Annotated in this window: 46 protein-coding genes, 2 pseudogenes and 2 riboswitches (1 of these 50 running past the window's edge); of the genes and pseudogenes, 20 read left to right on the top strand and 28 right to left on the bottom strand. The window is 70.1% G+C overall.

Going from position 1 to position 51,079, the window contains the following annotated elements; all coding sequences use genetic code 11:
• Positions 1 to 281: 281 nt before the first annotated feature.
• Positions 282 to 1,561, top strand: a protein-coding gene (locus tag D4B81_RS11320) for an IS3 family transposase (RefSeq protein WP_122262764.1) whose coding sequence is annotated in 2 segments (ribosomal slippage) — positions 282 to 555 and positions 555 to 1,561 — 1,281 coding nt in all. Because the reading frame shifts where the segments join, the coding sequence is not laid out codon by codon here.
• Between the two features lie 33 nt (positions 1,562 to 1,594).
• Here D4B81_RS11320 and D4B81_RS11315 read toward each other — a convergent pair.
• The 14 genes and pseudogenes from D4B81_RS11315 to D4B81_RS11250 all read right to left on the bottom strand — a co-directional run.
• A pseudogene (locus D4B81_RS11315) lies at positions 1,595 to 2,329 on the bottom strand (IS110 family RNA-guided transposase); the annotation flags it as partial.
• 331 nt (positions 2,330 to 2,660) lie between these two features.
• The gene (locus tag D4B81_RS11310) at positions 2,661 to 3,863 is read right to left on the bottom strand and encodes a glycosyltransferase family 4 protein (protein WP_122262745.1); all 1,203 of its coding nucleotides are present in this window, start codon (positions 3,861 to 3,863) and stop codon (positions 2,661 to 2,663) included.
• A complete protein-coding gene (locus tag D4B81_RS11305) occupies positions 3,860 to 4,939 on the bottom strand; it encodes a glycosyltransferase (protein WP_122262744.1) in 1,080 nt (359 codons plus the stop codon). Before D4B81_RS11305 ends, D4B81_RS11310 begins: the two co-directional genes overlap by 4 nt.
• Positions 4,940 to 4,945: 6 nt before the next feature.
• Positions 4,946 to 6,025, bottom strand: coding sequence for a CapA family protein (locus tag D4B81_RS11300; RefSeq protein ID WP_272914068.1), 1,080 nt, complete (start codon positions 6,023 to 6,025; stop codon positions 4,946 to 4,948).
• A 37-nt stretch (positions 6,026 to 6,062) separates the two neighbouring features.
• Complete coding sequence (locus tag D4B81_RS11295; RefSeq protein WP_161965133.1) at positions 6,063 to 7,214, bottom strand: glycosyltransferase family 4 protein; 1,152 nt, start codon at positions 7,212 to 7,214, stop codon at positions 6,063 to 6,065.
• 1 nt (position 7,215) lies between these two features.
• On the bottom strand, positions 7,216 to 8,262 hold the full coding sequence (locus D4B81_RS11290; RefSeq protein WP_122262741.1) for an ATP-grasp domain-containing protein: 1,047 nt from the start codon (positions 8,260 to 8,262) through the stop codon (positions 7,216 to 7,218).
• Between the two features lie 4 nt (positions 8,263 to 8,266).
• Positions 8,267 to 9,637, bottom strand: a complete 1,371-nt coding sequence (locus tag D4B81_RS11285) for a lipopolysaccharide biosynthesis protein (protein ID WP_237565955.1) — start codon at positions 9,635 to 9,637, stop codon at positions 8,267 to 8,269.
• A complete protein-coding gene (gene wecB, locus D4B81_RS11280; protein WP_122262739.1) occupies positions 9,624 to 10,757 on the bottom strand; it encodes a non-hydrolyzing UDP-N-acetylglucosamine 2-epimerase in 1,134 nt (377 codons plus the stop codon). The genes D4B81_RS11285 and wecB overlap by 14 nt, the downstream gene beginning before the upstream one ends.
• Entirely contained in the window at positions 10,754 to 11,884 is a 1,131-nt protein-coding gene (locus D4B81_RS11275; protein ID WP_122262738.1) for a polysaccharide biosynthesis C-terminal domain-containing protein, read from the bottom strand. Before D4B81_RS11275 ends, wecB begins: the two co-directional genes overlap by 4 nt.
• On the bottom strand, positions 11,881 to 12,924 hold the full coding sequence (locus D4B81_RS11270; protein ID WP_272914067.1) for a polysaccharide biosynthesis protein: 1,044 nt from the start codon (positions 12,922 to 12,924) through the stop codon (positions 11,881 to 11,883). The genes D4B81_RS11275 and D4B81_RS11270 overlap by 4 nt, the downstream gene beginning before the upstream one ends.
• Positions 12,921 to 13,571 carry a GNAT family N-acetyltransferase gene (locus D4B81_RS11265; RefSeq protein WP_122262737.1) on the bottom strand — a complete coding sequence of 217 codons (651 nt, stop codon included), beginning with the start codon at positions 13,569 to 13,571 and terminating at the stop codon, positions 12,921 to 12,923. Before D4B81_RS11265 ends, D4B81_RS11270 begins: the two co-directional genes overlap by 4 nt.
• Entirely contained in the window at positions 13,568 to 14,809 is a 1,242-nt protein-coding gene (locus D4B81_RS11260; RefSeq protein ID WP_122262736.1) for a glycosyltransferase family 4 protein, read from the bottom strand. The genes D4B81_RS11265 and D4B81_RS11260 overlap by 4 nt, the downstream gene beginning before the upstream one ends.
• The gene (locus D4B81_RS11255) at positions 14,806 to 15,969 is read right to left on the bottom strand and encodes a DegT/DnrJ/EryC1/StrS family aminotransferase (RefSeq protein WP_122262735.1); all 1,164 of its coding nucleotides are present in this window, start codon (positions 15,967 to 15,969) and stop codon (positions 14,806 to 14,808) included. Before D4B81_RS11255 ends, D4B81_RS11260 begins: the two co-directional genes overlap by 4 nt.
• A 4-nt stretch (positions 15,970 to 15,973) precedes the next feature.
• On the bottom strand, positions 15,974 to 16,705 hold the full coding sequence (locus D4B81_RS11250; protein ID WP_237565954.1) for a sugar transferase: 732 nt from the start codon (positions 16,703 to 16,705) through the stop codon (positions 15,974 to 15,976).
• 194 nt (positions 16,706 to 16,899) lie between these two features.
• On the opposite strand from D4B81_RS11250, the gene D4B81_RS11245 reads away from it, so the two are divergent.
• Together D4B81_RS11245 and D4B81_RS11240 are read left to right on the top strand one after the other, a co-directional pair.
• Positions 16,900 to 17,805 (top strand): methionyl-tRNA formyltransferase, encoded by a 906-nt coding sequence (locus D4B81_RS11245; protein ID WP_161965131.1) that lies wholly within the window; start codon positions 16,900 to 16,902, stop codon positions 17,803 to 17,805.
• Positions 17,805 to 18,470 (top strand): PIG-L deacetylase family protein, encoded by a 666-nt coding sequence (locus D4B81_RS11240; RefSeq protein WP_122262732.1) that lies wholly within the window; start codon positions 17,805 to 17,807, stop codon positions 18,468 to 18,470. The genes D4B81_RS11245 and D4B81_RS11240 overlap by 1 nt, the downstream gene beginning before the upstream one ends.
• Before the next feature lie 112 nt (positions 18,471 to 18,582).
• Here the strand turns inward: D4B81_RS11240 and D4B81_RS11235 are convergent.
• Positions 18,583 to 18,808: pseudogene (locus tag D4B81_RS11235) on the bottom strand (IS3 family transposase); the annotation flags it as partial.
• Positions 18,809 to 19,083: 275 nt separating this feature from the next.
• Here D4B81_RS11235 and D4B81_RS18855 point away from each other — a divergent pair.
• The 3 genes from D4B81_RS18855 to D4B81_RS18845 are packed head-to-tail and all read left to right on the top strand — an operon-like array spanning position 19,084 to position 19,963.
• Positions 19,084 to 19,614: an ABC transporter permease gene (locus D4B81_RS18855; protein ID WP_237565953.1), complete on the top strand. Its 531-nt coding sequence runs from the start codon at positions 19,084 to 19,086 to the stop codon at positions 19,612 to 19,614.
• On the top strand, positions 19,614 to 19,754 hold the full coding sequence (locus tag D4B81_RS18850; RefSeq protein WP_237565952.1) for a hypothetical protein: 141 nt from the start codon (positions 19,614 to 19,616) through the stop codon (positions 19,752 to 19,754). Before D4B81_RS18855 ends, D4B81_RS18850 begins: the two co-directional genes overlap by 1 nt.
• A 2-nt stretch (positions 19,755 to 19,756) precedes the next feature.
• Complete coding sequence (locus D4B81_RS18845; protein WP_237565951.1) at positions 19,757 to 19,963, top strand: hypothetical protein; 207 nt, start codon at positions 19,757 to 19,759, stop codon at positions 19,961 to 19,963.
• A 79-nt stretch (positions 19,964 to 20,042) separates the two neighbouring features.
• On the opposite strand, the gene D4B81_RS11225 is transcribed toward D4B81_RS18845, so the two are convergent.
• Together D4B81_RS11225 and D4B81_RS11220 are read right to left on the bottom strand one after the other, a co-directional pair.
• A complete protein-coding gene (locus D4B81_RS11225) occupies positions 20,043 to 21,692 on the bottom strand; it encodes a polysaccharide biosynthesis protein (RefSeq protein ID WP_474100188.1) in 1,650 nt (549 codons plus the stop codon).
• 344 nt (positions 21,693 to 22,036) lie between these two features.
• Complete coding sequence (locus D4B81_RS11220) at positions 22,037 to 22,321, bottom strand: DUF4235 domain-containing protein (RefSeq protein WP_122262730.1); 285 nt, start codon at positions 22,319 to 22,321, stop codon at positions 22,037 to 22,039.
• Between the two features lie 38 nt (positions 22,322 to 22,359).
• A riboswitch (TPP riboswitch) is annotated at positions 22,360 to 22,467 on the top strand.
• Positions 22,468 to 22,470: 3 nt separating this feature from the next.
• Here D4B81_RS11220 and D4B81_RS11215 point away from each other — a divergent pair.
• Positions 22,471 to 23,619, top strand: a complete 1,149-nt coding sequence (locus D4B81_RS11215) for a thiamine ABC transporter substrate-binding protein (RefSeq protein WP_122262729.1) — start codon at positions 22,471 to 22,473, stop codon at positions 23,617 to 23,619.
• Positions 23,620 to 23,627: 8 nt separating this feature from the next.
• On the opposite strand, the gene D4B81_RS11210 is transcribed toward D4B81_RS11215, so the two are convergent.
• Both D4B81_RS11210 and D4B81_RS11205 read right to left on the bottom strand, forming a co-directional pair.
• The gene (locus D4B81_RS11210; RefSeq protein WP_419866239.1) at positions 23,628 to 25,226 is read right to left on the bottom strand and encodes a polysaccharide biosynthesis protein; all 1,599 of its coding nucleotides are present in this window, start codon (positions 25,224 to 25,226) and stop codon (positions 23,628 to 23,630) included.
• 660 nt (positions 25,227 to 25,886) lie between these two features.
• Positions 25,887 to 27,416, bottom strand: coding sequence for a tyrosine-protein kinase domain-containing protein (locus tag D4B81_RS11205; RefSeq protein ID WP_237565948.1), 1,530 nt, complete (start codon positions 27,414 to 27,416; stop codon positions 25,887 to 25,889).
• A gap of 9 nt (positions 27,417 to 27,425) precedes the next feature.
• On the opposite strand from D4B81_RS11205, the gene D4B81_RS11200 reads away from it, so the two are divergent.
• Genes D4B81_RS11200 through D4B81_RS11180 form a run of 5 tightly spaced genes read left to right on the top strand, consistent with a single transcriptional unit; the run spans position 27,426 to position 33,304 of the window.
• Positions 27,426 to 28,700: a lipopolysaccharide biosynthesis protein gene (locus D4B81_RS11200; RefSeq protein WP_122262727.1), complete on the top strand. Its 1,275-nt coding sequence runs from the start codon at positions 27,426 to 27,428 to the stop codon at positions 28,698 to 28,700.
• Positions 28,697 to 29,809, top strand: a complete 1,113-nt coding sequence (locus tag D4B81_RS11195) for a glycosyltransferase (RefSeq protein ID WP_122262726.1) — start codon at positions 28,697 to 28,699, stop codon at positions 29,807 to 29,809. The genes D4B81_RS11200 and D4B81_RS11195 overlap by 4 nt, the downstream gene beginning before the upstream one ends.
• Entirely contained in the window at positions 29,802 to 30,863 is a 1,062-nt protein-coding gene (locus D4B81_RS11190; protein WP_161965130.1) for a glycosyltransferase family 2 protein, read from the top strand. The genes D4B81_RS11195 and D4B81_RS11190 overlap by 8 nt, the downstream gene beginning before the upstream one ends.
• Positions 30,860 to 32,053 (top strand): glycosyltransferase, encoded by a 1,194-nt coding sequence (locus D4B81_RS18140; protein WP_161965129.1) that lies wholly within the window; start codon positions 30,860 to 30,862, stop codon positions 32,051 to 32,053. The genes D4B81_RS11190 and D4B81_RS18140 overlap by 4 nt, the downstream gene beginning before the upstream one ends.
• A gap of 3 nt (positions 32,054 to 32,056) precedes the next feature.
• Positions 32,057 to 33,304: a glycosyltransferase gene (locus tag D4B81_RS11180; protein ID WP_122262724.1), complete on the top strand. Its 1,248-nt coding sequence runs from the start codon at positions 32,057 to 32,059 to the stop codon at positions 33,302 to 33,304.
• A gap of 1,046 nt (positions 33,305 to 34,350) precedes the next feature.
• On the opposite strand, the gene D4B81_RS11175 is transcribed toward D4B81_RS11180, so the two are convergent.
• Together D4B81_RS11175 and D4B81_RS11170 are read right to left on the bottom strand one after the other, a co-directional pair.
• On the bottom strand, positions 34,351 to 35,427 hold the full coding sequence (locus D4B81_RS11175) for a glycosyltransferase family 4 protein (protein WP_161965128.1): 1,077 nt from the start codon (positions 35,425 to 35,427) through the stop codon (positions 34,351 to 34,353).
• A 5-nt stretch (positions 35,428 to 35,432) separates the two neighbouring features.
• Positions 35,433 to 36,221, bottom strand: a complete 789-nt coding sequence (locus D4B81_RS11170) for a sugar transferase (RefSeq protein WP_161965127.1) — start codon at positions 36,219 to 36,221, stop codon at positions 35,433 to 35,435.
• Between the two features lie 335 nt (positions 36,222 to 36,556).
• A riboswitch (TPP riboswitch) is annotated at positions 36,557 to 36,663 on the top strand.
• Between D4B81_RS11170 and D4B81_RS11165 the strand changes: the two genes are divergently transcribed.
• From D4B81_RS11165 to D4B81_RS11150, 4 genes are all read left to right on the top strand, one after another.
• Positions 36,654 to 38,360: an ABC transporter permease gene (locus tag D4B81_RS11165; protein ID WP_122262721.1), complete on the top strand. Its 1,707-nt coding sequence runs from the start codon at positions 36,654 to 36,656 to the stop codon at positions 38,358 to 38,360. Its footprint overlaps the riboswitch before it by 10 nt.
• A gap of 12 nt (positions 38,361 to 38,372) precedes the next feature.
• On the top strand, positions 38,373 to 39,416 hold the full coding sequence (locus tag D4B81_RS11160; protein WP_122262720.1) for an ABC transporter ATP-binding protein: 1,044 nt from the start codon (positions 38,373 to 38,375) through the stop codon (positions 39,414 to 39,416).
• Between the two features lie 114 nt (positions 39,417 to 39,530).
• Positions 39,531 to 40,121 (top strand): hypothetical protein, encoded by a 591-nt coding sequence (locus D4B81_RS11155; protein WP_122262719.1) that lies wholly within the window; start codon positions 39,531 to 39,533, stop codon positions 40,119 to 40,121.
• Positions 40,122 to 40,335: 214 nt separating this feature from the next.
• Entirely contained in the window at positions 40,336 to 41,169 is an 834-nt protein-coding gene (locus D4B81_RS11150; RefSeq protein WP_161965126.1) for a hypothetical protein, read from the top strand.
• Positions 41,170 to 41,186: 17 nt separating this feature from the next.
• Here D4B81_RS11150 and D4B81_RS19160 read toward each other — a convergent pair whose 3' ends face one another.
• The 6 genes from D4B81_RS19160 to D4B81_RS11125 all read right to left on the bottom strand — a co-directional run bounded on the left by D4B81_RS19160 (position 41,187) and on the right by D4B81_RS11125 (position 48,050).
• Positions 41,187 to 41,318, bottom strand: coding sequence for a hypothetical protein (locus D4B81_RS19160; protein WP_272914066.1), 132 nt, complete (start codon positions 41,316 to 41,318; stop codon positions 41,187 to 41,189).
• A 152-nt stretch (positions 41,319 to 41,470) separates the two neighbouring features.
• A complete protein-coding gene (locus D4B81_RS11145) occupies positions 41,471 to 42,583 on the bottom strand; it encodes a calcium/sodium antiporter (protein ID WP_122262717.1) in 1,113 nt (370 codons plus the stop codon).
• 64 nt (positions 42,584 to 42,647) lie between these two features.
• Positions 42,648 to 43,280: an RDD family protein gene (locus tag D4B81_RS11140; protein WP_122262716.1), complete on the bottom strand. Its 633-nt coding sequence runs from the start codon at positions 43,278 to 43,280 to the stop codon at positions 42,648 to 42,650.
• A gap of 76 nt (positions 43,281 to 43,356) precedes the next feature.
• On the bottom strand, positions 43,357 to 43,905 hold the full coding sequence (locus D4B81_RS11135) for a hypothetical protein (protein WP_122262715.1): 549 nt from the start codon (positions 43,903 to 43,905) through the stop codon (positions 43,357 to 43,359).
• Positions 43,906 to 44,174: 269 nt separating this feature from the next.
• Entirely contained in the window at positions 44,175 to 47,102 is a 2,928-nt protein-coding gene (locus tag D4B81_RS11130) for a S8 family serine peptidase (protein WP_202613662.1), read from the bottom strand.
• A 168-nt stretch (positions 47,103 to 47,270) separates the two neighbouring features.
• The gene (locus D4B81_RS11125) at positions 47,271 to 48,050 is read right to left on the bottom strand and encodes a thioesterase family protein (protein ID WP_122262714.1); all 780 of its coding nucleotides are present in this window, start codon (positions 48,048 to 48,050) and stop codon (positions 47,271 to 47,273) included.
• Positions 48,051 to 48,167: 117 nt separating this feature from the next.
• Here D4B81_RS11125 and D4B81_RS11120 point away from each other — a divergent pair, with 117 nt between their 5' ends.
• Both D4B81_RS11120 and D4B81_RS11115 read left to right on the top strand, forming a co-directional pair.
• Positions 48,168 to 48,764, top strand: coding sequence for a hypothetical protein (locus D4B81_RS11120; RefSeq protein WP_122262713.1), 597 nt, complete (start codon positions 48,168 to 48,170; stop codon positions 48,762 to 48,764).
• A 51-nt stretch (positions 48,765 to 48,815) separates the two neighbouring features.
• Positions 48,816 to 49,229: an Imm51 family immunity protein gene (locus tag D4B81_RS11115; RefSeq protein ID WP_122262712.1), complete on the top strand. Its 414-nt coding sequence runs from the start codon at positions 48,816 to 48,818 to the stop codon at positions 49,227 to 49,229.
• 12 nt (positions 49,230 to 49,241) lie between these two features.
• On the opposite strand, the gene D4B81_RS11110 is transcribed toward D4B81_RS11115, so the two are convergent.
• The gene (locus D4B81_RS11110; RefSeq protein WP_122262711.1) at positions 49,242 to 50,297 is read right to left on the bottom strand and encodes a DUF4037 domain-containing protein; all 1,056 of its coding nucleotides are present in this window, start codon (positions 50,295 to 50,297) and stop codon (positions 49,242 to 49,244) included.
• 26 nt (positions 50,298 to 50,323) lie between these two features.
• Between D4B81_RS11110 and D4B81_RS11105 the strand changes: the two genes are divergently transcribed.
• Both D4B81_RS11105 and D4B81_RS11100 read left to right on the top strand, forming a co-directional pair.
• A complete protein-coding gene (locus D4B81_RS11105; RefSeq protein WP_202613661.1) occupies positions 50,324 to 50,710 on the top strand; it encodes a TraR/DksA family transcriptional regulator in 387 nt (128 codons plus the stop codon).
• 123 nt (positions 50,711 to 50,833) lie between these two features.
• On the top strand, positions 50,834 to 51,079 hold the beginning of the coding sequence (locus D4B81_RS11100) for a DUF2891 family protein (RefSeq protein WP_122262710.1). Its footprint extends 771 nt past the window's final position; 246 of the gene's 1,017 nt are visible here — the first part of the coding sequence; it begins with the start codon at positions 50,834 to 50,836; its stop codon lies off the right edge, out of view.

The raw sequence follows: 51,079 nt of genomic DNA, 5'->3' as shown, positions 1-51,079 counted from the left end.
TCCTCGGTGCTGGCATGGTGCTCATCATCCTTTCCAGGATTCAGAGCCTCCATCAGACCCGGGGCGATTCAGGGTGTCTCCCGTACGAATCCTGACGCTCTCTCCCAAGGCGTGGGATGCTGCATCGGATAGTTGAAGGGCTTCATGGATGGCGCCCTGTAGCCCTCGTGGAGCGGGCCTGAGCGGTCGCAGGCAACTCCCATAGCCCAAGCCGAATGACTTTGCGGGTGAAGCGCTCCAGGTTTGGTGCCGCATCCTTGTGAGTTGGAAGGATGCAGTTCATGCCGAAGAAGATCGATCCGAAGGTCAAGGAGCGGTGCGTGCGCCTGGTGCTGGAGCACCAGGGCGAGTACTCCTCGCTGACCGCGGCCGCTGAGGCCGTTGCCCGCCGTGAAGGACTGGGCAAAGAGACCGTTCGCCGCTGGGTGATCCAGGCCCAGATCGACGGAGGGCAACGCAAGGGCGCCACCAGCGAGGAGCTGGCCGAGATCAAGAGCCTCAAGGCCCAGGTTCGCCGGTTGGAGGAAGACAACGAGATCCTGCGCCGGGCCTCGATTTTCTTCGCGGGGGAGCTCGACCCCCGCAACCGATGATCATCGCGTTCGTGGACGAGATGAGGGATCAGGGGTTCGCGGTCGAGTCGATCTGCCGGGTGCTGCGTGAGCAGGGCTGCCAGGTCGCCGCGAGGACGTACCGGGCCTGGCGCCAGCCAACCCGCCCCGTCGCTGAGCGCACCATCAGTGACGCCCTGGTGATGGACACCGTCCGCGACCTCGCCTGGACCACAGACGCCCAGGGCCGGCGCCGTCTGAGCCCCGAGGGGCTCTACGGGCGACGCAAGATGACCGCCCTGGTCCGACGCAGGCTCCCGTCGGCGACACCGGGCAGTGTGGACCGGGCGATGCGGGCCCTGGGCCTGTCCGGGATCCGCCGCAGCAAGGGAGTCCGGACCACGATCCCCGCCAAGGACGGCAGGAGGGCCCGTGACCTGCTGGACCGCAACTTCACCGCAGCCGCCCCGAACTGCACCTGGGTGATGGACTTCACCTATGTCCGCGCCTGGTCGGGATGGGTCTACGTCGCGTTCGTCGTCGACGTCTTCGCCCAGCGGATCATGGCCTGGCATGCCGCCAGCACCAAGGACGTCGACCTGGTCATGACCCCGATCAGGATGGCCACCTGGCAGCGGGAACGAGAAGGTCACCCGGTCCAGCCCGGGCAGCTGATCGGCCACGCCGACGCCGGCAGCCAGTACACCGCGGTGAAATTCACCGAGCACCTCGACCTCGAGGGCATCCGCCCCTCGATCGGGTCCGTGGGCGATGCCTACGACAACGCCCTCATGGAGTGCGTGATCGGCCTGTACAAGAACGAGTGCGTGCGCACCACCGTCTTCCACGACGGGCCCTACCGCAGCGTTCACGACGTGGAGTACGCGACCGCCGGCTGGGTCGACTGGTACAACCAGCGCCGGCTGCACAGTAGCCTCGGCTACCTGACCCCCGCAGAGTTCGAGCACGCCCACTACGCGGCCCTCAACCGAGAGCCGGAACCCGTATAGGAGCGGCCGAGAACCTGGGGCGCTTCACAGTTCCTCGATCCGCTCGGTGAGCTGGTCGACCGCGGCCGTGTGCTGATCGATCAGGTCCAGGTGAATGCGGACCATGAACGCGTGGTGCTCTACGAAGCGTCCTTGGAGTGCCTCGGTCAGCGCCGGGATCTTGATCCGCAGCCGCCGCCGGGCCAGGTCGGCCATGAGGACCGGATCGCGTTCGCCGTCGATGAGGGCCTCGAGCATCGCCCGGCCCGAGACACCGAGGATGTCGGAGGCCACGGAGGAGAGCTTGATCCCGGCGTCCTCCAACAGTTTCTCCAACCGTTGCACCTCCCGTGAACGCTCCCGGATGATCGCCGTCCGGGTCCGCGTCAGGTCGCGCAGCTGTCGCACCGGCTCGGGCGGCACGAACGAGCCACGCACCAGACCATGAGCTCCCAGCTGCGCCAGCCAGGTCGCATCATTGACGTCGGTCTTGCGCCCAGGCAGGTTCTTCACCTGGCGCGCGTTGACGAGCAGGACCTCGACACCGTCCAGGTCCTCCAGCAGGTAGTAGAAGGGCTTCCAGTAGTCGCTGGTGGCCTCCATCACCACGCAGGTGACCTGCTCGGCGGCCAGGTGCTCTCGCAGCGCGAGGATCTGGCGCGTCATCGACGACCACGTGCTGACCGTCTCGACCGCCTTCCGCCGTCCCGTTCCGGCCACCCGGACGCAGACCTTGGCGTCCGTCTTCGATATGTCCATGCCCGCGCAGCGGGCGTGCATGACTTCCATCGCGGAGCTCCTTCTCCTCACGACGCCGATGCGAACCATCGTCCGTCGTGTGGAGGGCAGGGATGTTCGGAAGTCTGACGCGCGGGCTCGCTGGCACCAATCCACGGTTCCCGTGGAGCCCTCCGCCCCATGCTCATCTACAGGCTGATTCGCACTACAGGGTGTTCCGGGGTCGACCACGACGAACCCAACCAGCGTCCACCTCAAAGGCCAGGTTCCGCAACGGCGACCACGGCGGAATCTTCAGGCACCACGGTGCGGGCCGAAGGCGCGCCTGACTGCTCATCTGTGAAGAGCCCGATAACTCACGAGTCGTCACGCTCCAGTCTGCTCATTGGACGTCACCCAAGGCATGGAGGAAGTTCCGCATTCTCTCGCCCTGCGCGCGCGTCGAACGGTTGCGTCTCACGAAGTCTGAAGCATTCGCCCCGATGGCCCTGCGACGTTCCGCGGGCATGCTAATTACTTCCTCGATTGCTTGCTCCAACCCCTCCACCGAGTCGTCAGTCCAGATGACAAGGCCCTCGTACTCCGTTGGAATACTAGTCAGCCGCGTGGTGAGCACTGGCGTGCCAGACGCCATGTACTCCAGCAGTTTGGACGGGAAGCTGTATCGCACAAACCCTTGCTCAACCGGGCGTGGTTGAACCAAAACCGTGCTCGTCGCATACATCAAGCCGAGTTCGTGGGGCTTGAGCAGCCGGGGAGGCAAGACGCGTTGATCGGTTGCGCATACCTCGCGGATCCAGTCCTCCAGCGGGCCACGACCGAACAGCTGTAGTCGAAGTAGCGGGTCGTCGCTGGACACGACGGCCCGAACAAGAAGCCCGACTCCGTACTCCTCACTCAACCCGCCCGCATAGGTGACGATGCGTGACTTCGCGTCGGCACCTTGGATCTGTTCGTCAGAAGGCCAGGCTTCCACGTCGAACAAGCCCTCCATTGTTAGGCTCGGTATACCCGGCGCGAAGTCAGTGGCCAATGGTTCAGCCAGGACGATGACCGCATCGACCTTCGCCAGGGCTCGCTTGGTGATCCCGATGTCGAGCTTCTTGAGCCGACTCCGCAAACCGGAGTCGCTGGGAAGCACCACGCCGGGAGGATCCGTGAGAAATACGGCTGCTCGCACTCCGAACCGTCGCCGCGCGAGGACGGCATACCAGAGGAACGGGGAGTGCACACCGTGCACCAGGAGCCAGTCGGGCTTCGCCCGCCGCAGCCGTCTGCCACCGACCCACCACGCCGCGAACCATCGCGTGAGGTGCTTGAGCCCCAGCAAGTTGACGAACGGGAGGAAGAGCCCCTCCACGCCGTGCTCGCGGAACCGACCGCCCGGGTAGGCACGCTTGGGATTCCTGGGGTAGTCCGACACCGGAGCAGCAGACAGGAGATCGACCTCCACCCCCGCCTCCGTGAGGCCTCGTACGACGCCCCAGGCGAACCGGTGCGTCTGGGTGGCCATGAAGGCGTCGGTGCGGTTGATCTCTTCAATCAGGTCATTGGGAACAGTGAACCCCAAGAGTGTCGCCTTCACTTCACTCCCAGCACAGTTCTGTAAACATTGTCGAATGTTTGAAGCATCGCTTCCGTAGAGTAGTTGGCCAGTGCGTTCTCGCGGGCTTCCTCTCCTAAGAGCCTGCGCCTTGGCTCGTCTCTGATCAATTCCACCAAGGCTGCCGCCAGGGCGTCGGCGTTGCGGGCGGGTATCAGGAGGCCGCCGCCGCCGCGCACAATCTCTGTGTTCCCGCCGACATCCGTGGCCACCACCGGCACACCGGACATCATCGCCTCTATCAACGCGTTCGAGAGGTTCTCGTGCCAGGACGGGAAGGCGAACACATCGGCAGCGCGGAGGATGTCAGGGACGTCAAGGCGTCTTCCCAGCATCCGGGTGCGCACGCCGGTGGTCTGGTAACGGGCCTCGATGGCTTCCGAGTCGGGGCCGTCCCCGACAATGAGAAGGACGGTCCTTTCTCGGACAGAGGCGGGTGCAAGCGTCAGCGCGGACGCGAGATCCTCGTGCCCCTTCTCCCACACCAGGCGACCCACTGAGGCGACAGCCACGTCCTTTTCACGGAGTCCGAGGGAAGTCCGCAGGCCCTGTCGGGCCGAGTCGTCCCCCGATTCGATCGTCACGCCATTGACGAGCGGTCCGATCAGCTTCGTCCGGTGGCGTTGGACGAACGGCCGCGCGGCGGCGTAGTGGCAGACTGTGGTGACGTGCGTGGCCAGCGCCAATGTGGCAGGCTCCAGCGCCTTCACCACGACCGATCGCCTCAGACCGGCGCGGTCACTCAGGTCGCGTTGGGTGCCGTGGACGCTCACGAGGATGCGAGGACACCCTGCGAGCCTAGCCGCGAGAACACCGTGGAACCCCTCGTTCCCGAGGCCACGCACGTGGACTAGGTCCGGCTGCACCTCTCGCAGCATGCGCACCCACTGACGCAACAGTGAGACGTCGACGCCGCCGGCCGCCTGCTGTTGGTGCATGGGGACGAACTCGTATTGCTCCGCAAGGCGCGACCCCATAAGCCGGGTTAGCGCACCGATGGGCCCGCCACCCCCGAGCGTGCCCCACGAGTGCTGGACGACGACGGGTACTGCCTTCATCACAGATCACCCCCAGTCGACCGTATCGTCGACAGCGTTCCGCAGGTGATCGGTGATGAGGTCTCGCAGCGACTCGCACTGCATCACGTTGGTGAGGACCAGGAGGTTCTCGGGATGGCGGGCCATGTGGCTGATCCATGCCTCGACAATCAACGCCGAGCCGCGGCTGCTGGTCGGCTGAAGCGCCACCCGTAGCAGCGCCTTGCCCGTTCCCGAGCAAAACTCGTCCCAGAGCGCACGCAGGGCGACGTCCGACGTCACCTGCTGCTTGTATCCCTCGACCTGGTTGAGGATCCGCTCCTTGTCGGCGCCGCACGCCAGAGAGACCTCGAAGGACTCCGATGTGACCACCGGCGTGAGGCTGAGACGGGCACCGGACTCCTCGAAGGTGATTCCTGCCAGGAGCCCCTCGTGCCACTCGGAGTGGGGGTTCGCCATCGCGAACTGGAAGTTGCCGATTCCGTAGGCGATCGGGACGCCGGCCCAGACTTCGTAGGCCGACGGCATGTGGTTGTGGTGCATGATCACGGCGTCGGCGCCCACCTCGGCCAGGAACCGCAACTCGTCGCGTAGCACCGGACGTGGAAGAGGGAAGTACTCGTTGCCGCCGTGCAAGACGACGACGACGCGCTTTCCCTCCACCTTCGCCTCAATTACCCCTCGGGCAGCAGCGACTACGGACCAGCCGACCGCGCTGTCCCCATCGGTCACGGACCACTCGTGCTCGCAGTAGCTCAAGATTCTCACGGTGGAGCCGTCCAACAACGGAAGATCGAGGTGGCCGCTACCGGCTTCACCCTCCGCCTCGACGCGGATCCCGGCCTGCGCGAGCCCCGCCCTCCGGCAGCCCGCCAAGGTGTCTCGCAGGCCGATCCGTCCTGCGTCAAGGATGTGGTTGTTCGCAGTCGTCACGACCGCAAAACCGACGTCCTTCAAGTGTGCCGCGCTGGCCGGGTGCGAGACGATAGCGGGACCTGACTTCTTGATGCGATGGGTGGTCTGTGTGAGAGGGGCTTCCAGATTCACGACAGCATGCTGCGCCTCCCTGATCAGCGCTCGAACGTCGTCAGCTACATCGGGTGCCACCGCGTGCGGGGAGTAGAAGTCCCCAGCGAACAGTAGATCAACCACGAGCGCTCACCTCATTCTCAATAAACCGCGCGATGGACTCGGCTGCCCGCACGGGACTCCAGTCCTGCTCGGCGCGTGTCCGACCGGCGCGTCCGATCGTTTCCCGCAGGCGTCTGTCGACGACGAGTTCCTCGAGAGCGGCAGACAGCTGACCCACGTCCCCCGGGGCTACCAGGAGCGCGTCGCTCCGGTGCCGCAGGGAGCCGGGGATCGAACCGACTGCGCTCACGACAACCGGCCGTCCGGTCGACAGGTACTCGCCAAGCTTGGTCGGGAACCCACCCTCCGCCTGCCGAGAAGCGGGCCTCGGAAGAGCCAGGACGTGACACTCGCTAAGAAGTTGCTGGACCTCGTTCGAGGGGACCGGTCCCACGACCTCCACACGGTTCTCCATGCCGGACGCGCGCACCACATCGTCTAGGTCGCGTCGCTGCTCGTCACTGTGCGGGCCCGCGACGACCCGAAGGCGAACGGCGCGGTCCGCGATACCGGCCAGCGCGCGCACTAGGAGGCTGACGCCGTCCTTCGCCTCGTTGAGCGATCCGCAGTAGCCGATCAGCACCCCACGGGATGAGTCGGGTTCACCGGCTGGCGACGGGCCAGAGGTGTCGACGATGCCCGCGACCCTGATGATCGGAGAGGAGGTGAAGCCCCGAGCCCAGGATGCGATCTGCGGGCTGATGACCAGCACGCCATCGAGGCGAGGGAGTGCACCACGCCTGAAAACCTCCAACTCCAGGCGACCTCGCACGCCGTTCCCCAGCACCACGTCGGGATACTCCGTGACCTCGTGCAGGACGACGATCCCGTGACGCTTCAGGATGGCGATGGCAGCGGGCAGGAAAAGGGAATCACGGTCAATCACCAGTGCGACATCGGGCAACTCGTCCCGAGCGGCCATCTCACTCACTAACGTGCTGAGGCCGCGGAGCGCGTGCAACCGCCAGAACCGACCCGGCCGCCCGACGCCCTTGACGAAGACGTCGGGGTCGAACGTCGGCTCACTTCCCGACGGGGTGGTGACGAGACACAGGGAGGCAGGCCCCACACGTCCGCGCACCCATCCGCTGAGCAGCGCCTTGTGACGCGCGACTGCGGGAGCGAAGTCGTTGAAGTTGAAGGCCGAGATCAGCATCAGGTGCATCTCAGGCCCCCTGGTCAGCACGGATGAACCCAACGCAGGCCTGTGCGAAGACGGACTCGAGCACCGACTTCTCCTTGGTGAACTGCCACGCGCCGGGCCCGCCCGTGTAGTAACCCACCGAGTTCTCAAGAGCCGCTGGGCCAAACATCACGCATTGGAACTCGATCAGCATAGGGTGACCACCGTTGGAGGACGCCGAGTAGGCGACGTCGAGAGATGAGAAGGGGCTCTGCAGCTTCGTCGCCCACGTCCAAGCAGCGTCCAGGACCGGTGCCAGGTCTTCACCGTCCCCGATCCGGTAGTCCAGTAGACCTGCCCCGGAGGCACGGAAATCCCCTTCTCGATTGCGTCGTCCCACCACGTAGAGGCGTGATCCGTACCGCAGGACCTTGTAGTCACCCGAGAGTCCTGAAATGTAGGGCTGGACTACGAATGGATTCTGATGACTCGACGGCGGTACGAAGTCCGGACGGCGCTTAGCCCTCAGGACGGAGAGGAGGCGCTCCTTGGGTCCTTCTGATCTGCTCAGTTCTTCAGCAGAGCGACGTGCTTCCTCTGCGTCCTTGGCTAACGTGACGCCCCGGGACCCTGCCCCGCGCGAGGGTTTGAGTACCACCGGGTACCGGAGGTGCTCAGCGTCAAGTTCTTCCAATGCGCCGAAGACACGTGCCGAGGGATTGCCTGCGTCCTCACCGAAGATGCCGCCGCGGATGGACTCCATGACCGCCTTGCTGTGGTGAGCCAGAAGGTATTCGAACCGGGGAATTGGCGTGTGGCCGCGACACTGCAGACCCAGCACGGTCGCCTCAATGAAGCGTTTGTAGGACTCCGCGTGCTCCGACGACGTATAGACGACGTACGAGGGCGTGTCTCCCATCTCAGAAAGCGCGCGAGCAGCAGGGAGCACAACAACGTCGAGCCCGCTGATCCGCAGAGCCTCGGACAGGCGATCGACATCCATGGTCGTCGCAGTCTGGACGTTCCGAGTGCTGGACCAAAAGCCTCCGCGGTAGTCAGTCATGACGAGCACCCGATTCTCGAACGTCATACCTTCACCCTCCCACACCCTGAAACGTTCTTGTCCTGCGGCCAGTCGCGCGCAACGCGCCACGGAGGCCGATCACAGCCGACGGAAACACGGTTATCGCGTAGACCACCAGGGAGGTCCAGGGAATCCAGTCGCTGCCAATGTTGTGCACCACCAGGACCTTGGCCGGCACACTCACGATGAGGTAAGCCGCCCAGCCAATGGTCTGCGGACCTAAATGGCCTACCGAGTTCTGAACCATGAAGAGCGGCGAAGTTATCGCAAGAAGCGTCCACATCGCCACGAATCCCAGAGGCAGGGTCGTGGACAGCGTCGAGTCGTGCGCGCCCAGGATCTGCAGGATCGGATCCTTCGCCAACACGAGAACCGCGCCACTCAGCAACACACCTCCGCCAGACAGCAGCATCATCCAACCTGTCGAGCGACGCACCCAGGCGAGGTCGCCTCGGACGAGGGCCTCCGAATTGGCCGGCCACAAAGGCATGTTGAGCACGGTGACTAGCAGTCCGAGGGCCAGAAACAACCTCGTCACCACCGAATACAGGGCGACGTCTTTGACACCGGTGCCGTGCGCCACCACGAGGAAGTCGACGTTGAGCGCCAAGGAGGTCATCACACCGATCAGGACGAAGCGCAGGCCAGAGGTGATCAGCCCCTTGGACGACGCGTCGCGCAGCGCAGCGGACGACACCAACCCGCTGCCTTTCAACGTGACCACGGTGCCGAGAGCGTTCACCGCCACCGGGGCGAGGACGATCAGCGCAATGACCAGCACCGGTGCCGCGTCACCGATGACGGCAAGCCCTCCAGCTGCCACGGCCAAGCACGATCCGCCCATCTGAAGCCCGTTGCTCGCAGGAACCCGCTGCAACGCGAAGAGGAGTCGGTGCACCAGCGACAGCGGAATGTTGATGACGAACGCCAACAGGCACACGCCCGCCACCCACCGCGGCTCCTCGGAGTCGGGTGCGTTCAGGATGGCGTCCCACGGCAGCAGGAGCGATGCAATTGCCACTGCCACCATTCCCACGAGTGCCACCCGACCGAGGACGCGGTAGGCCGCCGACACGAGATCGCGAGCCTCAGCCCAGTCTCCCTTGACGATCAGCGGTGTTAGCCGAGTCATGAGGGTGTTCCCCAGGCCGAGGTCGGCCCACAGGAACATGCTGGTCACCGAAGTCAATGCCATCCATATGCCGTACGTCTCGGCCCCGAGGTACCCCAGCGTGATGGGGATGAGGACCAGGGGGACGAGGGACGTCACACCCCGGGCGACCAGGGAAGACCCAACCCCGCGTACCAGACGTCCGGTACGCGCCGCGGCCAGAGCTTCGCTCGCAGTGGCAACGTTCCCGGGTGTCTCAGGCGCGACCATGGGCCCTAATCCCAGCCCACTGCGCATGGCGCCCAGCGGTCGAGGAGATGAACCGAACGACTCGGTTGCTGGTGTCGTTGATCTCGTAACCCGCAGGGTGTGAGGAGACGACCGGGCCGTCGGTCATCGCAATGCCGACACCGCGTACGACGTCGTCCCGGTTCAGCCCGGTCATGATGATCGAGCCGCTGTCCAAAGCCTCCGGGCGCTCAATGGAGTCACGCAGCGTGATGGCCGGGAAGCCCAGGATTGACGACTCCTCAGAGATGGTGCCGGAGTCGGAGAGGACGCAGGCCGCCTCGAGCTGAAGCTTGTTGTAGTCGTGGAAGCCGAAGGGCTCCATGAAGTCGATTTCGCCGAGGTCGAGCTCGCTGTCGAGCGTCTCGAGCCGCTTGCGCGTGCGCGGGTGGGTCGACACGACGACACGCTTGCCGAACTGGTCGCGCACGGCCACCAGGCACTCGAGCAGCTTCTCCAGACGCTCCGGAAGGTCAACGTTCTCCTCGCGGTGCGCGCTCACCAAGAAGTACTCCCCCGAAGTGAGGCCGAGATGCTCAAGGGCGTCGGAGCCCTCGATCTGCTCGCGGAACTCCTCCAGCACCTCATGCATCGGCGAGCCGGTGACGAGGATGCGCCGCGGGTGCAGGCCCTCGTTGAGCAGGTTGCGGCGCGCATGCTCGGTGTAGGCCAGGTTGAAGTCGGCGACGTGGTCGACAAGGCGACGGTTGGTCTCCTCCGGCACGTTCTCATCGAAGCAGCGGTTGCCGGCCTCCATGTGGTAGGTCGGGACCCGCATCCGCTTCCCCATGACGGTCGCTACGCAGGAGTTGGTGTCGCCGAGCACGAGCATCGCGTCGGGCTTCTCCTCGAGCAGCACCTTCTCGGTGCCGACGAGGACCCCACCCAGGACGTTGCCGAGGCTCGAGGTGTCGACGCCCATGTAGTGGTCCGGGGCGCGCAGGCCCAGGTCGTCGAAGAAGACCTGGTTGAGCGAGTAGTCGTAGTTCTGGCCCGTGTGGACCAGGACGTGTTCGATGCCCGGGGTGGTGTCGAGCCGCTTGATCACGGCGGCGAGCCGGATGATCTCCGGGCGGGTGCCGACCACGGTCATGACCTTCATGCGGTTGCCTCCTGGGCAATCGTCTCGGGGAACTGATCCGGGTTGTCCACGTCGAGCAGCTGGTCTGCCCAGAACATCGTCACCAACTCGGTGTCCCCCACGTTACGGATGTTGTGCACCCACAGGGCGGGCATGTCGACGAACGACGGCTTGTCGCCGCTCAGGCGGAAGGTCACCACGTCGTCGTGCAGCAGACGACGGAGCTCGATCTCCGCCTCACCCTTCACGACGAAGAAGCGCTCCACCTTGTGCAGGTGGTAGTGCTCGCCGCGCTTGTGGCCGGGCAGCGTCGTCGACATGAAGGCCATGCCCGTGCCGCCGTGCGCGCGGACCGTCTCGTAGAGGTCACCCCGGTTGTCGCCATGCACCTGCGGGGAGATCGGCCACATGTCCGGAAAGGCAGCGGCACGGTAGGTGTTGAAGAGGTTGCGCCGCATGGGCGTCGAGATGTCAGGCACCTCGCCGCGGGTCGCGTACAGCTCTTGCGTCTCGAGGAAGAACCGCAGCACCTCGCCGATGCCGATCGCCTCGGCCGGTACGACCTCGGAGGCGTCACTCCCCAGCGCCGCGATCAGCACGGCAGCGGCGTCCTGGGCGTGCAGGAGCTCGATCTCACGGTCTCCGGTGACGGTGGGCACCCGGCCGGCCGCCACCTCATGCGCGAAGGTCGCCACGAAGGAGTTGTAGCCGGGACGGCCGTGCTCACCGAACAGGTTCGGCAGGAGCAGGTCGGCGAAGTGACCGCCCAACTCGACGGCGGCCTCCCTGACGATCCGCGCCGCCTCGGCCTTGCCGCGTCCGTAGGGGTTGTCCAGCTGCGCCTGGACCGAGTTGGCGAAGACCACGTCGAAAGGCGTGCCGACCTCACGCATGGCGGCGACGACCGTGCTCGCCAGGTCGATGTTGCCCTGCTCGACCGCCTCGTCGAAGTCAGCGCGGTTGACGCCGGCGATGTGGATCACTGCGTCGACGCCTCGCAGCGCCTCGACGAGCCGGGCCGGGTCGGCGAAGTCGTCGCGCCCCAGACGTACGGGCTCGACCTGGTGCAGGGCCCGGAGTCGGCAGGCAGTGTGCCAGCCGAGGAAGCCGTAGCCGCCGGTGATCGCGATGCGCCGGGCAGCGGTCACAGCGCGTTCTCCGGGTCGATGCCGGCGACGGTGAGCTCGTGCCGGATTTCAGGCAGCGTCAGGAGCAGGTGCTTGACGCCCTCGACATCGAGGCGCTCGGCGTTGTGGGAGTGGTAGTCCTCGTCCGGCAGGTCAGTGTCGCCCTTGTCGAAAAAGAGCTCGTACTCCAGACCTCGCGCATCGAGCGGCACCGCGTAGTAGTCACCGCGGTCCTCCGCCTTCTGGCGCTCCTCGCGACCCAGCAGGGACTCGTAGAGCTTCTCGCCGTGGCGGGTTCCGATGACGCGGATGTCGGGGTTGTCGTTGCCGAAGAGCGACGCCACCGCCAGCGCCAGGTCGCGGACCGTCGAGGCCGGCGCCTTCCTGACGAAGATGTCGCCCGGCCGCGCGTTGTCGAAGGCGTACTGGACCAGGTCGACCGAGTCCTCGAGCGACATCAGGAAGCGGGTCATGTCGGGATCGGTCAGCGTCACGGGCTTGCCATCACGCAACTGCTGCACGAAGACCGGTATCACCGAGCCGCGGCTGTACATGACGTTGCCGTAGCGGGTGATGGAGACCGTCGTGCCGGTGTCCGACCAGTTGCGGGCGTAGGACTGGGCGACCTTCTCCATCATCGCCTTGGAGATGCCCATGGCGTTGATCGGGTAGACGGCCTTGTCGGTGCTAAGGCACACCACCGACTTCACGCCGGCACGCTCGGCTGCGCGGATGACGTTGTCACTGCCGTGGACGTTGGTCATCACGGCCTGCTGCGGGAAGAACTCGCAGCTCGGGACCTGCTTGAGTGCCGCTGCGTGGAAGATGTGGCGCACCCCGTGCACCGCGTCCTCGACGCCACGGGAGTCGCGGACGTCGCCCACGTAGAAGCGCACCCGACTGTCAGCGAGCTCGCGACGCATCGCGTCCTGCTTGGCCTCGTCGCGGCTGAAGATGCGGATCTCCTCGACGTCGGTCTGGAGCAGGCGACGGACCATCGTGGATCCGAACGAGCCGGTGCCTCCGGTGACGAGGATCGGGCCCTCGGTGGTCCAACTCACTGTTCATTCCCCTTTGTATGTGAATAATCGCTCTTGTCGCCCGACGTGTCCGCCGGCCAGACGTAGCAGTTCATCCTGCGCTGGTCAGGTGTTTCGTAGCTGGAGAACAACCGCCAGCCGGATCGGACGTAGAAAGCGTTGACGCTGCCATTGTCGAGGGCATCCGTGGTCAGGTAGGCACGGGTCTCGCCCTGCGACTGCAACTCCCGCAGCCACGCCTCGAGGACCAGGCGTCCCGTTCCGGTGCCCTGCATGGCCGGTTCCACGCAGATCGAGCTGAGAAGAGCGCCGGGCGGCTGCTCCTCACCATCCTGCCCACGGTAGGTCAGCGCCCGGAACAGACGCGGTACGACCCTGGGACGGCGAACGACGAGGGAGAGGCTCGCGATCGCGAAGGCGGACCACCGCTTGACCAGCAGCCGCCGGAAGAAGCCGGACGGGTTGACGTGGCCCACGACGACGCCGACCAAACGTCCAGTCGCGTCACGCGCCACCACCGTCACGGCCCCGTCGGCGAGGAAGCCCCGGTAGAACTCGCGCAGGAAGACGGGCCCCAGCTCGCTGAGGAAGAATGACGGGAAGGCGCGGCGGTGCAACTCTGCCGCATCCGGGACGTCGGCGGCCGTGAGCCGGTGCAGCGTGGTCACGACGACACCCCCGCAGCCTCCGCGAGCAGCGATTCGATGCGCTCGACCCCGAGAGCGAGGGAGAAGTGAGCCTCGTAGTAGGCACGGCCGGCGGCGCCCCGGGCGACCACGGCAGCGGGCGACTCGGCGACGAACTTGGCCAGCACACCCGCCAGCCCCTCGATGTCGTCAGAGCGGCAGACCCAGCCGGCGCCGGAGTCGACGACCACGTTAGCGGCGTCGCCCGACAACATGCCGATGACGGCCCCGCCAGCCGCCAGCGTGGCCTGCAGCTTGCTCGGCATCGTGATCCGCGCCAGGGGGTCGTCATTGAGGGAGACGTAGTGGACGTCGGCCGCCGCCATCAACGCAGGCATCTCCGCCGGCGCCAGACGCCCGAGGAAACGTACGTTGGTCGCGTCCAGCTCGTCGGCCAACTCTCGCAGGCGATGCTCCTCGGTGCCGGACCCTGCGACCAGGCAGACCAGGTTGGAGTCACGCAGCTGGGCGGCAGCACGCACCAGCGGCTCCAGGCCTTGTGCGCGGCCGAGGGTGCCGGCGTACAGCAGAACCCGGTCGTGCTCGGTGACGCCGTAGCCTCGCTCGGTCTGACGCTCACGCGGCGCGAACAGGGACTCGTTGGCCCAGAGCGGTGCGTAGGCCAGTTTGGACTCCGGCACGCCACGCTCGCGCAACCGCTCACCCACGCCGGGTGAGACGTAGGCGACCTTGGACCCGGCGCGATACATCGCGTTGCACAGGCCGTTGAGGCCGGCGACGGCCGCGCGCGAGCCGATGCCGGAGCCGGCGAAGCCGGTGGCGGTGAGCGTGTCGGGCCACAGGTCCAGTACGTGGACCACGTTGGGGGTGCGACGGAACCACGACTGGGCCAGCATCGGCGCCGCAACCGTCACCGGGGAGTAGTTGACCCACATGGCGTCGATCCCAGCGAACGCCTGGCGCACACCCAAGAGCGCCGCGGACGCTCCGAAGGACCCGTAGTTGGTGATGCGGCTGCGCACCGAGTCGTCGTGCGACGGGTAGAGCGCCACGCGCGTCACGTCAACGCCGTCGATCTGCTCGACCATCCGCGGCCGGATCCGGTAGCCGGGCGCGACCTGACCGGTCGGGTAGTTGGGGAATCCTGTGACGACCTTGACCTCATGGCCGCGGGCAACCAGCCCACGCGCCAGCGCCCCGGGGAGCGCGGCAGGGCCTGGCTCAGGGTCATACCACTGCGTCAGGAGGCCGATCCTCAACCGACTCCGCCCCCAGAGGTGAGCGTCTTCCGCACGGCCGTGACGACTTTCTGCACCTGCTCGGCCGTCATGCTCGAGAAGATCGGAAGGCTCACCACCCGGTCGAACTCGCGCGCTGCCACCGGGAAGTCGTCGCGTGCGTGCTCACCGAGGTCACGCCAGTAGGGCTGCATGTGGAGGGGGATGAAGTGCACCGACGTCCCGACGCCGCGCTCGGCCATCGCGCGCACGAAGGCGTCCCGGTCGCCACCGGCCGGCAGGCGCACGACGTAGAGGTGCCACGCGTGACCGACTCCCTCGCCGCCTCCGGCAGGCAGCTCGAGGTCGAGGTCGGCGAACGCAGAATCGTAGACCGACGCGATTTCCCCGCGTCGGTCACGCATCTGGACCGCGCGGTCCAGCTGCACGAGACCCATGGCCGCAGCAGGATCGGTGAGGTTGTACTTGTAGCCCGGCGCGACGACTTCGTAGTGCCAGGCCGGCTTGTCCGAGCGGTAGCGGTCGAAAGCGTCACGGTTGATCCCATGGAGGCGCATCACGCGGACGCGCTGCGCAAGCTCGGAATCGCGGGTGACCAGCATGCCGCCCTCGCCTGTGGTCATCGTCTTGGTCGCATAGAAACTGTAGACCGTGGCCTCGCTCGTGCCCGCACCGACGTTGACACCGCCGTACGAGGCGGGGAACGCGTGCGCGGCATCCTCGACGACGGCCAGCCCGTGCGTCGCTGCGAAGGCGGCGATGGCGTCGTGGTCGATCGGGAAGCCGGCGAAGTGCACCGGCATGACCGCGCGCGTCGCGGCAGTCACCTTGGTGGCCGCGTCAGCGAGGTCGATGTTCAGGATGACTGGGTCGACATCGACGAGCACGGGGATAGCCCCCAGGTAGCGGACCACCTCGGCGGTGGCGGTGAAGGTCCACGTCGGGACCAAGACCTCGTCGCCGGGCCCGATGCCGATCGCCTCAAGCCCGAGGTGCAGACCTGCCGTGGCCGAGTTGAGCGCGACCGCTTCGACGCCCTCGCCGATGGCATCGGCGAAGGCTGCCTCGAACTCCTTCACCTTGGGTCCGGACGAGACCCAGCCGGACCTGACGGCCGCGACCATTGCCTCGATCTCAGGCTCACCTACGTCGGGGAGGGCGAAGGGCAGAAAGTCGGTCACGGAGTCATTTACCTCGGGTCAGGGGGTCGCCATCCCGGTCACCCGAGACCGGAAGGGTGGTCGGGTCGGAAGACAGCTCACCGACGCTACGCAGGATCTCCGCCGCAGCGCGCTCCTCGCGCTCAGCGGCGCCGATGAGCAGGCCGTGCAGCTTCACGATGCCCAGCAGGGTGCGCACGAGGAGCTCCAGACGGTAGGCCAAAGTACGGCGCCGGACGAAGACGAGCTCGCGAGCGATCTTGCGAGGCAGCAGAACGCGTGCGTAGTGCTGCTCGGCGTCCGTGGGGTCGTCAGGGAGCTCGTCCTCCCCCAGGAAGTAGCCAAGGCTCCCCGGACCGACGATGCCGGGCGGCACCTTCAGCGACTCCATCATCCATGGGGCATAGTGCTTCTCCACGACGTCGATCGCCTCGGGCCGCGGCCCGAAGAAACTCATCTGGCCGCGTACGACGTTGACGAGCTGAGGGATCTCGTCGAGTTTCAGGGAGCGGAGTACCTTACCCGCACGGAAGATGCGGGGATCCCGCCCGCCGGTGATCGAGCCGGCGTCCTGAGCGCCTTGGTGCATGGTGCGCAGCTTGTACATGGTGAAGGGGACCTCGGCGCGACCCATGCGCTCGGCCCGGAAGAGCACGGGACCCGGCGAGCTGGCCTTGATGGCCGCGGCGCTGACCGCCATCGCCGGCGAGCTCAGGGCGAGGCCAACGCCCGCAACGAGTCGCTCGAGTGTCCCCACGGTGTGTCGCCTCCCCTGTCGATGCACGACATACATGGTGCACTACGCAGCGGGCCACCGCGCAACCGAGGCCTCACCGACGCTAGGCTCCGCGTGTGTCACATGGTCGCGTGGTCCTGATCGGTGCGGTGCACGAATGCCTCGCCGCCTTTGATGCCATCCTCGCTTCCCCTGAGTGCGACTTCGCCGGCGTGGTGACACTCACCGCGGAGGCGGGCGCCAAGGTGTCGGGCGCCGTGGACGTCGCCTCGCGGGCCTCGGAGCACGGCATCCCCGTGGTCCTTGTCGAGGACGTCAACTCCCCCAACTCCGTGGCGGAGATCCGCGCGCTGGCTCCCGACCTCGTGGCCGTCGTCGGGTGGACGCGCCTGATCCACGACGAGCTGCTAAAGCTCCCCACCCACGGCTGCATCGGCTTTCACGCCTCCCTCTTACCTCACAACCGCGGCCGGGCGCCCGTGAACTGGGCGATCCTGCGCGGCGAGCACGAGACGGGCAACACGATGATGCTGCTCAACGCCGGGATCGACACCGGCGGTGTGGTCGACCAGCGCAGCACGCCGATCGGTCCCGAGGACACCTGTGCCACGGTGTACGAGCGGGTCGCCGCCCTGGGTGCCGCGATGCTGGGTGACCACCTCGGCCCGCTGCTGCGCGGCGCGGTGGTCCCGCGGCGTCAGGACGAGTCCAAGGCGACGCTGCTGCCTAAGCGGGTGCCGCTCATGGGTGTCACCGACTGGCGCCGCAGTGCCCAGGAGATCCACGACTGGATCCGCGCCCAGACTGCTCCCTATCCCGGAGCGTTCACCCATCTCGACGGCGAGCGCGTCACGCTGTGGCGTTCGGCGCCGCCCGCACCGGGAGACTCCCCGGTCAACCCCGGCACCGTCGTCGCGATCGACCACACCGGAGTCACCGTCGCCACCGGCAGCGGTACGGTCCTGGTCACCGAGGTCGGCACCGTCGAGCACCACCACCTCCACGCCCACGAGTGGGCTGCCGGAGCCGGTCTGCGCGTCGGAGCCCAATTCGACCAACCGTCCGACGCCTGGGTCGCCTGGTCCCTGGGCCGGGGCCCCCGCCCTGAGGAGACCCGCTGATGACCGTAGTCTTGGTCGTCGCCGCCCACCCCGACGACGAGATCCTCGGCGCCGGAGGCACGCTCGCCAAGCACGTCGCTCGCGGCGACGAGGTGCACGCGCTCGTGCTCTCCGAGGGCGCGTCCTCCCGCTACGAGGACGGTACCGAGCAGACCCTGCGCGACTCGGCCCTGCGCAGCGCGGAGAACATAGGGTTCGCGTCGATCCAGCTGCTGGACATGGCCGACCAGCGCCTCGACGCCGTACCGCTGATCGAGGTGACCCAGACCCTCGAGCCCTTCGTCTTCGACCTCCGCCCCGAGGTCGTCTACACCCACACTCCGGTCGACGTGAACACCGACCACGGGATCGTGTCGCGTGCGACCTGGACCGCGTGCCGCCCTTACTCGACCCCCTGGCTCAAGCGCATCCTCGCCTTTGAGACCCCGTCGTCGACTGAGTGGGCCTGGCCCTTGCCGGACAGCGGTTTCCAACCGAACTGGTACGTCGACGTGACCGAGACCCTGGATAGCAAGCTCCAGGCGATGGTTCAGTACGAGACCGAGCTGCGCGAATACCCCCACCCGCGATCGCTGCAGGCGCTGACGGAGCGTGCGCGCTACTGGGGCAGCCACATTGGCGTGGAGGCAGCCGAACCCTTCGTCGTGCTGCGCGCCCGCGACTGACCGCCGGTGGCCGCGGAGGCAGCCGCTCATTCAACGCCTCTCGCAACCGCTCCCGCCACCGCGCTGCGCTGGGAACCCGCGGTCGGTGGGCAGGATGCAGCCGCCAACGTCACCGTGGCGGGCGACGGCACTGTTTGAGGGCGTCGACGGCCAAGCGTGACTTCATCCGGTCGCTGATGGAGCAGCCAACGATCCGGTTAGAGAAGACGCCCTTGATCGCGCAGGTAGAGCTTGCCCTCGCCGGTGCGGTGCTCGTCGATGTCGGCCAACCACAGGTGGTTCGGCGCTTGCGCGGTGAAGTTGCGCTCGACCAGGTCATCGGGGACCGGAACTCCTGGGGATAGGGGGCTTGGGCACGGTGCACATCCTTCCAGTGACGCCTCGCAGCGTCACAGATCAGAGTCCGCTTACCCGTGCAGCAGTCCCGTGATTGGAGACTCGCGTCAAGACGCTTCGTGGGTTGGGGTCCTCTGAGGGGTTGTGACGCGTTTCAGCGTTAATGTCCGCTTCGGGCGGTCGGATCAGACCACATCCGGGTCTTCTGGGTTTTGTTGATTCTTCCTGTGGTCTTGGTGGTAGCCAAGTCGTTGTCGGGCGGCCTGGGCCAGGCCCGGTGGTCGGCGTAATGTTCCGCTCGCTGCTCTCCAGCGGCGGGACGCTGGGCGGGCTCGGCTGGGACGGGACGTGGGTGTCGATCCTGCTGGCGTTCGTCTTCTTCAACCTCGCCGTGGTCGTGCGCACGGTCGGCGGGCTGTGGGAGGGGCTGGACCGGCGGGCCGAGGAGTCGGCGGCCGCGCTGGGCGCCTCGCCCTGGCAGGTGTGGCGCAGCGTCACCTTGCCCGCGCTCGCGCCGGCGGTGGTGTGGGCGGCGACCCTGGTCTTCCTCTTCTGCTCCACGGCGTTCGGTGTCGTGCTGACCCTTGGCGGACTGCGCTACGGCACGATCGAGACGGAGATCTACCTACTGACCACGCAGTTCCTCGACCTGCAGGGTGCGGCGGTGCTGTCGGTACTGCAGCTGGTGGCCGTGGTGGCGATGCTCGCGCTGGCCGCGCGGACCCGGCGCTCGCGCGAACACAGCCTGAAGCGGGTCGGCGCCCGGGAGGCGGCGCGCCGCGGCGGCACGACATACCCACGCTGGTGATGACCCGGGTGGCGGTCGCGTTCGTGCTGCTGCCTGTCGGGACGCTGGTGGTGCGCTTGCTGCGGCGCGGGGGAGGGTGGACGCGGGAGAATTGCCGGGCGCTGACCGACCCGGACTCGACGCCGGTGCTGCGGGTGTGAGCGTGACCGAGGCTGTGATGAACTCCCTACGCAGCGCCGTGGACGCGACCGTGCTGGCGATGGTGCGGGGGCTCATCGTGGCGCTGCTGGTGTCGACGCTGGACGGGGCGTTCATGCTGCCGCTGGGGATCTCGGCGGTGACGGTGGGCTTCGGCTTCCGATCACGCTCGACCGGCCCGTGCTGGACCTGCGGACCTCAGCGGTGCTGATCGCGGCGCGGTTTCGTCTGGGCAATTCATCCCGCTGCGTGGCCACCAGGCCTTTGCCGGCTACACCCAGGACACTCGTTTACGCCGGGGTGTTCTGTTCGACGTAGACCCCTTCGTCAAACGTTAGCGGGATCCAGCTCGGTTCCTGAGCAGCGGCTGCCAGGCGGCACGGAGGTAGAGGGGGGACGTCGACCGCGGTCATGAGTGGGTGTCCGGTGGGGCGGTGATCCTCCCCCGCGGTGAAGAGGACCTCGGTGAGCTTCTCGCCTGGGCGGAGGCCTGTGAATTGAATGTCAAGGTTCCGACCAGACAGAGAGATGAGTTCACGAGCCACATCGACGATCCTCACGGGGGAGCCCATGTCGAGGACCATCACCTGCCCGTCGCGACCGATCGCCCCCGCCTGCAGGACGAGCTGGCACGCCTCGGGGATGAGCATGAAATAGCGCTCGACGTCGGGGTGGGTCACCGTGACGGGGCCGCCGCGTCGGATTTGCTCGGCAAAGGCGGGGATGACCGAGCCGCGAGAGCCCAAAACGTTGCCGAAACGGACAGAAACGTAGCGGCCGGGCTGCGTCTGGGCGTAGTGGGCTGTTAGGCGTTCTGCGGCGCGCTTTGAATGGCCCAGGACGGAGGTGGGCGAGGCGGCCTTGTCGGTAGAGATGTTGACAAACGTGCCGACTCCTGCGGCCGAGGCGGCCTCGAGAACGTTGAGCGTGCCGAGGACGTTGGTCTGCCAGGCCTCTTGGGGGAAGCGCTCCAGGAGGCTGAGGTGCTTGAGGGCGGCGGCGTGGAAGAGAACATCGGGGCGGATCTCGGCGAAAGCCTGGTTGAGGCGTTCCGCGTCCCGGATGTCCGCGAGCAGCAGATCCTCGCCCTCCAGCAGACCGCGTCCGGTCATCGACAGCTGCACGGCATGCAGCGCCGACTCGTCCCGGTCGAGCATGACGAGGCGGCCGGGGTTGAAGCGCGCGATCTGCCGGCAGAGCTCGGAGCCGATGGAGCCGCCGGCCCCAGTGACGAGCACGACCTTGCCGGTGATGTGCTCGGCAATGGCGTCCTGGTCGAGCTCGACGGCGCGGCGGCCGAGCAGGTCCTCCAGGTTGAGGTCGCGCAGGTCGGTGACCTGCGGGTCGGACGTGCGCAGCCACTGCTCGATCGGGGGAAGGGTCTTGACCTGAAGGCCGGCCTCCCGAGCCTGGGCCTGGACCTCGCGAAGCAGGTCGGACTCCGCCCGTGGGATCGCGACGGCGAGGTACTTGGCGTTCGTGCGCTCCGCGACCGCGGCCAGGTCACGGCGGGCGCCCAGAACCGGGATGCCCTCGATCCGCAGACGCCGCTTGGAGCGGTCGTCGTCGAGCAGCGCGACGGGGGTGAACTCGGAGCGGTCGTCGTGCAGCATGTTGCTGACCAGCCGGCGGCCGGCCAAGCCGGCGCCGAGGATGATGACGCGTTCCCCGTCGGGGTTGGAGGCCACCCGGTGCGAGCGGTAGGTCCGCACGGTGAAGCGGACTGCCAGCATGAGCACGATCGCCAGCGCAGGCGCAAGAAGACCGACGGAGCGGGGGAGGAACACGTCCGGGGTCACCCAGCTGATCGCGATGACAGCGAACGCGGTGATGATCGCGGTCTGCACGACCGAGGCGACCTCGTCGAAGCTGCCGCGCATGTGCCGCACCATGTAAGGACCGGAGGCCAGCCCGATCGCGGCGTGCAGGACGGCCGCCATGACGGCGACCGCCCACGGCGAGGCCTGGGTGAGCAGGTGCGGGTCGAAGCTGAGCCGCGTCCACAGCGCCAGCAGCAGCGCGACCGCCCAGCACAGGCCGTCATTGACCACCCAGAAAGCTCGGATCATCAGCTCTCGCGACGGCTGTGCCGTGGCAGCACGATCTCCAGGCATGGCGCTATAACCCCCATGGGACAGTGGGTGCATATGGGCGGGACCTGCCCATCGTGCCCCACGCTCGGGGGTGTGCGCAATGTGGCGGGTGAGATTAGCAGAGGTTTGTGTGTTTGGAGTGGAGGTCGGGACGGCGTGTCGGGGGCCTGGGAAGGAGGCCTCCGGAGCGCTCAGCTGTTGGTCTGGTCCGCCAGCTGCTCGGAGCTCTTGCCCTGCCCCTTGGCCAGCACCCTCGTCGTCTGTCGGTTGGCCAGCATGCGGGCCAGACCCATGATCACGCCCGAGAGGACCGCGAAGGCCACCGCCTCCTTGAGGTCGATGTCCGGGTCCTCCGGGTTGTCCGGGGAGTCCTTGCCGGTGACGAACTTCCACGTGCCGTCCGTCATCTTCCTGGCGACGGCGGCCGCGCCGATGGCGGCGGCGGTGGTGACGAGCTTGGCGGCGAGGTTACCCATGCGGCCGATCCTGCCACAGGGGATGTACCGTGGAGGACACGAAACGACAGGGGAGCGCCACCCGGCGCTGAGAGTGCGGCACCCGCCGCAGACCCTCCGAACCTGCACCGGCTAGCACCGGCGAAGGAAGTCGACAAGGAGATCCGACCATGCGGCATACCCGCAGCCTGGCCGCCCTCGCGGTGGCCACCCTGACCCTCACCTCCTGCTCCCTCGGGGGCGGGGAGGACGAGCCGACCACCGCCCCGGAGGCGCCCGCCACGTCGTCCACCGGCGGCGACGGGAGCCCGACCACGTCGGAGGAGCCGGCGGCCGTCCCGCCCCCCGAGACGTCCGACCCCGGCACCGTCACGCTCGTCACGCACGACTCGTTCACCCTCCCCGACGAGCTGGTTGCCGCGTTCGAGGAGGAGAGCGGCTACCAGCTCGAGCTGCAGAGCGCCGGCGACGCGGGCGAGCTGACCAACCAGCTCGTCCTCACCAAGGGCAGCCCGGTCGCCGACGTCGTCTTCGGCATCGACACCACCTTCGCCTCCCGCGCCGTGCGGGAGGGGGTGCTTGCGGCATACACGCCCGCCGACCTGCCCGCCTCCGCCCAGGAGCACCTGCTCGTGGGCGGGGAGACGGTGCTGACGCCGGTCGACTACGGCGACGTCTGCGTCAACGTGGACGACGTGTGGTTCGCCAACCGGGGCCTGGTGCCCCCGGAGACGTTGGAGGACCTGGTCGAGCCGGACTACGAGGACCTCTTCGTCACTCCGGGCGCGACCACCTCGAGCCCGGGTATGGCGTTCCTGCTCGCCACCGTGGGCTACTTCGGCCCGGGGGAGTGGCAGGGCTGGTGGGAGGAGCTGATGGCCAACGGGGCGAAGGTCACCAGCGGCTGGACCGACGCCTACACCGTCGACTTCACCGCCGGCGGGAGCGACGGCGACCGGCCGATCGTGCTGTCCTACGCCTCGAGCCCGCCGTTCACCATCCCCGAGGGCGGCTTCCAGCCGACGACGCGGGCCCTGCTCGACACCTGCTTCCGGCAGGTGGAGTACGCCGGCGTCCTCGAGGGTGCGGTCAACCCCGAGGGCGCGCAGGCGGTCGTGGACTGGCTGGTCAGCCCGCAGGTGCAGGCGGTCATCCCCGACACCATGTTCATGTATCCCGTCGACGACGAGGTCGTCCTGCCCGAGCTGTGGGCGCAGTGGGCGCCCCTGGCGGAGGACCCCATCGTCGTGCACCCGGGCCAGATCGAGGCCGAGCGGGAGACGTGGCTGCGGGAGTGGGCGGACCTCGCGACCGGGTGAGGCGAGGCTCACGACCTGCCCGCCGCGGAGCCGTGATCAACGAAGGCAGCCCGCGTGTGCGAGTCCGAGGTCGTGTGCGGCGCGGGGAGGTCGTCGGGGCTGAGGTCGGGTACGTCCACGGCCGTCATCAGGGGGTGGGCCGTCTCGACGTGGGTCTCCCCGTCGGCGAAGAGGACCTCGGTGAGCTTCTCCCCGGTGCGCAGCCCGGTGTAGTGGATGTCCACCTGCTTGCCGGAGAGGGCGATGAGCTCCCGGGCGACGTCGACGATCCTCACGGGGGTCCCCATGTCGAGGACCATGACCTGTCCGTCGCGGCCGATCGCCCCGGCCTGCAGGACGAGCTGGCAGGCCTCGGGGATGAGCATGAAGTAGCGCTCGACGTCGGGGTGGGTCACGGTGACGGGCCCGCCCTGGCGGATCTGCTCGGTGAACGTGGGGATGACCGAGCCGCGGGAGCCCAGGACGTTGCCGAAGCGCACCGAGACGTAGCGGCCCGGCTGCGTCCTTGCGTAGTGGGCGGTGAGCCGCTCCGCCATGCGCTTGGAGTAGCCGAGCACCGACGTGGGGCTGGCCGCCTTGTCGGTGGAGATGTTGACGAAGGTGCCCACGCCCGCCTCGGCGGCCGCCTGCAGCACGTTGCGGGTGCCGAGCACGTTGGTCTTCCAGGCCTCGCACGGGTAGCGCTCCAGCAGGCTGAGGTGCTTGAGGGCGGCGGCGTGGAAGACGATGTCGGGCCGCAGCTCGGCGAGGTGCGCCCGGATCGTCTGCTCGTCGCGGATGTTGGCGAGCACGAGGTCCTCGCCCTCCAGCAGGGCGCGGCCGGAGAGGCTGAGCTGGGCGGCGTGCAGGGCTGACTCGTCGCGGTCGAGCAGGATGAGGCGGGCGGGGGCGAAGGCGGCGATCTGGCGGCACAGCTCGGAACCGATGGATCCGCCGGCCCCGGTGACGAGGACGACCTTGCCGGTGAGGTGCTCGCGGAGGGCGTCCTGGTCGAGCTGCACCGCCCGGCGGCCAAGGAGGTCCTCCAGGTCGAGGTCGCGCAGGTCCGACCCTCGGGGGTCCGACGCCGTGAGCCAGTCGGTCAGCGGGGGGAGGACCTTCACGTGGAGGTCGGCCTGCTCGGCGACCTCACGCACCTGCCTCAGGAGGTCGCCGTCGGCCAGGGGCACGGCGACGACGAGGTGCGTGGCGCCGGTGCGCTCGGCGACGGCGGGCAGCTCGTGCAGGGTGCCGAGGACCGACACGCCCTCGACCTTGAGGCGGCGCTTGCGGCGGTCGTCGTCGACGAAGGCGACAGGGACGAGCTCGCTCTGGTCGTCGTGCAGGATGTTGTGGACGAGGCGGCGACCGGCCAGGCCGGCACCGAAGACGATCACCCGCTCGCCCGGCCGGCCCTGGCTGGCCCGGCGGGACCGGTAGCTGCGGACGAGGAAGCGGCTGGCCAGCATGAGCACGATCGCGACGGCCACACTGATGAAGGGGACCGAGCGTGGCAGGAGCACGCCGTCGAGGAGGAAGGCCGCGGCCGCGAGCACCAGGCCGGTGAAGACCGCCGCGCGGGTCACGGAGGTGACCTCCTCGAAGCTGCCGCGGACGTGGCGCACCATGTAGGGACCGAGCAGGACGCCGATGATCACGTGCGTGGCTCCGGCGCCCAGCGCGATCGCCCAGCTGGTCTCGCGCTCGAAGACCTGGGGGTCGAGGTGGAGCCGGGTCCACAGCGCGAGCACCACGGCAACCGCCCAGCACGACGCGTCGGCCACGATCCAGGCGGACCTCACGGTCCGCTCCCTCCATCTGGTTGCCCCCCGAGCACCCATCAGCGCAGCACCCTTCCCGAGATCAATGACGTGGGGGTGCCGGCTCGGAGCGGCCAGCTCCCCCGGTGAGCCAGGGTCAGAGTTTTCCACGAAAAAGGTCGACGAGCAATTCAGGACGGCCGTCCCGACATTTCTTTACCAATTCTTTAAGGTTGTTCTCGTAGACCCTTCAACTACCGAGCTCGAATTCGACAGCGCCGGGCCCCCGCTGGTACCGTCGGGGTTCTGGCCTGCACAGACGCCTGCACAAACGGCCTGTCGCAACGGAGAGTTGTCTCGGGAGGACCTTTTCCTTGTCTTTCGTATCATGGTTGCGGAGCATGCCCGAATGGGCGGGGTCGTTGTTGGCCTGCATCATTATTCTCTCTATTCTCGTCGCCCTGGCCGTGGGGCGCGCTAAAGAGGTGATTGCGGCCTGCCCCTACCTCCAGGAAGCCCGCAGCCAGGTCAGCGGCGGTCACCGACCGGCTCTTCGGCAGGTCTGGGCCGGGCCCACCACCGAGCCTCGCGACGCAGGAGTGCCCGCTCGCGTCGGGCCTGACGACGGGTTTCTGCGGTCGGCTCCGGGCCGTACTCGTGGTGGTAGTAGCCGTAGGTCTGGCTCGCCGCGGCCGGGACCCTGTTGAGGAGAATCCCGAGGACCTTGGCCTCCACGCTCTTGAGCGTGGCCAGGCTCTGGGACAGCTGGTGGCGGCGCACGATCCCGGAGCCCACGACCACGATGGTGCCGTCGACGACCTTGGACAGCACGGCCGCGTCAGTCACGGGGAGCAGCGGCGGGGCGTCGACGACCACATACTCGAACCGCTTCCTGAGGTCCTCCATCACCGCCCGCATCGCGGGACTGCCCAGGAGCTCGCTGGGGTTCGGGGGGATTGGCCCGGCCCCGAGGGCCATCAGGTGCTCGCCGTAGGGCTGCAGGACGTCGTCCAGGGAGACCTGCCCGATGAGCACCGACGTCAGTCCGGCGGAGCTGTCCAGCCCCATGTACTCCAGCAGCTTGGGTCGTCGCAGGTCGGCCTCGACCACGCATACCGGAGCGCCGGAGGCGGCGAGCGTCAGCGCGAGGTTGGCGGCGGTGGTGGACTTGCCCTCTCCGGGCAGTGAAGAGGTGAACAGGAGCGCGCGGGGCTGGTCGGCCGCGTCGATGAACTGCAGGTTGGTACGGACCGACCGGAAGGCCTCGGCGCGGGGGCTGTAGTCGCCGTCGTGGACCATCAGCGGGTTGAGGGCCGCCCCGCGGTCGAAGGTGATCGCGCCGAGGACCGGCCTGTCGGCCACCCTCTGCACGTCTGTCGTGCCGGTGATCCGCGTGTCCAGGACCTCCCGCAGCACCGCCGCCGCGACACCGAGCATCACGCCCAGGCTCAGGCCGAGGGCCAGGTTGCGGGAGGGGTTGGGCGCGACCGGGGTGGACGGCGCCTTGGCCGGCCGGATCAGCGAGGCCTTCACCGGGCTGACGCCCCGGGCGTCAGGCTGTTCCAGGTCGGAGACGGTGCGGGTGAACTGCTCCGCCACGGCATTGGCGATCGCGGCCTCGCGCTCCCCGTCCGCTCCCGTCACGCTGACGTTGATGAGCACGGTGTCCTTGGGGACCGCGGTGCTGATGCGTGCGGCCAGCTGCTCCGGCTCCTCGTCCAGCCCGAGCGTGAGGATCACCGGCTCGAGCACCACGGGTGCGGTCACCATGTCGGCGTAGGTCGTCACCTGCCGGAAGGTGAAGGAACTGCCCTGCGCCAGGTCCGAGACGCTGTTCTGGGCGCTGGTGGAGATGAAGAGCTGCGCGGTCGCCCGGTAGATCGGTGTCGCCATGTTCGTGGCGGCCACCGCACCGCCCACGCACAGGGCGAGCACGAGCGCGATCCAGAGCCAGCGGCGGCGGAGCACGCGCAGGTAGTCGTGCAGCTCCATGACAGACCTCCCGAGGTCCCGGCGTGTAGTAGGCGCAGCGTAGTCGAGCACATCCGGATCCGGCATGATGACGGCGTGCCCACCGACCGCCTCGACCGCGGGTTCAGCCGAAACGTCGGGACCCTGCTGCTCGGCCAGGTCCTGCGGGTGCCGATCACCGCGGTCTACTTCGTGGTGGCCACCCGGGCGCTGGGCGTGGAGTCGTTCGGACGGCTCACCGCGGTGGGCGCCCTGATCATGATCGCCGCGCCCTTCTCGGCGCTGGGCTCCGGCGCGCTCATCGTCAAGTACGGCGCCACCGAGCCGCAGACCACCCGTCACTGGCTGGGTGCCGGGTTGACGCTGAGCCTGCTGGGGTCGCTGCTGGTCGGCGCCCTCCTGCTCCTGCTCTCCCCCGTCCTGGTCCCTGTCGGCACCGGGATGGCCGTCGTGGGGGGCCTGCTGGTGGCCGAGTTCGTCCTCGCCCGGGCCGCCGACCTGGCCTCCTCGGTCTTCGTCGCCCGTGAGGAGATGCACGTCACGGCCTTCTGCCAGGTCCTCGTGCCGACCCTGCGCCTCGTCGCGGCCGGACTCCTGGTGCTGTCCCCGGCAGAGGTCGGGCTGGATGCCTGGGTGCTTGCCCTCGTGCTGAGCTCGGCGCTGTCCGGGGCGATCTGCCTCGCCCTGGCGGTGCGGGCCGTCGGTCGTCCGGTGCTCGGGCTGGCCACGTTCCGCGGGCACTGGCGGGAGGCGGCGCTGTTCAGCATGGGCATCGGCGTGCAGACCGCGCACAACGACGCGGACAAGGTGATGCTCGGCCGTCTCGACGGCCCCGTGGGTGTGGGCCTCTACGGCGCGGCCTACCGGGTCGTCGACACCGCCTGGCTGCCCGTGCGCGCCATGCTCGGGGCGGCCTGGCCACGGATCTTCAAGCACGCCCGAGGGGGACCCGCCGAGATCCTGCCGTTCGTGCGGGCCGTGGCGGGGCCCTCGCTGCTCTACAGCGTCGCCGCCGTCGCCGCGATGGTCGCCGGGGCCGCGCTGCTCATCCCGCTGCTGGGCGAGTCGTACCGTGAGTCGGTGCCCCTGCTGCGGGTCCTGGCCGTGGTGCTGCTGCTGCGCTGCCTGCACTACCTGCCCGCGGACGTGCTCACCGGCGTCGGTCGGCAGGGGGTCCGCACCACGATCCAGCTCGTGGTGCTCGCCGTCAACGTGCTGCTCAACCTGTGGCTCATCCCGCAGCTCGGTGTCTGGGGCGCGGTCTGGGCGACACTGGCCTCCGAGGCGCTGCTGGCGATGGCGCTGTGGGTGGCGCTGATCCTCTGGATGCGTGAGCCACGCCCCGACGCACCCGACCAGGAGCCGGCGTGAGCCGGCCCGACCCGTCGCGACCGTTGCGGGTGATCTTCCTGGCCACGGTGCTCACCCCGAGGATGGGCATGGAGAACGCCCTGCTCCGGGTCGCCACCGCGCTCGCACAGGGGCACGAGGTAGAGATCCTCGTCCTCCACGACCCCGGTCCTCTCAATGTCCCGGGGGTCACCGTCACTCCTCTTGACGCAGGGAGCGAGCGGGCCTCCCGGCGCGCCCTGCGGCAGCGCCTACGGTCCACGACGCGGCAGGAGGTCCTCGTCGTGACGGGCGTGTGGGCGGGGGCGCAGCTGCTGCTGGCCGCGCCCTGGATGTTCCACGATGCGGTGGCGTGGGAGCACTCGGTGACTCCGCACCGCCTCACCACCGGCCGCCGCTTCCGACTGCGGGCGGAGTCCGTGGCCCGGTGCTACCGGCGGTGCGCCGCGGTGGTCAGCGTCAGTCCCGTCGTCGCCTCGACCCTGCGCGATCGGTGGGGCGTCGAGTCGGTCGTCGTGCCCAACCTGCTCGACCTGCCGGAGCAGTCTCCGGGGGCCCGTCGCCACGTGCGTGCAGGGGCAGGGGGTCCCGCGGCACGGAGAAGCGGGCCCGTCCAGCTCCTCGCGGTCGGGGAGGCGAAGCCGGTGAAGAACTACGACGTGCTCATCCGGGCGCTGCCGTTGCTCAGGGTCCCCTGGGAGCTGCGGATGGTGGGTGGCGGCTCCCAGGAGGCCGACCTCCGGGTGCTCGCCGCGTCACTCGGCGTGGCTGACCGCATCCGGTGGCTGGGTCACGTGGACGACCCGGCACCGCTGATGGCCGACAGCGACCTGCTCGTCCACCCCTCGGCGTCCGAGACCTTCGGCTACGCGCTCCTCGAGGCGGCGGAGCAGTGGCTCCCGGTCGTCGCGACGGACGCACCGGTGATGGACAGCCTGGTCCCCGACCTCGTGCCGGGCGTGCTGGCCGAGGCCGGTCCGCAGTCGCTCGCCGCCGCGATCGGCGCCGGGCTGCACCAGTTCGCAGGACCGGACACCTCCTCGACCTTCCGGGGCGCCGACCAGCGGCGGCGGCGGGCGTATGGTGCGAGGCCCACCCTGGCCGCCTGGGAGGAGGTGCTGCGTGGGTGACGGTGCGTCGCAGCCGACGGTGCGCGTGAGCGCGGTCCTGCCCGTCCGCGACCCGGGGCCCGGCCTGGCCGCCACCCTCGACGCGCTGCGGGCAACCCTGTCCCTCGCGGACGAGCTCGTCGTGGTCGACGACGGGTCCACCGACGGCACCGCGGACCTGCTCCGCGCCACCGACTGGCAGGGGCTGCGGACGACGGTGGTCTCACCGACCGTGCACCGTGGCGTCGCCGGCGCCCGCAACCTCGGTCTCTCCCAGGCTCGGGGCGAGATGATCTGGTTCGTGGACTGGGACGACCGCTGGGACACCGGGATCGTGGAGACCCTCTATGCCGCGCGCGTCGCCTCCGGTGCTCCCGTCGTCGGGTGCGGGGCGGACCTGGTCGACCCCCGTGGGAAGCGCCGCGAGCTGCTCGGCGTCGTCAGGCGACCGATCCTGCTGACGGGCGGACACATCGGTCTGGCGATCCTCGACGGACGGATCCGGGGCTACCTGTGGAACAAGCTCTTCGCGCGGGAGGTCCTCGGGACCGCGCCCTTCCCGGAGCAACGGACCCGGTCCGACTTCGCCGGGTCCGTGGAGGTCATGGCCCGTCAGGCCACGACATACCTGCTGCCCGACGTGCTGTTCCACCACGTGCAACGGCCCGGGTCGTTGACCACCGGGCAGCACCCCCCGCTGGCCACCCTGCAGGAGTCGCTGCGCATCGGGGAGCGCGTGGCCGAGCTGGCCCGGGTGCACCCCGTCGGGCCCGTCCAGGACGTCGTGGTGGACGCCGCGCTGCGCCGGTTCCGCTACCGGGAGTGGCACCTGGCCGTCGCCGGCACGGCGATGCGGGCCGGGTTCGACCCGCGGACGCGGCAGGCGTACCTCCGGGCCGCGCTCGACGGGACCCGGTGGCGGGACCCCGCCAGGATCCTGTGGCGCGATCCGGTGCTGGCGGCCCGGGCGGCGGTCCTCGTCGGCTCCGGCGACCGCTACCCCGCGGTCTACCGGTCCTACCTCACGCTGCGGTCGGTCCTTGGCCGGCTCAGCCGCGGCGGAGGGACACCGTGAGGGTCCTGCTGCTGACCAACCTCTACCCCACCCGGGGCGTGCCCAACGGGGCGACCTTCATCCGGTCCAGGCTCCACGCGCTGCACGAGCTCGGGGTCGAGGTCGTGCCGGTCGGCATCCAGCCGAGCTGGACCCGTGCCGCCCTCCTGCTCCGGTCCGTGTCGGGCCGTGAGGCCGACGAGGCACCGCTGGACCCCTTCCTGACCGTCACTGCGCCGCTGGGGCTGAGACACGCCCGCCGACGCCGCCTGGACGCCCCGTCCGGCCGGCGGTGGGTCGCTGACGTGGCCGCCTCGGTGGTGGACCAGGTGTCGGGACCTGTGGACGTGATCCATGCCCACGGGATGTACGACCTCCCGGCCGGCCTGGTGGCCTCGCGGGTGGCCACCCGCCTGGGTGTTCCCTACGTCGTCAGCATGCACGGGACCGACGTCAACCTCCTCATGCCGCAGCGGGCCGCCCTCTACGGCCGCGTGCTGGCCGGTGCCTGCGCCACCAGCTACGTCAGCACCGCGCTCCGGGACCACGCGCATACCTTCGTCCCCCCGCACCCGCGGGCGCACGTCATCCACAACGGGGTGGACCTGTCCGCCTTCCGGCCGGGGCCGCGCGCGACGGCACCCACCGTGCTCTACGTCGGCAACCTCGAGCGGGTCAAGGGGGTGGACCGGCTGCCCTCCGTCTGGCGCGAGGTCCGGACCGCGGTGCCGGACGCTCAGCTCGTCGTCGTCGGTGCGGGCTCGCTCGGTCCGGCGCTGCGTCGGGAGCTGGGGGGAGCGTCGGTGCGGTTCATGGGACGGCTGGACCAGGCTTCGGTCGCCCGGCTGATGGCGCGCGCCCACGTTCTCGTCCTCCTGAGCCGGGCCGAGGGAGGACCCACCGTCATGATGGAGGCCTACGCCGCCGGCACGCCGGTCGTCGGGACCGCGGTCGGGGGCATCCCGGAGACGGTCCTCGACCCCGAGTGCGTGGTCCCGGACGGACCCGACCTCGAGCACAGGTTGGCGGGTGCGGTCGTGCGGGTGCTGCGGTCCGGCGACCGGTCCCGGGATCTCCTGGTGGAGGCGGCGCGGCCGTTCGGCTGGAGCAGGGTGGCGGCGCGGGAGCTCGAGCTCTATCGCTCCTGCGGGGAGGCGCGCGGGACGCCGGCCGGCGGGGAGTCGTCACCCTCCCCCGGGGTGTCAGGATGATGCATGGACACCGCTCGGCCCCGGGCCCTCACCGTCGCCACCGTCTCGAGAAGCCTGGCGCTGCAGAGCCCGGAGGCCTGGCGCGTGCTCCAGGACCGGGGCTACGTGATCACCTTCGCCGCTGCACGCGACGCCTGGACAGAAGCGCTGACGGCGCGGAACCCCGGCAGCACCTTCCACGCGCTGCGGGCGGAGCGAAGTCTGCGGCCAGGCACCCTGCTCCAGCTGGCCCGGCACCTTCGTCACCTCAGCCGGCAGGACTGGGACCTGGTGCAGGTGCAGTCGCCGATCATCTCGGTGCTGTGGCGGTTGGTGGGGACTCGCCGTTCCCGGGGACGCACGGTCTACGTCGTCCACGGCTTCCACTTCCAGCCCGGTGAGCGGAGTCTCCAGTCGCACGCCGTCCGGCTCGTCGAGGTGGCGCTCGCCCACCGGACGCTCGCGCTGGCGACCGTGAGCGAGGCGGACCAGCGGTTCGTCCGGGCTCTGCCACGGTTCCTGCGGCCCAGGGTCCTGACGGCGCTGCCGGGCGCGGGTGTGCCGCTCGACGAGCACCGCGCCTCTGACCTTCCCCGGGAGCTCCCGGCACACGTGCCCTACGCCCTCTTCGTCGGTGACCTCAACAGCAACAAGGACCCGATGTGGGCAGTGCACGTCGTGGATGCCTGCCGTGCGCAGGGACTGGAGCTCGACCTTGTGGTGATCGGGGAGGGCCCGCTCGCGGGCGAGCTCGAGGCAGCGACGTCGGCCCGTCCGTGGTTGCGCCTCCTCGACCGAACCGACGTCGTGCCGCGGTGGATGGCCCACGCCCAGGTGCTGCTGGCTCCCAGCCACCGCGAGGGCCTGCCCCGGGTGGTCATCGAGGCACTCGCGGCCGGCACCCCCGTCGTCGCCCGCCGCAACCGTGGCTCGGCGGAGCTGCTCGGGGACGGGGTCGGTGCGGTCCTGACCGACGAGGACGCCGCGGCGTGGGCCGACGCGGTGGAGGGGATCCTGTCCTCACCGCCCGACGTCGAGACCATGCGGGCTCGCGCGCGGGGGTATGGCGTGGACCGCTTCCGGGTCGTGTACGGGAGCCTCGTGGCCGAGGTGGAGGCCCATCGTCGTCAGCATGGCGACCACCCACACCAGGCCCGTCGCCTGCGCCGTGAACATCGGGGTCATCGTCGTCGACTCCAGGACGACGACGATGCTGACGGCCGCCAGGGGGGCGACCCGTCGCACGCCGAGCCGGCGCAGCACCAGCGGTGAGCACAGCGCCAGCAGGTAGGCCCCGACGAGAAGAGGCCCGCCCTGGAGGTAGAAGGCCACAAACTGGTTGTCGATAAAACTGATGAACTGCACCTGGGGGGGGCCGAGGGTCCCCATGGCGAAGCGAGGGTCCAGGGGCGAGTACTGCAGCGCGAGCTGCCAGGCCTCGACCCGGCCCAGCACGTTGCTGTCCGCCCCCACCCCCTCGTCGATGATCGAGAGCGCGGAGATCAGCCGGTCGGCGAGCTGGCTGCTCAGGAGCCGTCGGAAGAGGCCCATCGCCTGGCCGATCACCAGCAGGGGCAGGGCGAGCACGAGCACGGGCAGGATGTTGCGGCTCACGGCCTGGGAGGTGCGCACGGTGTGGACCGCCCAGATGACCAGCAGGACCAGCAGGCACACCAACCCGGTACGCGACTGGCTGCCGGCGATGCCCAGCGCGGAGATCGCCAGGCCGCTGTACCGGCGCAGGCCGCTCAGGTAGAAGTAGGAAAAGGCCAGGGCGACGCCGGACCACAGGGCGAACGTGTTGGCGTTGATGAACAGACCGGTCGAGCGACCGTAGATGACGTAGGCCTCGCTGAGGGAGCGCTGCGTCTCCGCGTCCCACTGCTGGATGGGGAGCCCGACCGCTTCCGGGAGGACACCGACCCGGTAGAGGGTCTGAGCGAGTCCGTAGACCCCCTGGATGAGGACCGCGGCGTAGCAGACGGGCACGATCCTGGCCCCGGCCGTGGCGGTGAGGGCCAGGACGGCGAGCGGCACCAGGGCCACCATCCACGAGTAGAGAGTGGTCACCCCGTAGGTGCCCAGGACCACCCCGATCAAAGGCAGGAGCAGGAGCAGGAGCAGGAGCGGGCCGACGGTCACGACCGTGGCGCCGCGGGCCTTGGGCATCGGCCTGCCCGCGAGGAACCAGGCCAGGAACGCTCCACCGACGAACAGCACCTCCAGCACCGGCAGGCCGGGAAACCCGGGTGCCCGCCCGAGGTGCACCCGTTCCCCGAGCGTGAGGTAGGCGAGGAACAGCCCGAGGGCGACGGCGGTCACCGCGCCGACGCCCGCCGCTGCGGCATACCGACGGCCTCTGCGAGCACCCCCGCGTCCCGCTCCCAGCCGTTCCGCGCACCTGCTGCCCTCGCCTGCTCGACCAGGGGCTCGCGGATGCCGGGGTCGAGCAGGGTGCGCACCGCCCGGGCCAGCTCGGCAGGGTCCTGCCCGATGATGAGGCCACCCCCCTGGGCGCGAAGGTAGTCACCCTGCCCGGGCAGGTCGGTGGCCACCACCGGCACCCCGAGAGCGTGCGCCTCGGCGACCTTGAAGGGAGAGATGCCGTGCTCGGTAGCCGGGCCGAACGTCTTGACGCTCAGGCTTGCGAGCGCACCCCGCAGGTGGGCCTGAGTCCGGGAGGGGTCGAGCCGCCCCATCCACACGAGCCGCTGGTCGGTCGCGGTCTGGAGGCGTTGCGTCTCGGCACCGTCGCCGATCACGACCAGGTCCACCTCCTCCGGCCACTCCGGGTGGGCGAGCGCCTCCAGCATCAGCGGCAAGCCCTGCCACCGGGCGAGGCTGCCGGCGAAGACGACGTACCGACGCTCGCGATGCACGTCAGGGAGGGCGGCGACGACAGGGGGCGGACCGTTGGGTGCGACTCCCACGGTCGCCCTCAACCCGGGCGCGACCTGAGCGATCTGGCGGGCGATGCCCGCGTGGGACGCCACGATCGCGTCCGCCCAGCGCCACGAGGCGACGCTTGAGGTGGTCAGGAGTCGGCCGAAGGGGCGCAGCCACCCATGGCTGGAGAAGACGTCGCTCGGCACGCCGGGCACGAGGAGCACGATCCGGCGACCGGCGACCCGCCAGGGCAGCAGCGCCACCGCTGCCAGCAGGTGCCAACGCATCACCACGACGTCGTGGTGATGCGCCGCACCCCAGCTCCGGCGGAGGAGACGTGCCAGTCGCCGCGCCCGGGACCGGCCGGAATCGTCGGCCACGACCATGGGGTCGCGGACGCCGACAACCTCGAGACGGCGCAGCGTTCCCGTCAGGTGGTAACCCGGCGCGGTGCCCGGTGCGGTGCTCTCCAGACAGATGACGGCGATCCGCGCAGCCTGGTCCGGCACCGGCGTCACATCCCCTTGAGTCGGACGACCTCGACGACGGTGGCGAACAGGATGCGCAGGTCGGTGACCAGGGAGGCCCTGCGGACGTAGTCGAGGTCGTAGGCGAGCTTGTCGTGCCAGTCTGCCACCGAGGACGTGTAGCAGTGCCGAACCTGGGCCAGGCCGGTGAGACCGGGTCTGACGCTGTGTCGGAGGGGGAAGTGCACGAACTGTTCGCTGAGCACCTGGACGAGCTCGGGACGCTCGGGCCGGGGACCGACCAGGGACATGTCCCCGCGCAGGATGTTGATCGCCTGGGGCATCTCGTCCAGGTGACTGGCCCGCAGGATACGGCCCAACCTGGTGACCCTGGGATCACCGCAGTAGGTCCAGCGGGCGAGGCCGTCGAGCTCGGCCCCCGCGACCATCGACCGCAGCTTGTACATGCGGAACGGCCGGCCGTGCAGTCCCACCCGCACCTGGGTGTGGAAGACCGGGCCCCGGCTGTCGAGCTTGACCAGCGTTGCCAGCACGGGCAGTGCCAGGACGAAGATCACGAGGAGGATCAGGCCCCCGGTGACATCCATCAGCCGCTTGGCCTGCGAGGCCACCTCGGGGTAGCGCGTCGCGGGGGCGCGGTGAGCCGAAGCAGCGAGGGTGTCCACGACGCCGCTCGCGGGGAAGGGGGTGGATGCTCCCCCGAGCCTTGCCGCCGCGGCCGGGGGGAACGCCGGAGCGACCCCCGCCGGGGAGGGGAAGGGCAGGTCTGAACCCGCGCGCCGGAACGCGTGCACGCCCGATCGAGTCGCCCGCATCGACATCACCTGTGTTCCCCAGCTGGCTGTCAGGCCGGCCGGGAGGTGCGCGGTGCCACCACCGGCGACGGCCAAGTCGGTGGTCCGCCCTCACGGGCGTGCAGATCTTCTCCCGCTCGGCGTGCATACCCCATCACGCACAGACCCATCTGTCCCACTCCTACTCGACACGGGGACCAACGATGACGGCGAGCGTATCCAATTCGAGGGTTCTTGAATAGAGGTCTTTTCGGAGTGTCCGGGCGCTGATTTTACGCACGCTTTACCGAGGCTATATCTGTCCCTGACGTCACTCGAGCACACTTCCTGCGCACGTGTATCCTGCGAGGACAGTCCCGACCCGACAGGGGAGCGCCCCGGCGCTGAGAGTGCGGCCCGCAGCCGCAGACCCTCCGAACCTGATCCGGTGAGCACCGGCGTAGGAAGTCGACCATGGCTCTGCCCACTCAGGCGCAAGCGAGGCACACCCGGGCACCCGGGCGGGGCGCGGCATACCTGAGCGGTCCCGGCGTCGCGCTGGGGCTGGCGGCGCTCGTGCCGCTGGCGTTCCTGGCCGTGTTCTTCCTCCTCCCGGTGGGCGGGATGCTCGCGCGCGGGTTCCTGCCGGAGGGTCGCCTCGACCTGTCCGGCGTGCCGGAGGTGCTCGGGCGGGCGCGGACGCTGCGGGTGCTGTGGTTCACGCTGTGGAGCTCGCTCGCGGGCACGGTGCTGACGCTGGTGCTCGGGCTGCCGGTGGCGTTCGCGCTCTACCGGCTGCGCTTCCCGGGGCGGGGGCTGCTGCGGGCGATCGTCGTGATGCCGTTCGTGCTGCCGACGGTGGTGGTGGGGGTGATGTTCCGGTCGCTGCTGTCGAGCGGTGGTCCCCTGGGGTCGCTCGGCTGGGACGGGACGTGGGTGCCGATCCTGCTGGCCTTCGTCTTCTTCAACCTCGCCGTGGTCGTCCGGACCGTCGGCGGGATGTGGGAGGGGCTGGACCGGCGGGCGGAGGAGTCGGCGGCGGCGCTGGGGGCGGACCCCTGGCAGGTATGGCGCACCGTCACGCTCCCCGCGCTCGCGCCTGCGGTCGTGTCGGCGGCGACGCTGGTGTTCCTCTTCTGCTCCACGGCGTTCGGGGTGGTGCTCACGCTCGGCGGGCTGCGCTACGGCACCGTCGAGACCGAGATCTACCTCCTGACGACGCAGTTCCTCGACCTGCGGGGCGCCGCCGTGCTCTCGGTCCTCCAGCTCGTCGCGGTGGTGCTCATGCTGGCCCTGGCCGCCCGTGCCCGCCGGGCCACCGAGGGCACGCGACGGCGCGTGGGGGCCCGGGCGGCGGCCCGGAGGCCGCGGCGCCACGACATACCCGCCCTGGCGGTGACCGCGCTCGCGGTGGGGTTCGTGCTGCTCCCCGTGGGGTCGCTCGTCGTGCGCTCGCTGCGGCGCGGCGGGCGGTGGACGCTGGAGAACTACCGCGCGCTCACCGACCCCGACTCGACGCCGGTGCTGCGGGTCAGCGTGGTCGAGGCGGTCGAGAACTCGCTGCGCACCGCCGTCGACGCGACCGTCCTCGCGATGGTGCTGGGGCTGATCGTCGCGGTCGTGGTGTCGCGGCGGCCGCGCGCGGCGGGCTGGCGGCGGGTGGTCGCGGGGCTGGACGGGGCGTTCATGCTGCCGCTGGGGATCTCGGCGGTGACGGTGGGCTTCGGCTTCCTCATCACCCTCGACCGGCCGCCGCTGGACCTGCGGACCTCGCCGGTGCTGGTGCCGGTCGCGCAGGCGATGGTGGCGCTGCCCCTCGTCGTGCGCACCCTGACGCCGGTGCTGCGGTCGATCGACCCGCGGCAGCGCGAGGCGGCGGCCGCGCTCGGGGCGCCCCCGTGGCGGGCCGCGTGGACCGCCGAGGGGCCGGTGCTGGCGCGGCCGGTGCTGGCGGCGACGGGGTTCGCTTTCGCGGTGTCCCTGGGGGAGTTCGGTGCGACGGCGTTCCTCGCCCGCCCGGACCGGCCCACGGTGCCCGTCGTGATCTACCAGCTCATCTCACGTCCCGGCGCCGAGCACCTCGGGATGGCGCTCGCGGCGTCGGTCGTGCTCGCCGTCGTCACCGTGACGGTGATGGCGGTCGTCGAACGGCTGCGCGTGGGGTCGGTGGGGACGTTCTGATGGAGGAGTCGCATGCTGCAGCTCGATGACGTGACGGTGCGCTTCGGCGCCACGACGGCGGTCGACGACGTGTCGCTGTCGCTCCCGGAGGGGCACGTGCTCGCGGTGCTCGGGCCGTCGGGGTGCGGCAAGTCGACCCTGCTGCGGGCGGTCGCCGGGCTGGAGCGGCTGGACGCGGGGGCGGTGCGCTGGGACGGGCGGGACCTGCGCGGGGTGCCGACGCACGAGCGCGGCTTCGCGCTGATGTTCCAGGACGGGCAGCTGTTCGCGCACGCGTCGGTCGCGGACAACATCGGCTACGCGCTGCGGCTGCGTCGGGTCGGCGCTGCCGAGAGACGGCGGCGCGTGGACGAGCTGCTCGAGCTCGTGGGCCTGCCCGGCTACGGTGCGCGCCGACCCGCGACCCTCTCCGGCGGCGAGCAGCAGCGGGTGGCGCTGGCACGCTCGCTCGCCGCCGACCCCGGGCTGCTGCTGCTCGACGAGCCGCTGTCGGCGCTCGACCGGTCGCTGCGGGAGCGGCTCGCCGGCGACCTGCGCGAGATCCTCGTGACGACCGGGACCACGGCGGTGCTGGTGACGCACGACCACGACGAGGCGTTCACCATCGCCGACCGGATGGCGGTCATGCTCGCCAGCCGGGTGGTCCAGGAGGGGACCACCGCCGAGGTATGGCGCGCGCCCGCCACCCGGGAGGTCGCCGAGTTCATCGGGTTCGAGACGTTCCTGACGGGGGCGGCCGCGGGCACGGTCGCCGGGCCCGACCAACAGGTCGACGCGGCCGCACCGCCGGGGCCGCCCCAGCAGACCGCCGCGTCAGCCCGGACGGACGGTCGGGTCCTCGCGCTGCGTCGGGCCGCCCTGCGGGTGGATCCGTCCGGCCGGCTGGAGGGTGTCGTGCGCCGGGCGGTGGCTGTCTCCGACGCGGTGCACCTCACGGTCGACGTGGACGGCGTCGGGGAGGTCGCCGCCCTCGGGGACGACCCGGGCGTGCACCTGGAGGGGCGCCGGGTGCGGCTCGCGCTCGAGGCGAGGGGCACGGCATACCTGCCGGGGTAGGGGATGCGCCTGACGGGACGTCGCGCAGCGTGGCACGATCACCGACGACGTGGCTTCTTCCGCGCAGACGGCAGGACGCGAGGTGCGCTCATGGGTTGGTAGGACCCCGATGTCGTGGTTGCGGTCGTGGGGCCGCTGCTCACCGCCCTCCTCGCGGGGGCCGGGATTTTGCTGAAGGGGTGGCGGAGTCGACGGCGCTGGGAGCACCGGCGGGACGAGATCATCGAGCAGGGTCGGCGTCAGGTCGCGTTCATCTCCGACTGGGTGGCGGCGTTCGACCACCTCACGATGCCCGAGACCGACCGCACGAGCGCCACCGCCCGGGCCCAGCGCGACCTCGAGGCGGTCTATGTCGCGGTGACGACCCAGACCCGGACGCTGGTGGAACATCGACCTGTCCGCCGCACGCGCGCCGACTACGCGCGGATCGTGCTGCTGAGCGGGGTACGGCGGCCCTGGGCGAAGGTCAGTCGCGTCGCCTACCTGGCGGTGCTGGCGTTCGCCCTCCTGAGCGGTGCCCTGATGACCAGCCTGAGCTTCGGGCTGGACGACGTCCCCCTCAGCGGGGAGATCGGCATCGCGGTCTTCGCCACCGGTCTCTACCTGGCCCCGGCGGCCGTGCTGCACGTGGTCACGCGCTACCTCGACCGGCCCGGTGGCAACGTCAGGACCGCGCCCGACCACGCCCCCAGCGTGTCTGGGTAGGTCGGTCAGGGGGGGCCGCTCGGCTGGACGCGAGGAGAGCGGGGTGGCCCGGTGTCGTCCTGGCGACAGCAGGCCACCCCGGTCCGCCGACCTCTCGGCCCCCTCTCGTCCGTTCCCTGTTCCGTGCGTCTCACTCACGTCGTGGGGCCCTCGGGAACCGGCGTCCGGAGGGTGCCCGGGACTATCCTGGAGGAGACCGAAGGGGGCCTGGGACATGGCGATCCGCAGCAGCCGGCAACGTGCATCGGGACAGCCTGCCGGAGGTAGGGACCGGCCCCTCCTCGGCGCCCTCGCCGTCCTCTGGGTGCTGCTCCTGACCTCCTGCGCCTCCGCCCCGGACGCGGCCGCCCCTCCTGACGAGGCCGACCCGACCGGGTCGCAGACCCTGCAGCCGTGGGTGGACGAGTGTCGTGACGCGGTGTCCGAGTCAGGACTCGACGGGCGGGTGACCTACCCCGAGCTGCTGCGCGCCGAGGTGGACCACTCCTCCACCTACCAGGTCAACCTCGACCTGACCGGGTCCGACCTGCCGCCCGACGCGGTGCTGGACGGCCTCGACGGGACGGCCGGCCAGGCCGATCTCCGGGTCCAGTGCGTGGTCGGTGCACGGCTCCTGCGGGTGGGCGACGGGATCGAGATCGGCGAACAGGGGGATGCAGACGCCGACGAGTTCGTCTATCGGCGGGTGTCAGAGGCGGGGTTCGTCGAGTGGGGGTGGACCGTCACGCCGGTCGAGCCTGTCGACCAGGAGCTGCGGCTGGAGCTGCAGCCGGCCGTCTTCACGGACGAAGGGCTCGAGGGCGTGCCCGCGGACGCGGTGGTGCAGTTCGTCACCGACGTGGAGGTCGAGAGCACGCTCATCCAGCGCGTGGCCCACTGGTTCAAGAACGACTGGGTGCGGCTCGCGGCCGTCGCTGGGGTGCTTGGCGCCGCCCTGATCTCGGTCCTCGTCTGGGGCGACCAGGTGGTTGCGCTCGTCCGCAAGCTGCGTCAGTCCGTGCGAGGGAAGGACACCGTCCGTAGCGGCACGGACGGGGATGCCGCCTGACGGCATACCCCCGCTCGTCAGCTGCGGGCGTCGACGAGGTCCAGCGCGACGGCGGTGTCGGTGCGGACGAGGAAGTCGGTCCCCGCGCACGGGCCGATGATGCCGTAGGAGGTGATGGCCACGACGACGGTGGTCTCCTCGCCGGTCACCGGCTCGATCCATAACGCCGGCCCTCCGGAGTCTCCACTTTGCTCTCGCCGCCTGGCGCTCCCACGACCGCTCCCTTTCGACCGCTCCTTTTCGACCGCTCGTCGGCATGCCATGGCGGACAGACCAGCGGTCGAAAACGGCGGTCACCCGGTCAGCCCGTGCGGCGGCCCGCCACGGACTCCTGCCGGCCGCGGTGGACGCCGACCTCGAACGCGACGGTGGCGACGAGGGAGATGGCGACGAGCGGCAGGACGAAGAGCGCCATGACGAAGGTGAAACCCTCAAGTGCGTCGTGGTCGATGGCGTCGAGCACGACGTAGCCGACGTACGCGGCATACAGGAGGACGAACATGCCCCCCTCCCAGCGCGCCACGGTGAAGTTGGTCAGGACCACCGGGAGCAGCGCCACCGCCGCGGCGATCATGAGCGGGATGTCGAGGGCGATCGCGGCGCTGGGCACGGGGAGTCCGCCCTCGGACAGCAGCGCCGGGACGCCCAGGACCAGGCCGATGTTGACGATGCAGCTGCCGACGACGTTGCCCACCGCGATGTCGCGCTCACCACGGAGCGCGGCGATGACGGACGCGGCCAGCTCGGGCAGGGAGGTGCCGAGCGCGACCACCGTCAGCCCCACGACGAGACCGCTCACCCCGAGGGCACCGGCGATCGACACCGCCCCGGTGACCAGCTGGTCCGCACCGACGACGAGCAGGCCGACACCGACGACGATGAGGACGACGGAGACCAGTGACGAGGGTGGGGCAGGCGCGGTGGCCTCGGGGTCCGTGCCCTCATCGGCCACGGTGCGGTCGCGCCGCCGTGAGACCAGGATCGTCAGGACCGTGTGCGCGACCACGAGCACCAGCAGGAGGATCCCCTCGCCCGTGGAGATGCCGCCGTCGAGGGCCAGCACGAGCAGCAGGCCGGAGAGCAGCACCAGGACGGGGACGTCGAGGCGGACCAGCTGCTCGCGCACGCTCAGCGGCAGGACGAGGGCGGAGATTCCGAGGATGAGCAGGACGTTGGCGATGTTGGAGCCGACGACGTTGCCGACGGCGAGGTCGGGCTGTCCGTCGAGGGCCGCCCCGACGGTCACCGCTAGCTCAGGGGCGCTGGTCGCGACCGAGACGACGGTGAGGCCCACGACGAGCGGGCTGAGCCCGACGCGACGGGCCAGGGCCGACGCGCCCCTGACCAGCAGCTCGCCACCCCCGACGAGCAGCACGAGGCCGAGGAGGATTCGTCCGACGTCGAGCAGGTCCACGGGAGGGCACTCTACGTGCGGCGGCCGACGTCGCCGGACGTGCGGGGCAGGCCCGTCCGGGGGCTCAGGGCAGGAAGATCTGCCTGCCGAACCTGGCCCTCGGATAACCGGCGACCACCGTGGCGCTGACCACCTTGTCGTGCAGCGCCTGCTTCCTGGGGTCCCACGCGGGCCAGAGGACGGCGAGGACGAAGAGGATGCCACCGGTCAGGCCGCCCATGATGGCGAGCATGACGGCGCGGACGACGCCGACCGGCCCGCCGAGCGTGGACCCGTCGGCGTCCCGGACGACCTTGAGCCCCATCAGCGCCTTGCCGGGCGACTGCCCCTTGCTGCCGTTGAGCCAACCGAGGTAGCCGGCCGCCGCCAACCAGGCGAGCCCGGCGAGCGAGTCGAGGTCGTCCGAGAACGCGGTCAGCGGGCCGACCAGAAGGACCACACCCAGCAGGATCGCGTAGTCCACGAGGGAGGCCCCGACGCGCTCGCCCCAGTCGGCATACCGCAACCGGGTCTGCTGCGGTGCGGGCACCGGCGCGTCCTGCGGCTGCAGTTGCTGGTGGTGCGGCTGGGGCGGGACGTAGGAGGGGATCGGAGAGGCGGGCGGTGACCACGGGGGCAGGTCGACCGGGCCCGTCTGAGGGCCCGGGACGGCGTGGTCGCCGGGCGTCCGGTACGGGTCGTGCGGTGTCCAGCTCATCGTGTCCCCATCCCTGCTCGTGCCCGCCCGTCGGTCAGGCGTGAACCCATTGTCGACCAGGGCTCGAAGGGGTCGCTCAGCGGCTCTGGAGACCGCCGGGCGCCGGGGGCACCGGGCTGGCGCAGTAGGCGAAGTCGCGGCCCTGCGCGGCGTGGTAGCTGGCGAGCTGGCCGTCGACCTCGAGGATCAGCTGGTGGCCGGGAACCAGCGCCTGGGTGTACATCATCCCCGGCTGCGGGCAGCCGAGGCTCCCGTCGGTCCAGGTGACCTCGGCGAAACCGGCGACACTCACCGCGGAGACGTCCACCCCGCGGCGCTGGGCCTCGGCAGCCACGGCAGCCTGCACGTCGGCGCGGTCGACGACCTGGTCCGGGACGGGGCCGGTGGGCAGCGCCCCCTGGTCGCCGGGCAGGGCGGGCGGGGGTGTGATCGGGGTGAGGTCGCTGGGGTCCACGGTGTCCTCCGAGGTGGTGGGGGCGGCGTCGTCGGTCGTGGCGGTGGGCGTGGGGGAGGCCGCACCGGGGGACTCGCTGTCACCGCAGGCGGTGAGGGTCGCGCCGAGCGCCAGGACCAGCGCGGGTATGGCGATCAGGCGCCGCTTCGCGCGGCTGTCGGTCGTCGTCATCGGGGCCTCCTTCGGCCTGTCGAGTCTAGACAAGCGGGAGGCGGGGCGCCGGTCCCCTGAACCGACGCCCCGCCTTCCTAGCCCCCTGTCCCGCTTGCGCGGCCCCTCATGACGGTGTCAGGTGTCCCGTCCTGACATAGGTATAGACGTCTGGAGAGGGCCGAACGTTGCCCCCAAGAAATGTGATCTGTGACACAACGCGCGAGCGCCCCTCCCGGAGGGGTCCGGGAGGGGCGCTCGCACCTGCGTCTGCGCAGGTCAGGGCTTCGTCAGGGGTTGACGGTGACGAGCGTGCTGCCCGCCACGGTGCTGCCCTCGAGGAAGTTGACCTGGCCGAGGTAACGCTTGGTCGCGTCCAGACCGTTCCACTGTGCCGTGACCGCGGTTGGCGTGCCCTGGGTGACGGCGACCGAGGAGGGCGACACCGTGAGGTTGCCTGCGGCCGTGTCACCGAGCCGCCATACGTGCAGCGGGTAGGTGACGGACGGCTCGTTGCTCCACAGGTCTGTCAGAGCGATGTAGTTCCCCGCTGCCGGGTTCCGCAGCGTGATCATCTCATCCGAGCCGTCCTTGCCGCTCAGCGCGATCTGACGGCACCCGGGGGCGCAGTGGAACAGGTAGAGGTCGATGTCCTCCGCGTCGACCTCAGAGCCGTACGACGCCAGCCGCAGCACCTTGGTGCCGGCCGCGACGGTGAAAGGCGTCTGGGCATTCGCCGGGTTCTGGACCGCGACGGACGACACCGTGGATGCAAGGAGACCGTCAACGTCAGTGTTGAGCGTGCCGGTGAACCCCGGGGTGACCGGCAGTGTGACAGACCCGCTGACGTCCGAACCGGCGACCTCGGCGGCCGCCGCGAGGGCGACCGGACGGACCGCGATGGGGCTGCGGACCGGCTGGACCTTCGTGGAGGCGGGCTGCCAGGTCAGTGCCCCGAAGGTGTACTGACCGAGGGCTGCGCTGGTCCGGGTGATGGTGACCTCGAAGGTCGCCTTGCCCTTGGCCGGCACCTTGATGGTGCTCGGGCTCACCGTGACGGTGGTGCCCGCCGGGGCCTCGACCTTGGCGGTGTAGGTCATCGGGCCCTGGCCGACGTTGGTGACCGTGCGGGTGACGGTCTGCTTCCCCGCCAGGTCGCCGACGGCGATGCTCGGGTAGTTGAGGTCGCTGGCGTCGACCGGCGTCGCGGGGCACGGCGCGGCGAGCTGGCCGATGCCGCAGGCGTACGCGAGCCAGTCGTTCCAGCCCGAGTCGTAGACCAGGCCGGGGCTGTAGGACTCCAGGGGCTGCACCTCGCCGGCGCCGTAGTTGAGCGGCGTGGCCACGGCCGTGCCGCGCTTGATGGGCTGCCCGGCGTCGTCGGTCTGACGGGCGGTGGTCATCATCGCCGACTTGACCGCCATCGGGCTCCAGGTGGGGTTCTTCTGCTTCAGGAGGGCACCGAGGCCGGCCACGTGCGGGGCCGACATGGACGTCCCGGAGAGCATGTCGTACTGCGAGTCACCGCTCTCGGGGTCCTCGTTGACGGCAGCGAGGACGTCCGCCCCCGGCGCGGTGATGTCGGGCTTCAGCAGGTCACCGCCACCGGCGAGTGCCGGGCCGTAGGAGGAGAAGCTTGCCATCGACGGGGCCGGGACCTTGACCGTCGTGGTCGCGGAGATGGCTCCGGTGGCCGAGGGGTTGGCCGCCACGTAGGCCTTGACCGCCGTGCCGTCCGCCGCCGTGAGGTGGGTGGCGGGCATGCCGTAGAGGATGGCGTTCTGGTTCGCGGCCCCACCGGGGAGGTTCACCAGCACCATGCCGGCACCGCCCGAGGCCTTCACCTCGGCCGCCTTGTCGACGAGGGCGTGCTCGCCGCGGTCGCAGATCACGATCTTGCCCGTGACCTTGGTGTCGTCCAGGGTGCCGGTGCCGCAGAGCTGGGGGCTCACTGCGCCAGAGGCTGCAACACTCGCCGCGAGGACCATCGGGGTGGCAGCCAGCGGACCGCCGTAGCCGACGCCCTCGTACGTGGCGCCGTTCCCGAGGGTGAGCGTGTTGACGGCTCCGCGGTCGTGCGTGCTTGCCGCCACCGTCATCGTCCACGGTGCGTTGTGCGCCACGGAGGAGACGCCGACCGTGTCGCCGCTGTTGCCGGCGGAGGTCGAGACGAAGATCCCTGCGTCGGCGGCGAACAGGAAGGCGATCTCGTCCGGTCCGACCACGGAGGTGCTGGAGCCGGAGACCGAGTAGTTGATGACGTCGACGCCGTCGGCGACCGCGTCGTCGATGGCCGCGACGAGGCCGGCCGTGGTGCCGGACCCGCCGCCGGTGGCGGTCTGCCACAGCGCCTTGTAGACGGCGACGTGGGCAGCCGGGGCCATGCCGGACCCGATGCCCAGGTCGTTGCCCTGCACCTCCATGGCGACGCCGTTGTTGCCGGCGGCCGTGCCTGCGGTGTGGGAGCCGTGACCGTTGCGGTCGCGCGGGCTCAGGTAGTCGAGGGCCACGTTGTTGCCGTGCTCGGCGCCGTACCAACGGGCACCGACGATCTTCGTCGAGCACTCGAACGCCGCGTCGTCACCGGTGTCGCACACGAAGTCGCCCTTCGGCATCGTCGCGCGGGAGAGGGGGGCGAAGCTCGGGTTCTCCGGGTCGATGCCGGTGTCGATGACGCCGACGACCATGCCCTTGCCCGCGTTGACGTCGTTGCCGAACTGGGTCTTCCAGACGCCGTCCTTGCCGGTCATGCCCAGGTAGTCCGGGGTGGTGACGGTGTCGGCATACCGGACCTCGTCCTCCCACACGTTGACGACGCCCTGGGTCTTGCTCATGCGTGCTGCCTCGGCGGCGGTCAGCTCGGCGGTGAAGCCGTTGAGGGCGACCGTGTACTCGTAGGTCTTGCGGTCCGCCTTGACGCCGGCGTTCTTCAGCGCCTTGGCCTGACCGTTGCGCAGGTGCGCCTCGTACTTCTTGGCGTTCGCCGAGCCGGCCTTGACCTTCTCGCCCGGCGCGGGCTTGGTCGCCGGGATGCCGGCGGTGCCGCCCTCGTAGGTGGCGATCGGGTCAGCATCAAGCTGAACGATGTACGTCTTCCGGCTCTGGTCCAGCTGCAGCTCGGGGGCTGCGGTGGCGGACAGGGCGAGCGGGGAGGCGACGGTGACGGCGGCGGCGAGCGCGATGGTGCGCACGCCCCGTCGGGGGGACGTCTGGCCCACGGGGGGGATCCTCTTTCAGCAGGGGTGTCTGGACATGCGAGCCCGGACCGTCACCACGATGTGACCGGCCCGGGACCTCGACGATCCTGACCCGCGAGCAGGGGGATGTAAACGCTCTTTGCCCAATCGTTACCGGCAAGTCACCCCTGAGGGTGAGGTGCGCGTCGGTCAGCGGGGACGGATCGTCAACGCCTGCTCGACGGTACCGACGGGACCGTCCACGTCATACGCGACGGAGGAGGTCTGCCCGAGCCCGGTGGGTCCCCAGTGCACCTCCGCCTGCAGACCCAGCCACCCGCCGACCGGCGTGCGGTGCAGGTGGAGGGTGAGGTCGACGTTGGGGAAGAGCCACTCCTGCGGGGACTCGCGTATGGCGATCCCGTTCGCCGTGTCGAGGCGTCCGACCCAGCCCGCGAGCGGCGTCCAGTCCTCGCCGGCGACGAGGGGGTGCTGCGTCCCGACCCACACCGCACGGCGTCCGGCCCGCCCGCCCGGCACCTCGCGGAACTCCAGCGAGCTGATGAAGCCGCCGCCCCAGTGCTGCATGCCCGCCCACGGCTCGACGCGCCCCGGTGCCGGCAGGGGCGGGAGCTCGACGGTCGCGACCGCGGAGGTGTCGGTCGTCGCGAGCCGCCAGGCGGTGGCGCGGACCACGTCGCGGCCGCCGGCGCTCGCGGTCGCCTCGACGAGCTCGATCGTGCGGCCCGGGCGGAGGGTCCGCGTGCGGACGGCTGTCTCCTCCAGGTGGATCATCCCGAGGATGTCGAAGCTGATGCGCGCCCACTGCAGGTCGGGGCGGGGGTCGTGCCGCTCCAGCGCGTGCATCAGGAGACCGCTGACCGGGGCCATGTGCTGCTCGGTAGCCTGCCAGGCCCCCTGCGCGTGCACCGTCGGTCGGTAGCGGCCCTCGCCGAGCGCGACGTAGTAGTGGTCCTCGTCGGTGGCCATGCGCCGGAGTGTAGGTGACCAGCGAACTCACTCCCTGGGGTGTGGTGCGAGCCGGCTCGAGCACGCAGGATGCGGGGAGGTAGGGGCGTGTGCCCACCCTGACCTTTGGAGGCGACGATGCCCGAAGACCTGACCGACACCGACACCACCAGGCCGGGGGGCACGTGGACGGCCCGGGCGAGCAGCCCCGCAGGGGAGGCTGACCCCGCCCGGGCGGCCGCGCTGCTCGAGGCGGGCATGGAGGGGGACGTCCACGCCTGGGACGACGGTCTCGCGATCTGGTACGGCACCCGGCTGGGCGACCAGGAGCGGGCCCGCTTCCTCGCGGTGGGCGGGCCGCCGCCGCTGGCGCTCGAGCGAGCGCTGCGGCGGCTGGGGACGCACGTGCGGCCGACCGCCCACCTGGAGCGGTTGCGCTCGGTGGGGGACCGGTACCGGGGAGCGATGGACGGGGACGACGGGTCGCTGCGGTGGGTCGAGGCCGTGCTCGGCTACGCGCCCGGCACCCTCGGCCGGTGCGCCCTCCTCGCCCCCGACGGCCTGCCGGTGCGCCTGGCGCCGCTGGACGCGGGGCTGGAGCCGGGCTGGCTGCCGCAGGGGTGGCTCACCCACCCCGCCGCCGCCGACCTCACCGAGGTGTGCCGTCCCCCCGCCGACCCGGAGCCGGCCTGGGAGCAGCTCTACGCCGCCATGGGGCGCTCGACGAGGGCGTAGTCGACGGCATGTCCTGCCCGGGAGGGACGTGCGTGGGGGCAGACTCCGTCCATGGGCATCTTCGACGTCTTCCGCCGCCGACGGGACCTCGGACCGACCGCAGCGGGACGGTCCGGGCGACCCGCATCGCAGCCGCACCCCGGCTTCCGGCTGGTCGAGGCGGACGGCACGTCCTCCCTGACCCTGGACCTCGGGGAGCTGCCGACCGACGGGGTGGTGGAGAAGGCGGGTGAGGAGCCCAACGGGGCCTTCTGGGAGGGGGTCGCCCACTACGCCGCCCCGGAGCTCGTGTCACGCCTGGAGCTGGACTCCGAGGGAAGCATGTTCGCCGCGTACGGCGCGCCTGCGGACCTGGGGGCGCTGCGGGACCGGCTGCTGCCGCTGGTGCACGAGCCGGGGTCGATGGCCGCGCTCCTGGACCGGGCCGCGCGCGACGGGGTGACCCTGGAGGGCCACGGCCGCTGACCGCACGCCGGGTCAGCGACCCGGACCGTCGACCCCGCCGTCGGTGAGCTCGACCAGCCGACGCCTCGCGCGCGGGTCGCCCAGCAGCCCGACGTCGGGGGTGAGCTGCTCGGCGCTGCCCCGGCGCACCGGCCACGCCCGCACCGCGGGGTCCACGACGCACGCCCGGACCCGGTCGACGACCCGCGGGTCGGGGTGCAGGTAGGGCCGCTCCCAGAACGGCACCACGGCCGGGTCGACCGTCGGCAGCCCGCTCGCCTCCTGCCGCTCCATGAGCGCTCCCAGCGCCCGCGCCAGCGCGTCCTGACGCTCGCGCCACGCCGGTGCGGCCATCGTCCCGCGCAGGGCGGCGACGACCTCCCCGGTATGCGGCAGCTCACCCAGCACGAGCCCGCGCCACTTGGGGTAGGGGACCCACCGGCCATCGATCAGGAAGGCGAGGTGCACGGCGGCGTCGACCAGCCGGGCGGCGATCACGCGGGAGCCGAGGTCGTCTCCCCGGTCACCCGACCGGGACATCAGCGGCATCTCCTCGCAGATCCGCGCCCAGTCGACCGCGACCAGGTGGCGGCGCACGTCCTCCGGGTAGCCGCCGAGGAGGCGCCGCACGGTCGTGACCTCCCCGGCCGTGTCCACGAACACCGGACCGGCGACCACCTCCAGGACGGCCTGCCCGGTGAGGGTCAGCCAGTCCGCCGGAGCCATCCCGTCCCGGGGGTCGAGCCCGAGGCGGGCGCGCACGAACCCGCCCGTCGAGGACACCTCCACCCGGTGCCGGTCCGTGGTCTCCCCGGAGAGGGCGAAGCGGGTCGGCAGGCCGAGGAAGGACCGGGGCAGGTCCTGCTCCACCGCCCGCTCGACCCGACCCACGTCGCCCTCGGGGACGAGCAGCGTCAGCCGCGGACCCCAGTCGTGGTCGCGGGACATCGCGTCGTCCAGGCCCAGCACCTCGGAGCCGGACCCGAGCCGGGCGGCGGCGTACGGCATACCCGGGAAGCGTCGCGCGAGGAGCGGACCGACCACCTGCGCGTGGTAGGCCCGCCCGAGCTCGGCGCCGGAGAGGTCCATGACGAGGCAGACTAGGTGCCCACACCATGCCGTCGACAGATCCCGGTCCGGGGCCGGACCACGCGCCCGCGGACGCAGCCTCGCGCCTCCGCGACGAGGGCGCGAGCCTGCGGGCGCGCATCGTGCAGATGCAGGAGGACATGAGGGTCGTCATCGAGTCCTCGCGCGACTCCAACGCCGACGACGAGCACGACCCCGAGGGGCAGACGATCGCCTTCGAGCGTTCCCAGCTGGCCGCGATGACCGACCAGGCCCGGGCGCACCTGCGGGACGTGGACGCCGCGCTCGAGCGGCTGGCGGAGGGGAGGTACGGGGTGTGCGAGGTCTGCGGGCAGCCGATCCCCGCCGGACGGCTGGAGGCGAGGCCGACCGCGCGGACCTGCGTGCAGCACGTCCGCCCCAGCGTCCCGTGAGGGAGCGCCCCGTCAGAGAGGGTCCCGTGGAAATGGGCCGATCGCACGCACTCCCACGGGACGCTCCTCCACACGCTCCTCCACGGGACGCCGGTCGTCGGCGGGCGCGTGTCTAATGGACCCATGGTGCCTGCCCCCCGCCCCGACCTCGCCGGCTGGAGCCGGGTCGCGCGGGAGGCCGTGGGGACGGCCTACCCCTGGGTGCCCGGGCACGTGGTCACCGGTCCCGACGACGCCCACCTGGTCCCGGAGCGCTTGCACCCGGCGTTCCACGGCTCCCTCGACTGGCACTCGTGCGTGCACATGCTCTGGTCGCTGCTGCGGCTGCTCGACCGCCACGGGGAGGCGCTCGGACCCCGGGAGCGGGCC

The organism is Ornithinimicrobium cerasi, from assembly GCF_003702705.1.
In the GTDB taxonomy this organism is placed as follows: domain Bacteria; phylum Actinomycetota; class Actinomycetes; order Actinomycetales; family Dermatophilaceae; genus Ornithinicoccus; species Ornithinicoccus cerasi.
This window is presented reverse-complemented; position numbering and strand designations above follow the sequence as displayed.

Bases quoted from the DNA above. Each gene is read 5' to 3' on its own strand.
- D4B81_RS11305 (WP_122262744.1), bottom strand. From the start codon at position 4,939: ATGAAGGCAGTACCCGTCGTCGTCCAGCACTCGTGGGGCACGCTCGGG.
- D4B81_RS11295 (WP_161965133.1), bottom strand. From the start codon at position 7,214: ATGCACCTGATGCTGATCTCGGCCTTCAACTTCAACGACTTCGCTCCC.
- D4B81_RS11290 (WP_122262741.1), bottom strand. From the start codon at position 8,262: ATGACGTTCGAGAATCGGGTGCTCGTCATGACTGACTACCGCGGAGGC.
- D4B81_RS11285 (WP_237565955.1), bottom strand. From the start codon at position 9,637: ATGGTCGCGCCTGAGACACCCGGGAACGTTGCCACTGCGAGCGAAGCT.
- wecB (WP_122262739.1), bottom strand. From the start codon at position 10,757: ATGAAGGTCATGACCGTGGTCGGCACCCGCCCGGAGATCATCCGGCTC.
- D4B81_RS11240 (WP_122262732.1), top strand. From the start codon at position 17,805: ATGACCGTAGTCTTGGTCGTCGCCGCCCACCCCGACGACGAGATCCTC.
- D4B81_RS18850 (WP_237565952.1), top strand. From the start codon at position 19,614: ATGACCCGGGTGGCGGTCGCGTTCGTGCTGCTGCCTGTCGGGACGCTG.
- D4B81_RS11225 (WP_474100188.1), bottom strand. From the start codon at position 21,692: ATGGCGGCCGTCCTGCACGCCGCGATCGGGCTGGCCTCCGGTCCTTAC.
- D4B81_RS11220 (WP_122262730.1), bottom strand. From the start codon at position 22,321: ATGGGTAACCTCGCCGCCAAGCTCGTCACCACCGCCGCCGCCATCGGC.
- D4B81_RS11215 (WP_122262729.1), top strand. From the start codon at position 22,471: ATGCGGCATACCCGCAGCCTGGCCGCCCTCGCGGTGGCCACCCTGACC.
- D4B81_RS11210 (WP_419866239.1), bottom strand. From the start codon at position 25,226: ATGGTGCGCCACGTCCGCGGCAGCTTCGAGGAGGTCACCTCCGTGACC.
- D4B81_RS11205 (WP_237565948.1), bottom strand. From the start codon at position 27,416: ATGCCGGATCCGGATGTGCTCGACTACGCTGCGCCTACTACACGCCGG.
- D4B81_RS11180 (WP_122262724.1), top strand. From the start codon at position 32,057: ATGGACACCGCTCGGCCCCGGGCCCTCACCGTCGCCACCGTCTCGAGA.
- D4B81_RS11170 (WP_161965127.1), bottom strand. From the start codon at position 36,221: ATGCGGGCGACTCGATCGGGCGTGCACGCGTTCCGGCGCGCGGGTTCA.
- D4B81_RS11165 (WP_122262721.1), top strand. From the start codon at position 36,654: ATGGCTCTGCCCACTCAGGCGCAAGCGAGGCACACCCGGGCACCCGGG.
- D4B81_RS11160 (WP_122262720.1), top strand. From the start codon at position 38,373: ATGCTGCAGCTCGATGACGTGACGGTGCGCTTCGGCGCCACGACGGCG.
- D4B81_RS11150 (WP_161965126.1), top strand. From the start codon at position 40,336: ATGGCGATCCGCAGCAGCCGGCAACGTGCATCGGGACAGCCTGCCGGA.
- D4B81_RS11140 (WP_122262716.1), bottom strand. From the start codon at position 43,280: ATGAGCTGGACACCGCACGACCCGTACCGGACGCCCGGCGACCACGCC.
- D4B81_RS11135 (WP_122262715.1), bottom strand. From the start codon at position 43,905: ATGACGACGACCGACAGCCGCGCGAAGCGGCGCCTGATCGCCATACCC.
- D4B81_RS11125 (WP_122262714.1), bottom strand. From the start codon at position 48,050: ATGGCCACCGACGAGGACCACTACTACGTCGCGCTCGGCGAGGGCCGC.
- D4B81_RS11120 (WP_122262713.1), top strand. From the start codon at position 48,168: ATGCCCGAAGACCTGACCGACACCGACACCACCAGGCCGGGGGGCACG.
- D4B81_RS11115 (WP_122262712.1), top strand. From the start codon at position 48,816: ATGGGCATCTTCGACGTCTTCCGCCGCCGACGGGACCTCGGACCGACC.
- D4B81_RS11110 (WP_122262711.1), bottom strand. From the start codon at position 50,297: ATGGACCTCTCCGGCGCCGAGCTCGGGCGGGCCTACCACGCGCAGGTG.
- D4B81_RS11105 (WP_202613661.1), top strand. From the start codon at position 50,324: ATGCCGTCGACAGATCCCGGTCCGGGGCCGGACCACGCGCCCGCGGAC.